We start from the raw sequence: 55,370 nt of genomic DNA, 5'->3' as shown, positions 1-55,370 counted from the left end.
CACGATTGGCGACACCCAGGTCGAGAACAAGACGGTCTACCTGAACGGCGAATTTCCCATCGCCGGCGACAGCAAGTTCTACGTGACCGCCGGCGCGCAGGACCGTGATGCGTCATCTGGCGCCTGGGCCCGCGAGGGCATCGGCTCCGAAGACATTCCCTCGCGCAACTCTGAGGCGATGTACCCGAATGGCTACGTGCCCTTCATCGACGGCAAGATCGAGGACCGCTATCTCATCGTCGGCTGGAAGTCGTCCATCGCCGGCTGGGACACCGACCTGTCGCAGACCTACGGCAGCAACAAGCTGCGCTACAACATCAACAACACGATGAACGCCTCCATCGCCAACAAGGACCTGCTGGCGGGCGGCTTGGGGCTAAGCCCGACGAGCTTCGATGCCGGCGGCTTCGGCTTCAGCCAGGCGACGACCAACTTCGACGTCAGCCGCTTCTTCCCGGACCTGCTCGGCGGCAGCAACATCGCCTTTGGCGCCGAGTACCGCAAGGAGAAATACAACATCGTCGCCGGTGAGCCTGGCTCCTATGTCGACGCCGATGGCGTGGGCTTTGGCGGCAATGCCGGCAGCCAGGGCTTCCCGGGCTTCTTCCCGTCGGACGCGACGAACCGCAGCCGCAACAGCCAGGCGCTCTACCTCGACTGGGAAGCCAGCCTGACGCCCAGCCTGACGCTGGACGCGGCCATTCGCCGCGAGCACTACAGTGACTTCGGCTCGACGACGACGGCCAAGCTCTCCGGCAGCTACAAGCTCAGCAAGGAACTGCTGCTGCGCGGCTCGGCCAGCACGGGCTTCCGCGCGCCCAGCCTGCAGCAGCTCTACTTCTCGTCCACCTTCACCGATTTCATCGCCGGTCAGCCGCTCGACGTCGTGCTGGCTCCCAACGGCAGCACCGTTGCCAACGCCGCTGGCGTGCCGTCGCTGAAGCAGGAGAAGTCCAAGAACTTCACGGCCGGCTTCACGTTCAAGCCCAGCGCGGACACGGCCTTCACGGCCGACCTTTACCAGATCAACATCAAGGACCGCATCGTGCTGTCGGGCCGCTTTGATGCCGACAACTACCCGGCGCTCGGCACCATCCTGCAAGGCCTGGGCGTGGGTCAGGCGCAGTTCTTCGTCAACTCGGTCAACACCCGCACGCGCGGCCTGGACCTGACGGCCTCCAACCGCAGCAAGCTCGGCGCGGGTCAGCTCGCCACCTTCCTGGCGCTGAACATCAGCCGCACGACGGTGACTGGCGTCAACGCACCGGCCGCGCTGAAGGGCTTTGAAGACGTGCTGCTGTCCACTCGCGAGCGCCTGTTCATCGAGCAGGGCGGCCCGCGGGCGAAGGCCACGCTGGGCTTCGAATACAGCCAGGGCGCCTGGACCGGCGAAGCCAAGGTCGTCCACTTCGGCAAGCAGACGCAGGGCGGTTTCTCCGATGACGTCTACCTGCAATACAAACCCAAGACCTCGATGGATCTCGGCTTGACGTGGCAGGCCACGCCGGCGCTGAAGCTCAGTGTGGGCGGCAACAACGTCTTCAACGTGAAACCGAGCCGCCAGAACCCGGACGAGACCGACAACGGCTTCTACTACGACAGCGTGCAGTTCGGCCTGAACGGCGCGTCCTACTTCGCCCGGGCGCACTACCGGTTCTAGGCCGAGTAAGAGCGGCGCTGACAATCCGGGCGAATGGACCACAGCTTCCTCTCCGCCCTGATCCTGCTGCTGCTGGTGCTCGACCCGCTCGGCAGCCTGCCCGTCTTCATCCCCATCATGCGTGCGGTGCCCAAGGAGCGCCGCACGCGCGTGGCCCTGCGCGAGGTGGGCATCGCCTTCTGCGTGCTGTTCGCCTTCATGTTCCTCGGCGAAGGCTTTCTGCGCGTGATGCACCTGTCGGAGCGCTCGCTGGAGGTGGCCGGCGGCGTCATCCTGATCATCATCGCCATCCGCATGATCTTCGGCGGCTCAGGCGAGTCAGCCTACGGGCTGGAGCCGGGCAAGGAGCCGTTGATCTTCCCGCTCGCCGTGCCGCTGCTGGCCGGCCCGTCGGCCATGGCCACCGTGCTGCTGCTGGCATCCCGCCAGCCTGACCGCATCTACGAGTGGATAGGCGCGCTCAGCGCGGCGCTGCTGGTGTCGGGCCTCGTGCTGGTGATGGCCGACCGCATCCGCAAGCTGCTGGGCGATTCGGTCGTGTCGGCCATCGAGAAGCTGATGGGCCTGGTGCTGACCGCCATCGCCGTGGAGATGGTGCTGGCCGGCCTGAAGCGCTATTTCATCGGCGGACTCTGACGGTCAGAAATCCGCCGACGCGGGCATCACTTGCCCTTCAGCTTGGCTTCCTTGCCCTTGGGCAGCACCGCCGTCATCGGCGCGACCGGGCGGTCCGAACCACCCGCTGCCTTGACGGGGCCGCTGTCCTTCTTGGGCTTCTTCGTCATCTTGTTGCCGCGTTGTTCAGTGTTGGCCATCGTGTCCTCCGTGGGTTGGTGAAAATTTGAACTATGCCTCAGCATCGGCCTGCGCCCGGGCCGGACTGGCCGCCCATTCGCCAGCCGTGACGTCGTAGCGGTTGCAGTCCATGTCGTACCAACGGCCGGGGCCGACGAAGCGCATGCCTATCCTTTCCATGACGGCAGCGGAGGCCTCGTTCTCGGGTTGGCAGACGGCGCAGACCAGTTCGGGCCGCAGCGTTCTGAACGCCCAGCCCACCATGTGCCGCGCCGCCTCGCTGGCATAGCCCTGGCCCCAGGCGTCCTGGCGCAGACGCCAGCCGGTTTCCAGCGGGCCGGCCAGGTCGCGGTTCAGGTGCTGGATGCAGCCGGTGCCGATCAGGTCGCCGTCGTCCTGCTTGATGAAGGCCCACCAGGAATAGCCGAACTCGGCCCAGCGCAGCTTGACGCGGTCGATCATGGACTGCGTGTCCTCACGCGTGTCCGGCCGGCCGGTGATGTATCGCATGACGACCGGGTCGCTGTTCAGGCGGTACAGCGCCTCAAAGTGGCGATCGTCCAGCGGCTCAAGCCGCAGCCTGGGAGTGGTCAGCAAGGTCATCGCCGCATTTTGAAACCGGACTTCTCACGATTCGAAAGTCACTTTTCAAATTGCGAAATTTGAACTTGCTGCGCTGCCGCAAGATTTCTCATTATGGTGAATCGCTTTTTGTGATTTGAAAAACGTAGATCAAGCTATTGTTTTTAAAAGAAAAAGTTTTTTGTCTTATATAAGACTTGCATGGCCGCAAGAGTGAGCTTGAGGACTAGTCTTGCGACATCGGTTTTCAATGTTTTGCAAGGAGCCTCCATGACCCGCCTGACCCGTGACCAACAGATCGCCGCCCTCGAAAAAGACTGGGCCGAGAACCCGCGCTGGAAGGGCATCACCCGCGGCTACAGCGCCGCCGACGTCGTTCGCCTGCGAGGTTCCATCGAGATCGAGCACACCTTGGCCAAGCGCGGCGCCGAGAAGCTCTGGGGGCTGGTGAACACCGAGCCCTTCGTCAACGCCCTGGGCGCGCTGACGGGCAACCAGGCCATGCAGCAGGTCAAGGCCGGCCTCAAGGCCATCTACCTGTCGGGCTGGCAAGTGGCCGGTGACGCCAACAGCAATGGCGAGATGTACCCCGACCAGTCGCTCTACTCGGTGGACTCGGTGCCCAAGGTCGTCAAGAAGATCAACGCCACCTTCCAGCGTGCCGACCAGATCCAGTGGAGCGAAGGCAAGGACGACATCGACTTCTTCGCCCCCATCGTGGCCGACGCGGAAGCCGGCTTCGGCGGCGTGCTGAACGCCTTCGAGCTGATGAAGGCCATGATCGAAGCGGGCGCCGCCGGCGTGCACTTCGAAGACCAACTGGCCAGCGCCAAGAAGTGCGGCCACATGGGCGGCAAGGTGCTGGTGCCCACCCGTGAGGCCGTCGCCAAGCTCGTCGCTGCCCGACTGGCTGCCGACGTGATGGGCACGCCGACGCTGCTGGTCGCCCGCACCGACGCTGAAGCCGGTGACCTCGTCACCGCCGACATCGACGACAACGACAAGCCCTTCTGCACCGGCGAGCGCACCGTCGAAGGCTTCTACCGCACCCGCAACGGCCTGGACCAGGCCATCAGCCGGGGCCTCGCCTACGCGCCCTATGCCGACCTGATCTGGTGCGAGACCGGCAAGCCCGACCTGGCCTTCGCCAAGGCTTTCGCCGACGCCATTCATGCCAAGTTCCCCGGCAAGCTGCTGGCCTACAACTGCTCGCCGTCCTTCAACTGGAAGAAGAACCTCGACGACGCGACCATCGCCAAGTTCCAACGCGAGCTGGGTGCGCTGGGCTACAAGTTCCAATTCATCACGCTGGCCGGCTTCCACAGCCTGAACTACTCGATGTTCGAGCTGGCCCATGGCTATGCCCGCCACCAGATGAGCGCCTTCGTCGAGCTGCAGGAAAAGGAGTTTGCCGCCGCCGAAAAGGGCTTCACCGCCGTGAAGCACCAGCGCGAGGTCGGCACCGGCTACTTCGACGCCGTCACCACCACCATCGAAGCCAACGCCTCCACCGCGGCGCTGAAAGGCTCGACCGAAGACGAACAGTTCTTCGACGCCAAGCACGGTTGATCCCGCGCACGATTCCCTCCGTCAACCTCAACTCCTGACGGTTCACAGCCCGCTTCGGCGGGCTTTTTTGCGTCCGTCACGGTGGCGTCATACATTCGTCAAACACTTGGCGCCATGAACAACACAACAACAAATACAAGGTTCAGTCTCACCACCCGCATCGGTGGCTGGTGGGCACAGCGGCGGGAGAGCAGCGAGGCGGGTGCACTGCGCAAGCGCTGCCCGCCGGCCACGCTGGCGGCCGGGAAGATCCCGCCCGCCGTCCGCACAGCCTGGGCACAGCACGCGCCGGAAGAATTCCCCGGCCTAGCCATCAGCGAAGGTGCCTGGCTGCGCTGCTCGCTCGGTCTGGCGCAGTTCTTCGAAGCCTGCCGGCTGCAGCGCGAGCAGGGGCCTTGTGCGCTGCCCAGCAAGGCGGCCGATTCGATCTGGCATGCCTGGCTCAAGCTCGACCCGGCCGGCTTGGCGGATTGGCAGCAGCGCTACTTCTGCCGCGTCGTCGAGCACCGCGAGTCTCCCGATCTGGGCGCGCCGCTGGACGACTGCCTGGCCCGTGCCTGGGTGGGCGCTTGCCGCAGCGAGGGGCACAGCCCGCTCGACCGGCGACTGCCGCTGTTGTTTGCGCTGGACGGCCTGCTGCGCCTGCCCACCGGCTGGGCCTATCGCTACGAGAAGAGCGCACTGGTGCACCGGCAGATCGACGGCTTCGGCCAGCCCAGCGGCAACGTGGTGGCGCATGCGGCGGTTGCGGCCGGCGGCCTGGCGGCGCTGGGGTTGGTCAGCGAGGCGGAACTGGCCGAGATGCGGCGCCGCCAGAGTGACAGCGGCAGCAGTTGCGGCAGTAGCTGGGATGCGGCCGGAAGCTGCGATGCCAGCGCGGACGGTGGCAGCAGCAGCTGTGGATCAGGCTGCGGCGGCGGCGGCGACTGACAGGCTCAGCGGCGCGCCACCTGAAAAGTCCCGACCGCGCCGTTCAGCGTCGCGGCCTGCTCGCGCAGGCTCTCGGCGGCGGCGGTGGACTCTTCCACCAGCGCGGCGTTCTGCTGCGTGACCTGGTCGAGCTGGGCGATGGCGATGTTGACCTGGGCGATGCCGTCGGACTGCTCGGCGGTCGCGGTCGTGATCTCGCCCATGATGTCCTTGACGCGCTGCACGGCGCCGACGAGCTCGTCCATGGTCTTGCCGGCCTCGGCCACCAAGCGTGAGCCGGCTTCCACGCGGTCGACGCTGCTGCCGATCAGACCCTTGATCTCCTTGGCCGCGTCAGCCGAGCGGCCGGCCAAGGAACGCACCTCGCTCGCCACGACGGCAAAGCCGCGGCCCTGCTCACCGGCCCGCGCCGCTTCCACCGCAGCGTTCAAGGCGAGGATGTTGGTCTGGAAGGCGATGCCGTCGATGACGCCGATGATGTCGGCGATCTTGCGTGAGCTGGCATTGATCTCGTCCATGGTGTGCACCACCTGCGCCACCACCTCGCCGCCGCGCTGGGCCACGCTGGCAGCCGACATGGCGAGTGAATTGGCTTGGCCCGCTGATGCCGCTGACTGTTGCACCGTGCCGGTCAGCTGCTCCATGGCGCTGGCCGTCTCCTCCAGGCTGGACGCGGCTTTCTCGGTGCGCCCGCTCAGGTCGTGGTTGCCGCTGGCGATTTCAGCCGAAGCGGTGGCGATGGACTCGGCCGAATCGCGGATGCCGCCGATGGTCTGCGACAGCGTCTCGCGCATGCGGCGCAGCGTTGTCTGCAATTTGCCAATCTCGTCGGAGCGTGCTGCGGCGCCTTGGCCGGAACGCATCAGGTTGCCGTCGGCCACGCGCTCGGCCAGCTCATTGGCCGCAGCCAGCGGCACGGTGATGCTGCGCGTGATGCTCCAGGCCGCGCCCACGCCCAGGCCCAGCATCGCCAAGCCGAACGCGATCAGCAGCAACCGCCCACTGCCGTTGGCCGCGTCGATGTCAGCGGCAGTCCGGTCGATGCTCTTGCGCTGGTGGTCGAGGAACTCCTGCATGCGCGCCAGATAGACCTTGGAGCCGGGCACGAAGACCTCGGTCAGCTGCTTGTCGGCAGCCTCGGCCTGACCGTCCTTCTTCAGCTTGACTATCTCCTCGCGCGAGGCGATGTAGACCTGCCTGGCCTTGGCCACCGTGTCGAACAGCGCCTGCTCCTCCGGCGAGCGGATCAGGGCCTTGATCTTTTCCTGCAACTCACCGGATTGCTTGGTCGACTGCGCCTGGTCCTCGGCGAACAGCGCGACGAGCGAGGTGTCCGAACTCTTGGCAATCGCGATCGTGCGACGCACGCCGGCGTTGATGTTGCGGTTCCAGTCGGCGAGCAGGCGCTCCTTAGTCAGCGGCTCGTCCATCATCTGCCGCGTGGCAGTGGCCGTGGCGGTCAGACGCCAGGACGCCAACGCGATGACGCACGCCGCCAGCGCCAGGATCAAGGCAAAGCCGGCGGCCAACCGTTTGCCGATGGTCAGATTCATCAAGGCGGTCTCCTTTTGTAACCGGCGATGTTCGCGCCTTGAGGTCGCACGCCAGCAGCAGGATCGGCAGGGCGTGCGGCTTACATCACGGATGACCCCGCCGTGGCGGCCCGCGTCAACGCGAGGCCGCCAGCAGCGCGCGGTAGTCCTCGGCGCTTGCGATGCGCGGGTTGGTCTTGTGGCAATGGTCCAGCAGCGCGTGTTCGACGATGCGCTCGTCCAGCTCCGGCCCCGCACCCATGGCGGCAAGGCCCGAGGGCAGGCCCAGCCGGGCGTTCATCGCCGTGATGGCCTCGGCCACCGCATCGGCGTCGCTGCCGGCCAGGGCCATCGCCTGCGCGAGCCGGCCCATCCGCTGCTCGCGCTTCACGCTGTCGGCCTCGGCGTTGAAACGGATGACGGCCGGCAGGAAGACGGCGTTCAGCGTGCCGTGGTGCAGCTGCGGGTTGATGCCGCCCAGCGAATGGCTCAGCGAATGCACCGCGCCCAGGCCCTTCTGGAAGGCGAGGGCGCCGTGCACGCTGGCGCACATCATGTCCAGCCGCGCGTCGCGGTCCTGGCCGTCGCGGGTGGCGCGCTCGATGCTCTGCCAGCCGCGGCGCAGGCCCTCCAGCGCGATGCCGTCGGCCGCCGGGTTGAAGGCCGGCGCCAGGAAGGTCTCGATGCAGTGCGCAATGGCGTCCATGCCGGTGGCGGCCGTCAGCGCGGGTGGCAGCTTCAGCGTCAGCGCCGGGTCGCAGATGGCGGCCTTGGGCAGCAGCTCCCAGTTGTGGAAGCCCAGCTTGCGGCCGTCGTCCACGATGAGGATGGCGCCGCGCGCCACCTCGCTGCCGGTGCCCGCCGTCGTCGGTACGGCGATGAGTGGCAGCACCTTGGAGGTGATGTTGACGGCGCCGCCCTCGATGGTGGCCCAGCGCTTGAGCGGCCCCTCGTGCGTGGCGGCGATGGCCACGCCCTTTGCCAGGTCCATGCTGGAGCCGCCGCCGATGGCGATGAGGCCGTCGCAGCCGAACTCCTGCGCCACCAGCACGGCCAGGCGCACGGCGGCCTCGGTCGGGTTGGCGGGCGTGCGGTCGAAGACGGGCGGCTTGACCTCGAAGGCGGCCAGCGCATCGTCCAGCACGCCGGCCGCGCGCACGCCGGCATCGGTCACGACGAGGGGACGGCGGATGCCGATGCGCTCGCATTCCGCCGGCAGCAGGCTGCAGGCGCCAAAGGCCAGCTCGATGCGGGTCAGGTAGAGGATCTGGGCCATGTCAATCGCGCCCGGCCGTCCGAAGCAATTGACTCGCCCCCTCGGGGGGCAGGGAACGAAGTGAGCGTGGGGGCTGGTTCATTCATCTCTCCGCGATGTCTTTTTGCATCCTAGTGCGGTGTGCATAGACTGGCCGTCATGCGCGCGACTCCACTGACATGGCTGCTCGTCCTCCTGCTCGCGGCCTGCGGCGGTGGCGGCGGCGGCGGTTCATCCACCCCGCCACCGGTCGACACCCTGCCCGGGCTGACCGACTCGACGGTCTATTCCTCGGCGGCCGATGCCTCGCTGCCCGGTGCCGTCGAGGCGGCCGCCGTCAGCACGCAGACGCTAACCGCCAACGGCCAGACACTGAGCTACACCGCCACTGCCGGCCACCTGATCGCGCGTGACGGGGTCGGTGCGGCACAGGCCTCGGTCTTCTACGTTGCCTACACGCTGCCCGGCGCCGACGCCGCCACCCGCCCGGTCACCTTCTTCTACAACGGTGGCCCAGGCTCGGCCTCGGTCTGGCTGCAGCTGGGCAGCTTCGGCCCCAAGCGCCTGGTGACCGGTGTGCCCGAGACGACGACGGCGCGGCCCTTCAACATGGTCGACAACGCCGAACACCTGCTCGGCCAAAGCGACCTCGTCTTCATCAACGCGGTGGGCACCGGCTACTCGCAGGCGATTGCGCCCTTCACCAACCGCAACTTCTGGGGCGTGGACAGCGACGCGGCACTGTTCCGCGACTTCATCCAGCGCTATCTCGCCGTCAACGGCCGCGCAGCCTCACCCAAATACCTGTTCGGCGAAAGCTATGGCGGCCCGCGCACGGCTGTGCTCGCGCGGCGCTTGCAGGAGGCCGGCGTCATGCTGGACGGCGTGGTGCTGCAGTCCCCGGCCATGGACTACAACAGCAATTGCGCCATCACGAACGGCCGGGGCTGCGGCGGCTTTCTGCCTACATTCGCCGCCGTCGGCGCCTTCCACCGCCTGACCCAGCCCGTGCCCACCGACCTCGGCGCCTGGGCCGTCACCTCGCGCAACTATGCCGACCAGGTCTACGCGCCTGCGCTGTTGGCATTCGTCACCGGCGGGCAGCAGGCACCCGCGCTGTGGCAGCCGCTGGCCGACCTGACGGGCCTGCCCGCTTCGCGCTGGCAGGTCACGCTCAACGTCGGCGCCGATGACTACCGCCAATGGCTGATCAGCGGCCAACTGCTGGGCCGCTACGACGGCCGCATGAAGGCGGCCACCGGCAGCCAGCTCGCGTCTGAGGGCGACCCGTCCAGCACCTGGATAGGCGAGAGCTTTGCGCAGGGCATCGCCACGCATCTGCGCGACCAGCTCGGCTACCGCAACGCCTCCACCTATGTCGTGCTAAGCAACGCCATCCAGCTCTGGGACTTCAGCCACGCCGGCCGCGCGCTGCCGGACACGCTGCCCGACCTGGCTGCGGCGCTGGCGCAGAACCCGCGCCTGCGCGTGCTGGCCGTCAGTGGCTATCACGACCTGGCCACGCCCTTCCACCTGACCGAGACCGACCTTGCCCGCGTGGACGCCAGCCGCGTGAAGATCCGCAACTACGCGGGCGGCCACATGAGCTACCTCGATGACGCGACCCGCATGGCCCAGCTCGCCGACATGAAGGCCTTCTACGCCAGCACGCTGGCCCTGCGCGCCGCCACCGATCTCGGCCCCGAGCGCCGTGCGCTGGAGGCTCGGCCTGTCATCGCCGTCGATCGTGCCGGCACGCCGCAGACGCCGGGCAGCGTCGCGCCGACGAACGAGGGCGCATTCCAGGCACCGCTGCGCGACCCGTGGGTGCCACCGAGAATGCGCGCGCAATGACGCAACCCACACCGCTGCTGACGCCCCGAATGGCCGGCGTGCTGGAACGCATCCGCCGCGCCAACCGCCCACCCTTCCACAGCCTGACGCCGCGCGAGGCCCGCATCGCCTACCGCATGGGCGCCGAGATCCTGGACCTCCCGCGTGCGCCGCTGCCGCGTGTCGAGGATCTCAAAGCTGCCGGCCGCCCCGCACGCCTTTACGCGCCGAGCGCGGAGAAGCTGCCCGTCATGCTCTACCTGCACGGCGGCGGCTTCACCATCGGCGACCTGGAAACCCACGACAGTCTGTGCCGCCAACTGGCTCTGCGCAGTGGTGCTGCCGTGCTGGCGCTGGACTACCGCCTGGCCCCCGAGCACCGCTTCCCCGCCGCCGTCGACGACGCCTGGGCAGCGCTGGCCTGGCTGCACGACCATGCCGCCTCGCTCGGGCTGGACGGCTCGCGCCTGGCCGTCGGTGGCGACAGTGCCGGCGGCACGCTGGCGGCAGGCGCGGCTTTCTTCGCCCGTGAACGTGGCCTGCCGCTGGGGCTGCAACTGCTGATCACGCCCGGCACCGGCAGCGACAGGAGCCACGCCTCGCACGTCCGCTTCGCCGAAGGTTTCCTGCTCGACGCGACCACCATCGAGTGGTTCTTCGGCCAATACATCGACGTTGAGCAGCGCAGCGACTGGCGCTTTGCGCCGCTGAACGCAGACGACCACAGCGGCCTGGCGCCCGCCGCCGTGCTGCTCGCCGAGGCCGACCCGCTGGTGGACGAAGGTCTGGCCTATGCCGACGTGTTGCGTGCGGCCGGCGTGCCCGTGCAACTGGACTTGGTGCGCGGCGTGACTCACGACTTCATCAAGATGGGCCGCAGCCTGCCTGAGGCGGTTGCCGCAATCGACTTCTGCGCCGCTGCACTCAAGCAATACCTCCAGCCATGAAACGCACCGAATTCCGCCACCTGGAACCCCTGCGCGTCCGCTGGGTCGAGATTGACGCCCAGGGCATCGTCTTCAATGGCCACTACCTGACCTACATCGATACCGCCATGAGCGGCTATTGGCGGGCGCTGGCGCTGCCCTATGCCGAGACGATGAAGCAACTCGGTGGCGACCTGTTCGTGCGCCGCGCCGCGCTCGACTACCTCGGCTCCGCCCGCTACGACGACCGCCTGGACATCGGCGTGCGCTGCCGAGAGTTTGGCAACAGCTCGATGAAGGTCGACTGCGGCGTCTTCCGTGGCGACCAGTTGCTGGTGCAGGCCGACATGATCTACGTCTTCGCCGACCCGGTCACCCAGACGCCGCTGCGCGTGCCGGACACGCTGCGCGACGTCATCCACGGCTTCGAGACGGGTCAGCCGGTGGTCGACGTGGCGGTCGGCGACTGGCGCGACCTGGGGGAGGCGGCCGGCGCCATCCGCCACGAGGTCTTCATCGAGGAGCAAGGCATCCCTGCCGACATGGAATGGGACGCGGCCGACGCCAGTTGCCTGCACGCGCTGGCCCGCAACCGCTTCGGCATGCCGCTGGCGACGGGGCGGATGCTGGAACACGTGCCCGGCGTCGCCAAGATCGGCCGCATGGCCGTGCTGCGCGCGATGCGCGGCACCCAGATCGGCCGCCAGGTGCTGGACGCGCTGATGGCCGAAGCGAAGAAGCAGGGCTACCGGGAGGTGCTGCTGCATGCGCAGCTGTCGGCAGAGAATTTCTATCTGCGCGCGGGGTTCCAGCGCAGGGGCCAGCCGTTTGAGGAGGCGGGCATTGGGCACGTCGAGATGGTGAGGGCGCTGTGAGCGATTGGGTGTTTTTCCAGAATATTCGTCGAACGCTGCAGCCGCTTCTGTTGGTGTTTGCTGCCGCTCAAACGCCGGCGTTCAGCTGCAGTTGCGCCGTTCCTGATGACCAACGTGCTTACGCGGACGCAACTGACGTCGTGCTTGCAACTGTCGAGTCGGTCCGCCTGACGCCTGACGATCCGAGCGGCTATCGCTATGGTGAGATGTATGTCGAGGACGCAGTCTTTGTGGTCAAGGAAGTTTTCAAGGGCAAGCGTCGGGTCGGCGAGCGATTGCCGGTTCGCTCCAACATTGGTGGCGGTCAATGCGGGGTCAGCGCCGTCAATCGCCCCATTTGGTTGGAAGCGCGGGTCAGGTCGCCTGACAAAATCGTCGCCGCCAAGATGTCTCGCTCTTGGCTGATCTTTGGCTACGGCGCCGCACCGTACGAGCTCGGCATGTGCGGCTCGTCCGCGCCGGCTGACACTGGCGAGGTGAAGCGGGTGTTGAAGCTGCTGCGCAGCCGTCCTGCGCACTGAAAAGCCCGGAGATCAGCCCAGCATCTCGAACCGCTCCACCTTGCGCTCGCTCGCCAGCCACTGCGCCATCGCCGCCGCCACCTGCGGCTCGCGGTGGCCCCAGCCTTCGGGGTAGATCTCCATCCACGTCCACTGCCCATCGGCATCCGGCTCGGGGCGTTGCAGCAGCTCGATGGGTGCCTCGACGCGTGCCTTGCGGAAGGCGATGAGCGCCGCATCGACGTTGTCGGCGGCCACCTTGTAGTAGACGTAGAGCTGCATCAGTCCTGCGGTGGAATCTCGTAGGGCAGGGCGCGTGGCTGCAAGGTCGCGCCAGAAGCGCTTCCAAGGTGCAGGCTGCCACTTTCGAGCGTCGCCAGCTTGATCTCGGCAGCGATCAGCGAGCGGCCATCGCGCGTGCCGGCGCTGGCGACGACGCCGGCCGGCTGCGCGGGGTCGGCGCTGTGGAAGATCTCCTGGCCGACGGTCGCCGCCTCTTCGGTCTCGAACACCTGCAACCGCCGCTTCAAGGTGCCGCGGTACTGGCTGCGGGCGACGATCTCCTGGCCGGGATAGCAACCCTTCTTGAAACTCACCCCACCCAGCACCTCGAAGTTGATCATCTGCGGCACAAACGCCTCGACGGTAGCGCCGCGTACCCAGGCCACGCCGGCTTGCGCCTCGGCCCAGGCCCAGTCGTCGGACGTGATCGCCTCGCCAGCCGGCGCAGGCGCATCGGCCGGCTGCACAAGCAAGGCGCGACCCGTGCCCGGCAGGGCGATCCGGACGGCACCACCATCGCGGCTCAGGGTCCACGCCTCGGCGACCTCCGCGCCCAGCAGCCCATAGACCGCAAGCTCAGCGCTCGCATCGCTGAGCTTGCACTTGGCCCGCATCACGAACATCGACAGCCGCTTCAGCGTCGCCGCCAGCGTCTCGACCGGCAGCGCCAGCAGGATCTCTTCGTCGCCGCCGCGCCAGCCCACCAGCGTTGCCAGCAGCCGGCCCTTGGCCGTGCAGAAGCCGGCAAGCCGGGCATGCTCGCGGTCGAGCAGGGCGAAGTCCTGAGTCAGCTGGCTGTGAAGAAAGCTGGCGGCGTCGGCGCCTTGGGCGCGGATGACGCCCCAGTCGGCGAGGCGGAGTTGGAGGGGTTCAGACATGGGCGGAATTATCATCGGCCCCCTTTGGGCAGAGCCGGGCAAGGGCATGAAGTGGTTGTTGCGGGCGCTGCTCGTCTTGTTGTTGATCGCGGCGCTGGCCGCAGGCGCCGTGTGGCAGTGGCTGCGCAGCCCGCTGGCCCTGGCCGCGCCGTCGGTGGAGCTGTCCATCGAGCCCGGCACGAACCCGGCCGAGGTCGCCCGCGCCTGGGTGGCGGCCGGCGTGCAGACGGATGCGCGCTATCTCTACCAGTGGTTCAAGTGGTCGGGGCAGGCCAAGCAGATCCGCGCCGGCAGCTATGAAGTCCACGCCGGCATCACGCCGCGCGCGCTGCTCGACAAGATGGTCCGCGGCGACCAGATCCTCGAGCAGCTTCGCCTCATCGAGGGCTGGAACTGGCGCCAGGTGAGGGCGGCTCTCGCTGCCGCGCCGTCGCTCAAGGCCAGGACCGCCGCCATGAGCGACGCCGAGGTCATGGCCGCGCTTGGCGAGCCGGGCGTCGCACCCGAAGGCCGCTTCTTTCCCGACACCTATGCCTACAGCAGGGGCGTGAGTGATCTCACCGTGCTCAAGCGCGCCCACGCGGCCATGCAGGGCCGCCTCGCCGCCGCATGGAGCAAGCGTACCGCCGACCTGCCGTTGAAGTCGGCCGCGGAAGCGCTGATCCTGGCCTCCATCGTCGAAAAGGAAACCGGCACGCCGGCCGACCGGAGCCGCGTCGCCGCCGTGTTCGTGAACCGCCTGCGCGTCGGCATGCCGCTGCAGACCGACCCCACGGTCATCTACGGCTTGGGCGAAACCTTCGACGGCAACCTGCGCAAGCGTGACCTGTTGGCCGACACGCCCTTCAACACCTACACGCGCGGCGGCCTGCCGCCCACGCCCATCGCCATGCCGGGTGCGGCCTCGCTGGCAGCGACGTTGAACCCGGCGCCAGTCAAGTCGCTCTATTTCGTGTCTCGCGGTGACGGCAGCAGCGAGTTCAGCGACGACCTCGCCGCGCACAATCGCGCGGTGAACAAATACCAGCGTGCGGCCAAGTGACCGGTCGATTCATTTCTTTCGAGGGCATCGACGGTGCCGGCAAGTCCACCCACATCCAGGCGGTGGCTGACTGGTTCCGCGCCCGTGGCGCCGATGTGCAGCTCAGCCGCGAACCCGGCGGCACGCCGCTGGCGGAGGCGCTGCGCGACATCGTGCTGAAGGAGTCCATGGGCTCGCTGACCGAGCTGCTCCTGATGTTCGCCGGCCGCCGCGACCACGTCGAAGCCGTCATCAAGCCCGCTCTGGCCGCCGGCCGGACGCTGCTCTGCGACCGCTTCACTGACGCCAGCTTCGCCTACCAGGGCGGCGGCCGCGGCCTGCCGCTGGCGGTGCTGAATGCGCTGGCCGACTGGGTCCAGGAAGGCACCGAGCCGGAGCTGACCCTGTGGTTCGACCTGCCCGCGCAACAAGCCGCCGCTCGCCGCGCCAGTGCGCGAGAGGCTGACCGCATCGAGCAGCTCGACCTGGACTTCTTCGAGCGCGTGCGCGCCGGCTACGCCGCCCGTGCAGCCCAGGCGCCGCAGCGCATCGTTCGCATCGACGCGAGCGGCACGGTCGAGCAGGTCGGCGCGGCCGTGCTGGCGGTTCTCGCTCAGCGCTACCCCGCATGCTGAACGCCGATCTCCCCTGGCTGAAGGATCCGCTCGCCGACGCGCTGGCCCGCGCGCGCTCGCACGCGCTGCTGGTGCAGGGCCCGGCCGGTGTCGGCCAGCTGGAGCTGGCCGTCAAGCTGGCGCAGAGCTGGCTCTGCGAAGCCGCGGCACCCGCCCAACCCGCCTGCAACCACTGCCCGAGCTGCAAGCTGTTCGCCAGCGGCACGCACCCTGACTTTCAGATGCTGCTGCCCGAAGCCCTGGAGGCGTCGGCTCGCGAGTCCCTCGGCCTGCCTTTCGAGGAGATCGAGACCAAGGCCGGCAAGGCCAAGCCCAGCCGCGAGATCAAGGTCGAGGCGGTGCGCAACCTGCTCGCGTTCGCCCAGGCGACATCGGCGCGCGGCAAGGCCAAGGTGGTCGTCATCTTCCCCGCAGAGGCGCTGAACGGCATCGCCGCCAACGCCTTGCTGAAGACGCTGGAGGAGCCGTCCGGCCTGTTGCGCTTCGCACTCGCCAGCCATGACAGCGCCAGCCTGCTGCCCACCATCCGCAGCCGCTGCCAGCCTGTGCCTCTGGCGCTGCCCGAGCGCACGGCGGCGCTGGCCTGGCTGGCGTCCAAGGGCGTGGACGGCGCCGAAGGACTGCTGGCCGCGACCGGCGGCCGGCCGCAGCAGGCGCTGGAATGGTCGCAGGCGGGGCTGAGCGATGCCGCCTGGCAGGCGATCCCGAAGCGCGTGGCCCGTGGCGAGGTGCAGGCCCTGTCCGAGCTCGCCCCGCCGCGCGCCATCGATGCCTTGCAGCGCCTGTGCCACGACCTTCTGCGCCGCAGCCACGGCCAACCCGGCCAGTTCTTCGCGCCGATGGCCCTGCCTTCGCCCAGGCGCGCCGCGCCGCTGCTCGCCTGGGACACCGAGCTGAAGCGCGCCGCCCGCCATGCCGACCATCCGCTGAACGCCAGCCTGTGGATTGAGGCGCTGGTGGCGCAAGCGCAGGCGGCGGTGACGGCGGCAATGCGCTGAGCCTGGCTCCAGGCTCATACACTCAGGCGATGAGCGACGCGTCTTCCAAGCAGGGACCGGCTTCCCTGCAATTCCAGCCCAGCCAGCACGGCGGCGCCCTGCCGTTGCCCTCGGTCAGTGGTTCCGCCAGCAGTTCGCAGGCGCGGCCCAGCGTCATCCAACTGGTCTTCCGCGAGAAGTCGGCGCTTTACGCGGCCTACATTCCGGCCTTTACCGAGGGCGGCCTGTTCGTGCCCACGACGCGAGACTACAAGCTCGGCGAGGACGTCTACCTGCTGCTGGCCCTGCCCGAGGACAACCAGCGCTATCCGGTGGCCGGCAAGGTCGCCTGGCTGACGCCGGCCAACGCGTCCGGTGGCCGCACCCAGGGCGTGGGCGTGCGCTTCCCCGGCGACGACAAGACGCGGCTGATCCGCGTGCGGATCGAGGAAGTGCTGGGCACGGCGGTTTCGTCGAGCAAGCCCACCCAGACTCTCTGAAGTGAAAAAGCCCCCACGTTCGCTTCGCTCACTGCTCCCCGAGGGGGCGCGTCAGCGGTTTCGGACGGCCGGGCACCGCTGACATGTTTATCGATTCCCATTGCCACCTCAGCTTCCCCGAACTGAAGCAGAGGCTTCCCGACATCCTGGCCGACATGCGCAACGCGCAGGTGGTGCAGGCCATCTGCATCTGCACGCAGATGGAGGAGTTCGAGACCGTGCACGGGCTGGCGCTGGAGAACGATGTGCTCTGGGCCACCGTCGGCGTGCACCCCGACACCGAGGACATGCGCGAGCCCGACGTGGCCGAGCTGGTGCGGCTGGCGGCGCTGCCGCGCATCGTCGCCATCGGCGAGACGGGGCTGGACTACTACCGCCTGAACGGCCGCAGCATCGACGACATGGAGTGGCAGCGCGAGCGCTTCCGCACCCACATCCGCGCGGCACGGCAGGCGGCCAAGCCGCTCGTCATCCACACCCGTTCAAGTGCCGCCGACACGCTGCGCGTGCTGGACGAGGAGGGCGGCGAGCAGGCCGGCGGCGTCTTCCACTGCTTCACCGAGACGGCCGAGGTGGCGCTGGCGGCCGTGGAGCGCGGCTACTACATCTCCTTCTCCGGCATCGTCAGCTTCAAGAACGCGCAGGACCTGCGCGACCTGCTCAAGCTGCTGCCGCTGGACCGGGTGCTGATCGAGACGGACAGTCCCTACCTGGCCCCCATGCCCTTCCGCGGCAAGACCAACTCGCCGGCCTATGTGCCGCACGTCGCCAAGGCTGTGGCCGATGCCGTCGGTCTGCCGGTGGCCGAACTGGCCGCCATCACAACGGCCAACACGCGCCGGCTGTTCAAGCTTCCGGAGCCCGCATGAGAACGCTGCTGATCGCCTTGGCGCTGGTCGTCGTCACCGGCGCGCACGCGACACCGGTCGACGACCTCGTCACCGCCGCCGAGATGAATGACCCGCGCGCAGTGCTGGCCCTGCTGCTCAAGGGTGTGGACCCCAACCTGGCCGATCACCGTGGCCGCACCGCGCTGTTCACCGCCGTGCGCGAGGGTTCGCAGAAGGCGCTGGAAAGCCTGCTGGCCGACCCCAGGACGCGGACGGACGCTGTCAATGCCGATGGCGAGACGCCGCTGATGCTGGCCGCCGTGCGCGGTTCCTTGCCGGCCGCCAAGGCGCTGGTGAAGCGCGGGGCGGCCGTCAATCGCAAGGGCTGGACGCCGTTGCACTACGCCTGCAGCGGGCCGGACAACGGCGTCGCGGCCTTTCTCATCGCCGAAGGTGCCGAGTTGAACGCGCGCTCCGAGAACGGCACGACGCCACTGATGATGGCCGCCCGCTACGGCAGCGGCGACCTCGTGCCGCTGCTGCTCAAGGCAGGTGCCGAGCCCCGCGCTGCCAACGAGCAGGAGCTGACGGCGGCCGACTTCGCCCAGCGCGGCGGCCGCGACAAGATGGCCACCCAACTGCGCGAAGCCATGGCCGAGCGCCAGCGCGCTGCGAATGCCGGGAAGTAGCGAGAAGTAGTTCTCGCCGCAGCCGGCGTGTAGGGCAAAGTCTTACAGCCCCTAGCGCGATGTGCCGACTGTTGCGAAAAGATGCGCCTGCCTACAGTGGACCCATCGTCAACAGGAGGCTCACCATGCTGTCCACCACCCCCAATCTGGCTGATCCGTTCGCCATGCTGATCGCCCCCGAGCAGGTGATGCACGCCATCGAGTGCTCCGACCGCCTGACCCGCCTGCAGCGCCGCGTCTACCGCCCACTGGACCGGCCCTGGATTCCCGTGAAGGCCACGGCCGATTTCGACAGCGAGATCGACGCCGAACTCGAAGTCGAAATTCCCGATCTTTCCGACGACGCCGAATAAAGCAAACGCCCGCATCAGCGGGCGTTCTGTTTGGCGAGGCCCTTGGCCCCAAGCTGAAGCGTTTAGACGCGCTTGCGGTACTCGTGCGTGCGGGTGTCGATTTCAACCTTGTCGCCGTTCTCGACGAACGCCGGCACGGAGATCTCGAAGCCGGTGCCCTTCAGGCGGGCGGGCTTCATGACCTTGCCCGAGGTATCGCCCTTGGCGGCCGGCTCGGTTTCGATCTCGCGCACGACGCTGGTGGGCAGTTCGATGGAGATGGCCTTGCCGTCGTAGAAGGTCACTTCCGCGGCCATGCCGTCTTCGAGGTAGGAAATGCCGTCGCCCATGTTCTCGGACTCGACTTCGTACTGGTTGTACTCGGTGTCCATGAAGACATACATCGGGTCGGCGAAGTAGGAGTAGGTGCACTCCTTCTTGTCGAGGATGATCTGCTCCATCTTGTCGTCGGCCTTGAAGACCAACTCGGCGCCGGAGCCGTTCAGCAGGTTCTTCATCTTGATGCGCACGGTGGCGGCACCACGGCCACCACGGCTGTATTCAGTCTTCAGCACGACCATCGGGTCCTTGCCCTGCATGATCACGTTGCCGGCGCGGATTTCTTGTGCGAGTTTCATGGTGTGTTGCGAAGTTGGGGGCCGGGTAGTTGGAAAGGTCTGCCAGCCGATGAACCGTTGCAGCGCACCAGATTCCGTCTCGGCTTGGCGCGGCAAAGCCCGACATTCTAGCGGGAAGCCCCTAAAAACCAGAGAAGCTGGCTAAGCAGGTCGGCCTGGGCCGCCAACTGCGCACGCCATGCGCGTGCGTGCGCGCCGGCATCGGCAAGGCCCATCAGACGCGCCGGCAAGCCGCCGAGGCCGTTCCAGCCGCGCCAGACGGCACGCCACACCTCGGGCAGTTCCGCGCGCGTCATGAAGGCCTCGAGCTTGGCGTGGTGGGCCTTGTCGTCCTGCGGGTAGATCTGCCAGACGAAGGGCTTGCCGGCCCACTGCGCGCGCACGAACGAGTCCTCGCCGCGGACGAAATTCAGGTCACAGGCCCAGAGCAGCCGGTCGTAGTCGTCCTGGGCCAGATAGGGCAGGGCGACCGTGCGCAGGCCGGGCCGATTGGTGACCTGAGCTTGCAACGGCCCGGGGCAGGCCAGCAGCAGCGTCGGCTGATCAGCGAGAGCGTCCAGCAGCGGCGCCAGTGCCGGGTTGGCGTAGGCGAACAGGCTGACGACCCGCTCACCTGGCTCGGGGGACCAGCCTTGCTCGGCCAGCCAGGCCGGGCCGTCGAAGGCTGCGATGCGATCGAGCACGCCGGGCTCGCGCAGCAGCCCGCCGGTGCGGGACGTGAAGCCGGGGTAGAAGAAGTGCTTCGTCAACCCCGCGCCCGGGCCGCTGAACTGCGGCGAGGCCAGGCCGTGGCTGCGCTCGACGTAGTCCTCGGCGCTGAGGTATTCCAGGTTGATCCAGCGCGGCGCCGGCTGTCGGGCCGCCATGCGGGTGATGAAGGCCGGCGGCAGGTCGCAGCCAAAGGCTTCGATGACGACGTCGCCCGGCAGAACGTCGATATCGCCGCCCGGCCAGGGGCGGACCTCTACGCCGCTTGGCCGCTCCGGCGCCATCCACGCCAGCGCCGTTGCATCGTCGATCCACAGCCTTGCGCTTTCACCGCGCGCCGCCAGATCACGGGCCAGCCGCCAGCAGACGCCGAGGTCGCCGTGGTTGTCGATGACGCGGCAAAAGAGGTCCCAGATCATGGGGCGATTGTCCCAGGCCAAAATCCCGGAATGTCCAGCACGACCCCTTCAGACGCCGACCTCGGCGAGCAAGCCTCGGCAGAGCGCGCCGCCATCGAAGCCGCTGAGAAACAACGCGCGGCCGACATGGAGGCCGCCGCGCACGAGACGCGCGAGAAGCTGTTGGCCGAGGTCAACGCGCTGCCGGCCATGCCGGGCGTCTACCGCTACTTCGACGCCAAGGGCGAGGTGCTCTACGTCGGCAAGGCGAGGGAGCTGAAGAAGCGCGTCTCCAGCTATTTCCAGAAGAACCACGGCGGCACGCGCATCGGCGTGATGGTGTCGCGCATCGCCCGCATGGAAACGACGGTGGTGCGCACCGAGGCCGAGGCGCTGCTGCTTGAGAACAACCTGATCAAGACGCTGAACCCGCGCTTCAACATCCTGTTCCGAGACGACAAGAGCTACCCCTACCTGAAGATCACCTCGCACGCCTGGCCGCGCATGGCCTACTACCGCGGCGCGGTGGACAAGCGGCATCAGTACTTCGGGCCCTTCCCGAGCGCCTGGGCGGTGAAGGAATCCATCCAGCTGATGCAGAAGGTCTTCAAGCTGCGCACCTGCGAGGACAGTGTCTTCAACAACCGCAGCCGGCCCTGCCTGCTGCACCAGATCAAGCGCTGCTCCGGCCCCTGCGTGCCGGCCGGCCAGACAGCCGAGTACGCCCGTGACGTGCGGAGCGCCGAACGATTTCTGCGCGGCGAGACCGACGAGGTGATGGCCTCGCTGCAGGTGCAGATGGGCGCCTATGCCGAGCGCTTCGAATACGAACTGGCGGCCGAAGTGCGCAACCAGATCCAGGCGCTGTCCAAGGTGCTGCAGCAGCAGGTCATCGAGGAAAGCAGCGCCACCGGCGGTGAGCGTGACGTGGACGTGCTCGCGGTCAAGGTGCAGGGCGGCAAGGCCTGCGTGAACCTGGCCATGGTGCGCGGCGGGCGGCATCTGGGCGACCGGGCCTTCTTCCCCAAGCATGTCGAGGACGCGACGGCCATCCAGCTGGACGACGAAGAACAGCTGTCGCCCGAGCGACTGGTGCTGGAAGCCTTCATCGCCCAGCACTACCTGGCGTCGCCATTGCCCGGCCTCATCGTCCTCAGTGAGGCGGTTGACGCCGGCCTTGCCGACGCGCTGAGTACGCAGGCCGGCAGCCGGGTCACCGTGCAGGCGCAACCGCGCGGCCAGCGGCGCATCTGGCTGGAGATGTGCGTCAAGGGTGCCGAGCTGGCGCTGGCCCGGTTGCTGGCCGAGGAGGGCTCGCAGCAGGCGCGCACGCGGGCGTTGGTCGATGCGCTGGACCTGTCCGTCGCGGAGATCGACAAGTTCCGCGTCGAATGCTTCGACATCAGCCACACGGCCGGCGAGGCGACGATGGCGAGTTGCGTCGTCTTCGAGGGCCACCAGATGCAGAGCAGCCAGTACCGGCGCTACAACATCGAGGGCATCACCGGCGGCGATGACTATGCCGCCATGCGCCAGGTGCTGACGCGTCGCTACGCCAAGATGGCCGAAGCCGCGCAACTCGGCACCGGGCGCCTGCCCGACCTCGTGCTGGTGGACGGCGGCCGAGGCCAGGTCAGCATGGCCCGCGAGGTTTTCGAGGAGCTGGGGCTGGACTTGAGCCTCATCGCCGGCGTCGAAAAGGGCGAGGGCCGCAAGGTCGGGCTGGAGGAACTGGTGTTCGCCGACGGCCGTGAGAAGGTCTACCTGGGCCGCGACTCCGCCGCGCTGATGCTGATCGCCCAGATCCGCGACGAGGCGCACCGCTTTGCCATCACCGGCATGCGCGCCAAGCGCGCGGCCACGCGCACCGGCGGCTCGCGGCTGGAAGATGTGCCTGGCGTGGGCCCCAAGAAGCGCTCGCAGCTGCTGCAGCGCTTCGGCGGCGTGCGCGGCGTGGCGGGCGCCAGCGTCGACGAGCTCTGCAGCGTGAAAGGCGTTTCACGCGAGCTCGCCGAAGAAATCTACCGCGTGCTGCACTGAAGTGCAGAGCACGCGAGCTCGCCGAAGAAATCTACCGCGTGCTGCACTGAAGTGCAGAGCACGCGAGCTTGCCGAAGAGATCTACCGGGCACTGCACTGATTGCACAACGCACGAACTCGCAGAAGATGTCCACGCGCGTTGCGCTGAGCGCAAGCGTGCGACGAGAACAGATCCGGAGGAGAACCATGTCCATCGCTGACCGTGCCAGGAGCGTCTCTCCGTGGCTGATCGTGCCGCTGCTGGCCGCCTGCGGCGCCGCGCCTCGCGCGCCGGCGCCCGCGCCACCGCCGCCACCGATTCCTGCACCCGTTGCCGCACAGACCCTGGCGCCCGTGGCCCCGTCCGCACCGCAGCCCTCGGCCGCCATGCCCAAGCCCCAGGGCATGCCGGCGCCCAAGGCAGTGCGCACCCATGTGGACCTGCGCCGCCAGGCCGCCGAGCGCTTGGTCATGGCCAATCCGGAGCGCAGCTACATGACGCCCGCGCCCTCACATCTGCTGACGGTCATCGTGCTGGACGTGGAAGTGAAGGCCGACGGCAGCGTGCGCAAGATCAACGTCGTCCGCCCGCCCAGGTTCGGCCCTGAAACCCTGCAGATGGCCATCGACGCCGTGCACCGCGCCGCCCCCTTCGGTGATGTGCGCCGCATGCCCGAGCCCTGGCGCTTCACGGAGACCTTCCTCTTCGACGAGGACCGGCGTTTCAAGCCACGCAGCCTGGACTGAGGGTTCGCCACCACAAGCAGGCGGTGGCGGTGCCCCAGGCTTGGGCACAATCAAAGCCATGTTCCTGACCGTCCCGACTCTGCTGACCTGGGCCCGCATCGTGGCCATCCCGCTGATCGTCGGGGTGTTCTACCTGGACCTGACGCCTGCCCACCAGAACCTGCTCGCGACGGTGATGTTCGTCGTCGTCGCACTGACTGACTGGCTGGACGGCTATCTGGCCCGCAAGCTCAACCAGACCTCGTCGTTCGGCGCCTTCCTCGATCCGGTGGCTGACAAGCTGATGGTCTGCTCCGCGTTGCTGGTGCTGCTCAAGCTGCAGCGCGTGGATGCATTCGTCGCCCTGGTCATCATCGGGCGCGAGATCACCATCTCGGCGCTGCGCGAATGGATGGCGCAGATCGGTGCGGCGCGCAGCGTGGCCGTGCACATGGTCGGCAAGCTCAAGACCACGGCACAGATGGTTGCCATCCCTTTTCTGCTTTACGACGGCCGCCTTTTCGGCGTCATCCCCACCCATGTATGGGGGACGTGGCTCATCTATGCGGCCGTGGTGCTGACCATCTGGTCGATGGTCTATTACATGCGCAAGGCCGTGCCGGAAATCCGCGCTAAAGCGCGTTGAAGCACGCTGACCAGACACCCCCCAAACGAGTTGTATCGGGACTTTTCCTGCCCCTTGGGGCGTCTGGCGCGCGTCTAGAATCCGCTTCCCCGCGCGAGCCCGGGCCGTCGATTCGGCGGCCTCTCCTGGCTCCCGGCAGTACGCGGGCAAGCATTCGCATATCAGCTCTGCATCTCGGCCATGATGCCGGGCCCAACCGCTGAATCGTCCAATCTGGGGGCACGAGTGAACAAGTCCGAATTGATCGAGCACATCGCCAAGCAGGCCGACATTTCCAAGGCCGCCGCTGGCCGTGCGCTCGAGGCCGTCATCGGCGGCGTCAAGACGACGCTGAAGAAGAACGGCACCGTCTCGCTGGTAGGCTTCGGCACCTTCAGCATCACCAAGCGCGCTGCGCGAGCCGGCCGCAACCCGCGCACTGGCGATACCATCAAGATCAAATCGGCCAAGGTGCCCAAGTTCAAACCCGGCAAAGCGCTCAAGGACGCCGTGAACTGATACTTCGCCGAACCGAAATTCCCGGTTTCTCCGGGCGCTTAGCTCAGTTGGTAGAGCACCTCCCTTACACGGAGATTGTCGGCGGTTCGAGCCCGTCAGCGCCCACCATAGAATGCGACTCCCCTCGAAGGCGAACCTCGGTTCGCCTTCGTTGCGTTCTGACCCGCGTTTGATGCGCGCCCGATTGGCCGCCTAAGGCCGATTTAGGCCGCGTAAGACCCCCTCAAGGCTTTCGAGATGTTTGAATTCGTCCGCGCTCATACGCGCCTGTTCCAGTTCATCCTGCTGATCCTCATCCTGCCGTCCTTCGCCTTCGTCGGCATGCAGGGCTACACCAGCATGATGGATGGCCCCAACGCCGGCGTGGCCAGCGTTGATGGCCGCAAGATCACCCAGGCCGATTGGGACGCGGCGCTGCGCGAGCAGGCCGACCGCATCCGCCGCCAGAACCCCAGCGTCGACGCCAAGCTGCTGGACTCGCCTGAGATCAAGCGCCAGGCCCTCGACGGCCTCGTCAACGAGCGCACGCTGCAGGCGGCCGCCAACCACCAGCACTTCACGCCCAGCGCCGACGCCGTCAACGCGCGCTTCTGGAACGACCCGCAGTTCGCCTTCCTGCGCAACCCTGATGGCACGGTCAACAAGGCCATCCTCGCTGCCCAGGGCATGACGCCGTCCGGCTTCCTTGAACGCCTGCGCCAGGACTATGCGCTGCGCCAGGTCACCGCGCCCGTCGAGACCTCCACGGTTGCCGGCAACGCCAACGCCAAGCTTGCCTTCGACTCGCTGCTGCAGCAGCGTGAAGTGCAGATGCAGCGCTTCGACATCAAGGATTTCGCCGCCAAGCTCAACCCGAGCGACGCCGAACTCGAGGCTTTCTACAAGGACCCGGCGAATGCCGCCGGCTTCCAGTTGCCCGAATCGGCGCAGATCCAGTACGTCGTGCTCGACCTGGAGGCGCTGAAGAAGGACGTCAGCTTCACCGAAGAAGACCTGCGCAAGTACTACGAAGAGAACGCCTCGCGCTACGGCGTGCCCGAAGAGCGCCGCGCCAGCCACATCCTCATCAAGGCAGAGCGCAGTGAGCCCGCCGACGAGCGCGCCAAGGCCAAGGCCAAGGCGGAGGAATTGCTTGCCGAGGTGCGCAAGAACCCGGCGTCCTTCGCCGAAGTCGCCAAGAAGAACTCGCAGGACGAGGGCTCGGCGGTCAATGGCGGTGACCTCGATTTCTTTGGCCGCGGCGCCATGGTCAAGGAGTTCGATGCGGCCGTCTACGCGATGAAGCCGGGCGAGATCAGCAACCTCGTCGAGACCGACTTCGGTTTTCACATCATCCAGATGACCGGCACTCGTGGCGGCGAGAAGAAGCCGTTCGACGCCGTGCGCGCCGAGGTCGAGTCCGAGGTGCGCAAGCAGCTTGCCCAGCGCCGGTACTCCGAGGCCGCCGAGCAGTTCGGCAATCTCGTCTACGAACAATCCGACAGCCTGCAAGCCGCTGCCGACAAGCTCAAGCTGACCATCCAGACCGCCACGGTCGCTCGCCAGCCTCAGCCGGGTGCCCTCGGGCCGCTGGCCTCGCCCAAGCTGCTGGATGCCGTCTTCGGCGCCGATGCGCTGCGCAACAAGCGCAACACAGAGGCTGTCGAGACCGGCCCCAGCCAGCTCGTCTCAGCCCGGGTCACTCAGCACAACCCGACCCGCGTGCCGCCGCTGGCCGACGTGAAGGACAAGGTGCGCGGCCTGCTCGTCAACAAGCTCGCCGCTGCCGATGCGAAAAAGGCCGGCGAGGCCCGTCTCGCCGCGCTGAAGGCCAACGCCGCCGACACCGCTGGCCTGGATGCCGCCGTCACTGTCTCGCGCGCCAAGCCGATGAACCTCACGCGCACCCAGCTCGAAGCCGTGCTCGGCGCCGACGCGGCCAAGCTGCCGGCGGCCATCGGCGTCACTGCCGAAGACGGCAGCTATGTCGTCGTGCGCATCAATCAGCTGCAGCCGCGTGACGCCGCCGTCATCGACGACAAGCGCGCCGCTCAGCAATACGCCAGCGCCTGGGCCCGCGCCGAAGGCCAGGCTTATCTGGCTGTGCTGAAGTCCCAGTACAAGGCCGTCATCAAGGTCGCCGCCCCGGCGTCGGCCGCCAGCGCACCCTGATTTTTGCGCTATACTGCGTGGCTCTGCGGTGGTTGTAGCTCAGTTGGTAGAGTCCAGGATTGTGATTCCTGTTGTCGTGGGTTCGAGCCCCATCAGCCACCCCAAAAAATCTCGATGAGAATCGAAAGAAACGGACGCCTCGGCGTCCGTTTTCTTTTGCGCTGCGCCTCAGTACCAGCGCAGTTGCGGGGCCCTGGCTACAGCAGGAACAAGGCCGCCGCCACGGCCGTCGGCAGCAGGGCGCCGAGCAGCAGGCCGACCGCGCCGATGGACTCATCCTCGAAACCCTGCTTGAGGAGGGCCACGCCCGCCGGGTTGGGCGCGTTGGCGATGACGGTCAGGCCGCCGCCCGCTACTGCACCGGCGACCAGCATGTATTTGGCTGGGTCCGAAATGCCCTCGATCAGCGAACCCAGATAGGTCAGCGCCGCGTTGTCGGTGATCGCGGTCAGGCCCAGCGCGCCGAAGAACAGCGCCGTCGGCTGCAGGCTGGACACGATGGGTTGCAGCCACCACTGCTGCATGCCGCCCAGCACCACCAGGCCGGCCAGGAAGAAGCCCACCAGCAGCGCCTCCTTGAGGATCAGCGGGGTCTGGTGCTTTTCGTAGGCCTGGGCAAAGCCGAGAAAGAGCAGGAACAGCCCGAGGAAGATGACCGGGTGGTGCGCAAACACCACCACGCCGACCAGGAAGGCCAGGTGAATGGCCATGACCAGCCCAGGCACGGGCGGCGGCGAGTCGCCAGCCGCCCCCGGCGCCTCGTCGCGCAGATGCTTGCGCAGCAGCAAAGTGATGGCCGTGGCATTGATGAGCACCGCGATGGCCGCCTTCCAGCCGAAGGTGGCGGCCATGAAGGCGCTGCTCCACTGCCAGGTCGTCGCCACCATCAGCACCGGCGGAGCGGCGAAGGAGGTCAGCGTGCCGCCGATGGAGATGTTGACGAAGAGCACGCCGAGAGCGCCGTACTTCAGACGCTCGGGGATGCCGGCGCGGAAGACGCGCGGCGCCAGCATCAGCGCCGCCAGCGTCATCGCGGCGGGCTCGGTGATCAGCGAGCCGATCAGTGGCACGATGGCGATGCACAGCCAGGTCTGCGCCGTGACGCCCCGCATGGGCATCAGTCTGGCCACGGCCGCCACCAGCGCCTTGATTGCCTCCAGCACCGGCCTTGAGCCGGCCACAACCATGATGACGAAGACGAACAGCGGCTCAACGTACTGGCGGGTCTCAGCGTAGTCGACGGCCCGGTCTCCGCCCTGCACGACGGCCATCACGGCGACCAGCACGACGGCCCAGAAGCCGAACACCACCTCGACCTCGCCGAGCAGATGGAACAGGCCGGCATGGCGTGGATGACGGTGAGCCAGGTGCTCGAAGAACTTGGTGGCGAAGGTGTGCACCAGCGCCAGAGCGAACAGGACGGCGGCGATGATTTCCATGCGAGAGCGTTGGGTTGGCGGCAGGTGATGTCATCAGTATCACCGCGCCGAGTGCTCAGAAAAAAGCCCGCCGGGCGGCGGGCTTGCGGCTTGGGCCGGCTCGGCTCAGGCGGCCACGGCCTTGGCCGTGTCCGCATACTCCTCGATCTGGTCGAAGTTCAGGTACTTGTAGATGGCCGCGCCGTCCTTGTTCACGACGCCCATGGCTTCGTGGTACTCCTGCACTGTCGGGATGTGGCCCAGCTTGGAAGCGATGGCGGCCAATTCGGCCGAGGCCAGGAACACGTTGGTGTTCTTGCCCAGGCGGTTGGGGAAGTTGCGGGTCGACGTGGACACGACGGTCGCGCCTTCACGCACTTGCGCCTGATTACCCATGCACAGGCTGCAGCCCGGCATTTCGGTGCGGGCACCGGCCGTGCCGAAGGCGGCGTAGTGGCCTTCCTTGATGAGCTCGCTCTGGTCCATCTTCGTGGGCGGGGCCACCCAAAGCTTGACCGGGATGTCGCGCTGGCCGCCCAGCAGCTTGGCCGCGGCACGGAAGTGGCCGATGTTGGTCATGCAAGAGCCGATGAAGGCCTCGTCGATCTTGGTGCCGGCGACTTCGGACAGGAACTTGGCGTCGTCCGGATCGTTGGGGCAGCAGAGGATGGGTTCCTTGATGTCAGCCAGGTCGATCTCGATGACGTGGGCGTACTCCGCGTCCTTGTCGGCCTCCAGCAGCTCGGGGTTGGCCAGCCAGGCTTCGACCTTCTCGATGCGACGTTGCAGCGTTTTCGCGTCGGCATAACCGTCGGCGATCATGTTCTTCATCAGCACGACGTTGCTGGTGAGGTATTCCTTGATCGGCGCCGGGTTCAGCTTGATCGTGCAGCCGGCGGCCGAGCGCTCGGCGGAGGCGTCCGACAGCTCGAAGGCTTGCTCGACCTTCAGGTCAGGCAGGCCTTCGATTTCGAGGATGCGGCCCGAGAAGGCGTTCTTCTTGCCGGCCTTGGCCACCGTCAGCAGACCGGCCTTGATGCCGTACAGCGGGATGGCGTGCACCAGGTCGCGCAGTGTCACGCCCGGCTGCATCTCGCCCTTGAAGCGAACCAGCACCGACTCGGGCATGTCCAGCGGCATGACGCCGGTGGCGGCACCGAAGGCGACGAGGCCGGAACCGGCCGGGAAGGAGATGCCGATGGGGAAGCGGGTGTGCGAGTCGCCGCCGGTGCCGACGGTGTCGGGCAGCAGCAGGCGGTTGAGCCAGCTGTGGATGACACCGTCACCCGGGCGCAGCGATACGCCGCCACGGTTGCTGATGAAGGCGGGCAGCTCACGGTGGGTCTTCACGTCGACCGGCTTCGGATAGGCCGCCGTGTGGCAGAAGGACTGCATGACCAGATCGGCCGAGAAGCCCAGGCAGGCCAGATCCTTCAGCTCGTCGCGGGTCATCGGGCCGGTCGTGTCCTGCGAGCCGACGGTCGTCATCTTGGGTTCGCAATAGGTGCCCGGGCGCACGCCCTGGCCTTCCGGCAGGCCGACGGCGCGGCCGACCATCTTCTGGGCCAGCGTGAAGCCCGCCTTGGTTGCCGTCGGCGGCGACGGCAGGCGGAACAGCGTGCTGGCGGCCAGGCCGAGAAACTCGCGCGCCTTGGCGGTCAGCGAGCGGCCGATGATGAGGTTGATGCGGCCGCCGGCACGCACTTCGTCGAAAAGCACGTCGCTCTTGAGCTTGAAAGTGGCGACGGTCTCGCCGTTCTTCACCAGCTTGCCTTCATAGGGCAGCACGTCGATGACGTCACCCATCTCCAGCTTGGACACGTCCACCTCGATCGGCAGCGAGCCCGAGTCTTCCTGCGTGTTGAAGAAGATCGGCGCAATCTTGCCGCCCAGCGTGACACCGCCGAAGCGCTTGTTCGGCACGAAGGGGATGTCCTGGCCGGTGGCCCAGATGACGGAGTTGGTGGCGGACTTGCGCGAGGAGCCGGTGCCGACGACGTCACCGACGTAGGCGACGAGATTGCCCTTCTTCTTCAGGTCCTCGATGAATTGCATGGGGCCGCGCTTGCCGTCCTCCTCGGGCGTGAAGGCCGCATCAGAACGGGTGTTCTTGAGCATCGCCAGGTAGTGCAGCGGGATGTCCGGGCGGCTCCAGGCGTCGGGTGCGGGCGACAGGTCGTCGGTGTTGGTCTCGCCGGGCACCTTGAAAACGGTGACGGTGATCTTGGTGTCGACCTCGGGGCGCGATGTGAACCACTCTGCGTTGGCCCAGCTCTGCATCACGTCCTTGGCGTAGGTGTTGCCGGCCTTGGCTTTGGCGGCCACGTCGTTGAAGAAGTCGAACATCAGCAGCGTCTTCTTCAGGCCTTCGGCGGCGACACCGGCGACTTCGGCGTCGTCCAGCAGCTCGATCAGCGGATGCACGTTGTAGCCGCCCACCATGGTGCCCAGCAGCTCGGTCGCCTTGGCCTTGGAGATGAGGGCCACGCTGATGTCTCCATGCGCGACGGCGGCCAGGAAGCTGGCCTTCACCTTCGCGGCGTCGTCCACGCCCGGGGGCACGCGGTGGGTCAGCAGGTCCAGCAGGAAGGCGTCTTCACCCGCAGGCGGGGCCTTGATCAGCTCGATCAGCTCGGCGACCTGCTTGGCTTCCAGGGCAAGGGGCGGGATGCCGAGTGCGGCGCGCTCGGAAGCGTGTTGGCGGTAGGTGGCAAGCATGGGGGGTTCTCCGTGGTGCAGGTCAGTGTTGAGCTTTGGGCACGATCAGCCTCAAGCCTTTGAAATAGTCGCGAAAGAAGCCGTCATCACGGGTGATGAGGGCCTGGCATTGCAGCAGCGCGTGGGCGCCGATGAGGAAGTCTGCGACGACTCGCTGGCGCGCGCCACCCCGGTCACGGTAGCGGCGCTGCATGTGGCCGGCGCGTACGGCGGCAGCTTCCAGGACGGGGTCGAAACGCAGGCCGAACTCCTTCAGCGAGTCCATGACGGTCTCGCGGGTGTCTAGCAAGGTTTGGACCTCGGCGGCCACGGCGTCGCAGATGACGACTTCGCCTTGACCCAGCGCCAGGGCCAGGGCCTCGGCGGAGGCGTCGCCGTAGCGGGCGTCGCCCGTCAGCACGTCGACGAGCACCGAGGCATCGACAGCGATCATTCCTCGTCGCTCGGCGCGGGGTAGGGGTCGCCGGGCGCGCGGCCACGCAGGGCGCGCATCGCCTCGTCGGTGCTGGTGAAGCCCTCGGCCAGCTTGAAGCGGCCGCGCAGCTTGGCCAGCGCGTCATCGACGTTCTTGCGCAGGATGATGCGCCCGCCGTCCAGCTCGACCTTGAGCGTGGTGCCCTTGGTCAGGCCGAGGGCATCTCGGACGGCTTTGGGCAGGGTGATCTGCCCGCGTTCGGCAACGGTGGCTTCCATGGCGGCCTCCAGCGGCTGAGCGCCGCGGGCCGCAGCGACTCAGGTATGCATCAGAAAGTATGTATGCATTCTACATACCTGTGCCTGGATGTTTCAAGCCGAGGGCTCATTTGCCGGCCGTGGGCGTGATGCCCAGGCTGCTGCGCGCCGCAGCTGCGGCTTCAGCCTCGGGATCGTTGATCCTGGCGGCCTTCGCGGCTTCCATCAGCTTGGTCTGCTCGGGGTGAACGCAGTCGTCCAGCAGGCGCTGGCCGATCTTGGTGTCGAGCAGCATGGACTTGTTGGCGATCTGGATCATCAGGGTGCGGCCGGTCACGTCCTCTAGGCGCAGCGCGCCGGTGGACGACAGCACGGGCTTCATCGTGATGAACTGCTTCTTCCAGGCAACGTTGATGTAGCCGGCCACCTTGGGGTGCTTGTCGATGTGCACGGTCTCCTTGAACTCGCAGGCGTAGTCGCCGAGGTAGGCGCGCTCGGCGGCGGCGAGCTGGGCTTCATCGGCATCCGTCAGCACCGGCTCCGGCGGCGGAGGCGGCGTCTTCTTGGCCGGCGCGGCCTTGGCAACCGGCTTGGCTGCGGGCTTCGCTGCAACGGGCTTGGTGGCTGCCTTGGTGGGCGGCGTCTGCGCCAGAACGGGGAAGGCGGCGCAGAGGATCAGGGCAGCGGCGCTGCGGCGGAGCGGGGGAAACTGCATCGGAGGTGGGGTGAGAAAAGAATGAAATGAGGCGGCGAATCATGGCCTCCAAAAGGCCTCGCCGGGGTGAGCAGATGTAGGCATTGTCCGGCGCGAAAAATCGCACACGGCACCGTGATTTACCCGATGGCTACTGGGAAGAACGCCTGCTGCGCCTCGGTGGGCAAGGCGCGCCCGGTGCGTTCGGCGCGCTCCAGTACGGTCCAGAAATAGCGGTAGCTGGCGCGGTCGTGGAGCCGGTCGCGGAAGGAGGTCGGCGCCCAGTGCGCAGCCTGCGCAGCCAGCAGCAGCTCGGCGGCTTCCGCGATCTCGTCGGCGGCGGGCGCGAAGGCTTCGACGATGGGCCGGATCTGGTCAGGGTGGATGCTCCACATGCGCGTGTAGCCAAACTCGCGCGCGGCGCGGCGCGCGGCGGCGGACAGGCGCTCGGTATCGCGGAACTCGGTGACGACGCAGTGCGAAGGCGTCTTGCCGAAGGCGTGTGCGGCGGCGGCGATCTCCAGCTTGGCCCGCACGACCAGCGGATGCTCGAACTGCCCCGGCAGCTCCATTGCCGTCTTGGGAATGGCGCCGCCGTGTGCGGAGACGAAGTCCATGAGGCCGAAGGACAGAGATTCGATCCGCGGGTGGGCGGCGATGCGGAAGACCTCGCGCAGCGCGCCGTGGGTCTCGATGAGTACCTGCAGCGGCAGCTTCGGCTTGGCGTGGCGCTCGCAGGCCAAGTCGATGGCGGCGGCGGCGCGCTCCACGTCGACGGCACTGTCGGGCTTGGGAATCATCAGATAGGCCAGCCGCCCGCCGGCCCGTGCGATGAGCGTGTCGACATCGGCCTCGAAGGCCGCATGGCCGAAAGGGTGGACGCGCGCGCCGACGCGGCCGAAGCGGTTGGCCGCGCTGGAGGCCAGTTCCGCGATCAGCAGCGCGTGTTCGGCCTCGCCGCCGACCGGGGCGCCGTCCTCGGCGTCCAGCGTGATGTCGAAGACGGGGCCGAGCTCGGCCTGCAGGGCCAGGCTCTTGCGCATGCGGGCCTCGACGCCGCAGTAATGGTCGACGACGGGCAAGGCCGGGCGGGCGGCTTCATGGCCGAACAAAGCGGCGCGGGGATGGAGGAGAGCGCTCATCGCAACACTTTAGCGAGGCTGGAGGCGTGCATTCCGCACTGACGCGCCGCCACTGGACGTGCAAGCATCGGTGCCCAACAAACATCAGGAGACGTCCATGATCAGACTCGAAGCGCTCAGCTGTTCGCGTCGCCTGGCCTTGCAGACGCTCGGCGCCGTCCTGGGCGTGCTGCTTGTGGCCGGCTTTCTGCTGTTCTCCGAACGCAGCCTGATCATGAACGAGCGCCAGCAGGCCGTGCGCCAGGCGGTTGAGGTGGCGCACGGCGTCGTCGCAAGTTTTCATGCGCAGGTGGCTGCGGGCAAGCTCTCCGAAGACGACGCCAGGAAGGCGGCGCTGACCGCCGTGAAGGCGCTGCGCTACAGCGGCAACGAGTACTTCTGGATCAACGACAACACGCCGGTCATGGTGATGCACCCGATGAAGCCGGAGCTCGATGGCAAGCCGCTGTCAGCCAGCAAGGACCCGACCGGCAAGGCGCTGTTTGTCGAGATGGTCAACATCGTCAAGGCCCAGGGCGCCGGCTTCATCCCCTACATGTGGCCCAAGCCCGGCAGCGAGCAGCCGGTGCCGAAGGAGTCCTATGTGAAGGGCTTTGCGCCCTGGGGCTGGATCGTCGGCTCTGGCGTCTATGTCGACACCGTCAACCAGGCGATCTGGAAGCGTGTCTGGCAGGTGGGCGCCGGTGTGCTCGTCCTCGTCGGCGTGCTGCTGACGCTTGGCCTGGCAATCACGCGCAGCATCACGCGCCAGCTCGGCGGCGAGCCGGCGGCGGTCAACACCATCACCCGTCAACTTGCCGATGGCGACTTGAGCGTCGATATCCCGCTGAAGGCGGGCGAACACGCCAGCGTCATGCAGGGCGTGAAGGCCATGCGCGACAGCATGGCCAGCATCGTGAAGCAGGTGCGCGACGGTTCGGAGTCGGTTGCGAATGCCAGCTCCGAGATTGCCTCCGGCAACCAGGACCTGAGTGCTCGCACCGAAAGCCAGGCGAGCGCGCTGCAGCAGACGGCGGCGTCCATGGACGAGCTGGGCGCGACGGTGCGCAACAACGTCGACAACGCCCAGCAGGCCAATCAGCTGGCGCAGAACGCCTCGCATGTCGCGGCCGAGGGCGGCCAGGTCGTCAAGCAGGTCGTCGAGACGATGAAGGGCATCAACGACAGCTCGCGGCGCATCGGCGACATCATCTCGGTCATCGACGGCATTGCCTTCCAGACCAACATCCTGGCCCTGAACGCTGCTGTCGAGGCTGCGCGGGCGGGCGAGCAGGGCCGCGGGTTTGCCGTGGTGGCCGGCGAAGTGCGCCTGCTGGCCGGCCGCAGTGCCGAGGCGGCGCGTGAGATCAAGACGCTGATCTCGCAGAGCATGGAGCGCGTGGACCGCGGCAATACGCTGGTCGACCAGGCCGGCGCGACGATGGACCGCGTCGTCAGCAGCATCCAGCGGGTGACGGACATCATGGGCGAGATCAGCTCGTCCAGCGCCGAACAGAGCGCCGGCGTGTCGCAGGTCGGCTTGGCCGTCACGCAGATGGACCAGGCCACCCAGCAGAACGCCGCGATGGTCGAGGAGATGGCTGCGGCAGCCGACGGGCTGAAGGTGCAGGCCCAGCAGTTGGTGGAGACGGTGTCGACCTTCCGGCTGCCCGCCACGCGCTGAGCGGTGCCGCAATGAAAAAGGGCCTCCCGAGGGAGGCCCTTGTCGTTTGTGAAGCCGAGGCTTACAGCAGGTGCTTCACGCCGTCCTGCTCGTCCGTCAGTTCCTTCAGCGTCTTGTTGATGCACTCCTGCGAGAAGGCGTCGATCTCGATGCCCTCAACGATCTTGTACTCGCCGCCTTCGGTGGTGACGGGGTAGCCGAACATGACTTCCTTCGGGATGCCGTATTCGCCATTCGACGGGATGCCCATCGTGACCCACTTGCCGTTGCTGCCCAGGGCCCAGTCGCGCATGTGATCGATGGCGGCGTTGGCGGCCGAGGCGGCCGACGACAGGCCGCGAGCGGCAATGATGGCCGCGCCGCGCTTGCCGACGGTGGGCAGGAAGACCTCGCGGTTCCACTGCTCGTCGTTGATCAGTTCCTTCACCGACTGGCCGTCGATGGTGGCGTTGCGGTAGTCGGCGTACATCGTCGGCGAGTGGTTGCCCCACACGGCCAGCTTCTCGATGGAGGCGACGGCCTTGCCGGTCTTGGCGGCCAGTTGCGATGCGGCGCGGTTGTGGTCCAGGCGCAGCATGGCGGTGAAGTTCTTGGCCGGCAGGTCCGGGGCCGACTTCATCGCGATGTAGGCGTTGGTGTTGGCGGGGTTGCCCACCACCAGCACCTTGACGTTGCGCGAGGCCACGGCGTTCAGGGCCTTGCCCTGCGTCGTGAAGATGGCGCCATTGATCGACAGCAGCTCGGCGCGTTCCATGCCCGGGCCGCGCGGGCGCGAGCCCACCAGCAGCGCGTAATCGGTGTCCTTGAAGGCGGTCATCGGGTCGCTGTGCGCTTCGATGCCGGCCAGCAGCGGGAAGGCGCAGTCTTCGAGTTCCATGATCACGCCCTTCAGGGCGTTCTGAGCCTTCTCGTCGGGGATCTCCAGCAGCTGCAGGATGACGGGCTGGTCCTTGCCCAGCATTTCGCCCGAGGCGATGCGGAACAGCAGGGCGTAGCCGATCTGGCCGGCAGCGCCGGTGACGGCGACGCGAACGGGTTTCTTGCTCATGAAAGTCTCCGAAGGGGCAGTTGAAAAAGCGGGCTAGGGCGTGCCGCCCTGAACCCAACAAGTGTAGGGGCAGACCCTGTGCTGCAATGCGCCGATGCCCCCCGCCAAGCCCAGGTCACCCGCGCCGCTGTACGAACAGATCCGCCAGTTGATCGTTGCGGCGCTGGCCGCCGGCGAGTGGCGGCCGGGTGATGCCTTGCCCAGCGAGGCGGCGCTGGCCGAGCGCTTCGGCGCCAGTGCCGGCACGGTGCGGCGGGCGCTGGACGAACTGACGGCCGCGCACATCGTCGAGCGCCGCCAGGGCAGCGGCACCTTCGTGTCGACGCATGCCGAGCCGCGCCAGCAGTTCCGCTTCCTGCGCTTGGTGGCGGACGACGAGGCCCGCGGCTTCACGCGTGAGTTGCTCGGCTGTCGACGCGTGCGCGCCTCGGCCGAGGTTGCCCGCGCCCTGGGTCTGCGCACGTCGGAGCCCGTCGTCGAGGTGCGCCGGCTGTTGCATCGGCGTGACCGACCCGTCGTGCTTGATGAACTCTGGCTTCCCGAGCGGCATTTCGAAGGCCTGAACGCAGAAGTGATCGCAGACCATCCCGGCACGCTCTACGCACTCTTCGAGTCGCGTTTCGGCGTGCACATGGTGAGGGCAGAGGAGAAGCTGCGCGCGGTCGCCGCGACACCCGAAGCAGCGGCGCTGTTGCATGTTGCCCATGGGGAACCGCTGCTCAGCGTCGAGCGCCTTGCCTACACGTACGGCGACCGACCGGTCGAACTGCGGCGCGGGCTTTATCACACCGGCGCCGATCACTACCGCAATGAGTTGAACTGAAACTGACGATGGCGCAGTGCAGCATGAAGGCGGGTCAAGTGAACGCTTGGCCCTAGAATTGTTTGGTTTCACCTCGATTACGCAGGGCCGACCCATGACGGACAGCGCAAAGCCAAGACCCGTATACCGAAATATTCACGTCACCCAGATCCTGTCCTACCGCCTGCCTCCCGCCGGCATCGTCTCGATCCTGCATCGCATCAGCGGCCTGCTGATGTTCCTGTTGCTGCCGTTCGTGATGTGGATGCTGGATGCAAGCCTGACGTCGGAGATCTCGTACGACGGTTTCACCAACGTATTTGCGGCGGGTGTCGCCGGCCTGCCGGGCTGGTTCATCAAGCTCGTCGCACTGGCCCTGCTGTGGGCCTATCTGCTGCACTTCATCGCCGGCGTGCGCCATCTGTGGATGGACGCGACGCACAGCGTCAGCAAGGCCCAGGGCCACAGCTCGGCGCTGGTGACGCTGGTGCTGAGCACCGCGCTGACGCTGCTGCTCGGCGCCAAGCTGTTCGGCCTGTACTGACAAGGACAACAACATGAGCACTTTTGGCTCCAAGCGCATCGTCGTTGGCGCGCATTACGGCCTGCGTGACTGGCTCGCCCAGCGCGTCACCGCCGTGCTGATGGCCCTGTTCACCGTCGCGGTGCTGGCCCGTTTCCTGATGCCCGGCGAACTGGGCTATGACCACTGGGCCGGCGTGTTTGCGCCGCAGTGGATGAAGCTGCTGACCTTCGTGGCCATCGTCGCGCTGGCCTATCACGCCTGGGTCGGCGTGCGGGATATCTGGATGGACTACGTGCAGCCGGTCGGCATCCGGCTGACCCTGCAAGTGATTTCGATCGTGTGGTTGCTTGGCTGTGCCGGCTGGGCCATCCAGGTGCTGTGGAGACTGTGAGATGACGGCAAAGATTTCGACCCGCAAGTTCGACGTGGTCATCGTCGGAGCCGGCGGCTCCGGCATGAGGGCCTCGCTGCAGCTGGCGCTGGCCGGGCTGAACGTGGCTGTGCTGTCCAAGGTCTTCCCGACCCGCTCGCACACCGTCGCCGCTCAAGGCGGCATCGGCGCGTCCCTGGGCAACATGTCCGAGGACAACTGGCACTACCACTTCTTCGACACCGTCAAGGGTTCGGACTGGCTGGGCGACCAGGACGCCATCGAGTTCATGTGCCGTGAGGCGCCCAAGGTCGTCTACGAGCTTGAGCACTTCGGCATGCCCTTCGACCGCAACGCCGACGGCACGATCTACCAGCGCCCGTTCGGCGGCCACACGGCCAACTACGGCGAGAAACCCGTGCAGCGCGCCTGCGCCGCGGCCGACCGCACCGGCCACGCGATGCTGCACACGCTGTATCAGCAGAACGTCAAGGCGCGCACGCAGTTCTTCGTCGAATGGATGGCGCTGGACCTGATCCGCGACGCTGAAGGCGACGTGGTCGGCGTGACCGCACTGGAGATGGAGACCGGCGAGGTCCACATCCTGCAGGGCAAGACCGTGCTGCTGGCCACCGGCGGCGCGGGGCGCATCTTTGCCGCCAGCACCAACGCCTTCATCAACACCGGCGACGGCCTGGGCATGGCGGCGCGCGCCGGCATTCCGCTGGAAGACATGGAGTTCTGGCAGTTCCACCCGACCGGCGTGCACAACGCCGGCGTGCTGCTGACCGAAGGTTGCCGCGGCGAAGGCGCGATCCTGCGCAACGCCAACGGCGAGCGCTTCATGGAGCGCTACGCACCGACGCTGAAGGACCTGGCGCCGCGCGACTTCGTGTCCCGCTGCATGGACCAGGAGATCAAGGAAGGTCGCGGCTGCGGTCCGAACAAGGACTACATCAACCTCGACATGACCCACCTCGGCGGCGACACCATCGCCAAGCGCCTGCCGTCGGTGCTGGAGATTGGCCACAACTTCGCCAACGTCGACATCACGAAGGAGCCTATCCCCGTGGTGCCGACCATCCACTACCAGATGGGCGGCATTCCCACCAACATCCATGGCCAGGTGGTGGTGCCCAAGGACGGCAAGCCCAACGAGATCGTCAAGGGCCTGTACGCCGTCGGCGAATGCGCCTGCGTCAGCGTGCACGGCGCCAACCGCCTGGGCACGAATTCGCTGCTCGACCTGCTGGTGTTCGGCCGCGCGGCCGGCAACCACCTGGTGGCTGCGGATCTGGGCAAGCAGTCGCACAAGGCGATGCCCGCCGACGCGGCCGACCGTTCGCTCTCCCGCCTGGCCCGGCTGGACGGCAGCACGAGCGGTGAGTACGCGCAGGATGTGGCCAATGACCTGCGCGCCGCCATGCAGCAGCACGCCGGCGTGTTCCGCACGCAGGCCATGCTCAACGAGGGCGTGACCCAGATCGCCGCGATTGCCGAGCGGGTCAAGAACATCACGCTCAAGGACAAGTCCAACGTCTTCAACACCGCGCGCATCGAGGCGCTGGAAGTGGAGAACCTGATCGAGGCGGCGCAAGCCACCATCGTCTCAGCCGCAGCGCGCACCGAGAGCCGTGGCGCGCACACCGTGAACGACTACGGCGACACGCCGGCCCACCCCAACGGCCGCAACGACGAGCAGTGGATGAAACACACGCTGTGGTACTCCGAGGGCAACCGTCTGGACTACAAGCCGGTCAATCTCAAGCCGCTGACGGTCGAGTCCATTCCGCCCAAAGTCAGAACCTTCTAACGCGTCCTGTCTGTCGAGAGAAACTTCATGAAGCGCACCTTCCAGATTTACCGCTACGACCCGGACAAGGACGCCAAGCCCTACATGCAGACCCTTGAGGTCGAGCTGGATGGCTCCGAGCGCATGTTGCTGGACGCCTTGAACAAGCTGAAGGCTGTTGACCCCAGCCTGTCCTTCCGCCGCTCCTGCCGCGAAGGCGTCTGCGGCTCGGACGCGATGAACATCAACGGCAAGAACGGCCTGGCCTGTCTGACGAACATGCGCACGCTGCCGGGCACCATCGTGCTCAAGCCGCTGCCGGGCCTGCCCGTCGTGCGCGACCTCATCGTCGACATGACGCAGTTCTTCAAGCAGTACCACTCGATCAAGCCCTACCTGGTCAACGACAACATCCCGCCCGAGACCGAGCGGCTGCAGTCGCCCGAGGAGCGCGACGAACTCAACGGCCTGTACGAGTGCATCCTGTGCGCAAGCTGCTCGACGAGCTGCCCGAGCTTCTGGTGGAACCCCGACAAGTTCGTCGGCCCGGCAGGTCTTTTGCAGGCCTACCGCTTCATCGCCGACAGCCGCGACGAAGCGACCGCCGAGCGCCTGGACAACCTCGAAGACCCGTACCGCCTGTTCCGCTGCCACACCATCATGAACTGCGTGGACGTCTGCCCGAAGGGCCTGAACCCCACGAAGGCCATCGGCAAGATCAAGGAATTGATGGTCCGCCGCGCGGTCTGACGATGGTTGAAGCAGTAGAGGCCCTGATTGATGAGCGAGCGCTGTCCAAGCTGCGCTGGCGCTGCCGCCGGGGCCTGCTCGAGAACGACATCCTCATCGAGCGCTTCTTCAACCGTCATCCCGAGGGCATCAGCGTCACGCTGGCCGATGGCCTGACCGCGCTGATGGACCTGGCCGACAACGACCTTCTCGACCTGTTACTGCGCCGCAAGGAACCCAGTGGTGAAATCGACACTGCTGCGGTGCACAAAGTTCTCGCCGAACTGCGCACCTGAACCGATTTTCAATACCCAAAGGACTGCACCATGACCCCGTCCGACGTGAAAGCCACGCTGTCGTTCTCCGACGGCAGCCCCTCGATGGAACTGCCCCTGTACAAGGGCAGCATCGGCCCGGATGTTATCGACATCCGCAAGCTCTACGCGCAGACCGGCAAGTTCACGTATGACCCCGGCTTCCTGTCGACGGCGTCGTGCAACTCCACCATCACCTACATCGACGGTGACAAGGGCGAACTGCTGTACCGCGGCTACCCCATCGAGCAACTCGCGGTGAACTGCGACTACCTCGAAACCTGCTATCTGCTGCTCTACGGAGAGCTGCCCAACGCCGCCGAGAAGGCCAATTTCGAAGACCGTGTGATGCACCACACCATGGTCAACGAACAGATGCAGTTCTTCCTGCGCGGCTTCCGCCGTGACGCCCACCCGATGGCCGTCATGACCGGCCTGGTGGGTGCGATGTCTTCGTTCTATCACGACAGCACCGACATCAATAACCCCGAGCATCGCGAGATCTCGGCGATCCGCTTGATCGCCAAGATGCCCACGCTCGTGGCCATGGCCTACAAGTACACCGTCGGCCAGCCCTACATCTACCCGCAGAACAACCTCAGCTACGCCGGCAACTTCATGCGCATGATGTTTGCCACGCCGTGCGAGAGCTACGAGCCCAACCCGGTGCTCGTGCGGGCGATGGACCGCATCTTCACGCTGCATGCCGATCACGAGCAGAACGCGTCGACCTCGACCGTGCGCCTGTGCGGCTCGTCGGGCACCAACCCGTTCGCGGCCATTGCGGCTGGCGTGGCCTGCCTGTGGGGCCCCGCGCACGGCGGCGCCAACGAGGCCTGCCTGAACATGCTGGGCGACATCCAGAAGCAGGGCGGCGTCGCCCGCATCGGCGAGTTCGTGAGCAAGGTCAAGGACAAGAACTCCGGCGTCAAGCTGATGGGCTTCGGTCACCGCGTCTACAAGAACTACGACCCGCGCGCGAAGCTGATGCGCGAGACCTGCCACGAGGTGCTGAGCGAGCTGGGCCTGGAAAACGACCCGCTGTTCGAACTGGCCATGAAGCTGGAAAAGATTGCGCTGGAAGACGAGTACTTCGTCGCCCGCAAGCTCTACCCGAACGTCGACTTCTACTCGGGCATCGTGCAGCGCGCCATCGGCATCCCGGTGCCGCTGTTCACCGCCATCTTCGCGCTGGCCCGCACGGTCGGCTGGATCGCCCAGCTCAATGAGATGATCGGCGACCCCGAGTACAAGATCGGCCGCCCGCGCCAGCTCTTCGTCGGCGCCACGCCGCGCGACGTCAAGCCCATCGCCCAGCGCTGATCGGTCCACGCGCGCTGCGAACCCCTCGGTCTTCCCGAGGGGTTTTTCATTTGGAGGCCCCAACAGCCCATGGCTACCGCACCTGAGATCCTCGTCCTCGGCAGCGTCAACCGCGACCTCATCGTCCATGCGCCGCGCCTGCCGCTGCCGGGCGAAACCTTGCGCGGCCAGCGGTTTGGCTCCTGCCTGGGCGGCAAGGGTGCCAACCAGGCGGTGGCTGCGTCGCGACTGGGTGCGCGCGTGGCTCTGGCTGCACGGGTGGGCTTGCTGGAGAACGGCGCGGCGATGGTGGAGCAGCTGAAAGGCGAGGGCGTCGACACGCGCGCCATCGCCCAGCCGGCCGACGAGGTGCCGGGTGTTGCCCTCATCGTCGTAGGCGCCGAGGATGCCGAGAACCAGATCGTCACCGTCGCGGGGTCCAACGGCACGCTGCCGCTCGAGCAGGTCGAGGCGCTGGACCTGACCGGCCTGCGCTGGCTCGTCGCTCAACAGGAACTGCCCCTGGCGAGCATCGCGCGCGCCTTCGAGCGGGCCCGTGCCGCTGGCGTGAAGACGGTGTTGAACGCCGCGCCCTTCCGACCCGGCAGCGAAGGCTTGCTGCACCTTGTCGACCTGCTGGTCGTCAATTCATTGGAGGCTCAGGCGCTTGTCACGACGCTCGGTGGCGCAGCCGCGGAGCCGGGTGCGTTGGCAGAGACCCTGCGCGCCAAGGGCCCCGCCGCCGTGCTCGTGTCGCTGGGCGCCGACGGGCTCTGCTGGGTCGACGCCGACGGCGCGCGTCATGTCGCCGCGCGGCCGGTCCAGGCGGTCGACACGGTCGGTGCTGGCGATACGCTGGTAGGCGCCCTCGTCACGGCTTTGGCCGAAGGCCAGTCCATCGACAACGCGCTTGCATTCGCCCAGGCCGCTGCGGCCCTGGCTGTATCCCGCCCCGGCGTGCAGGACGCGATGCCGCGCCGCGACGAAGTCGAGCTACTGCTCGCACAAAACAACTGAAATCCCACAAGGAGAACACGATGTCCCAGACCCTGTTGCTGCCCCGCTGGCTGCTGACGATGAAGCCGGGCGAGCCCGTGCTCGACGACCACGCGCTGCTGATCGACGGCGAGCGCATCGCCGCCGTCGGCCCGCGTGCCGACCTGCTGGCCCAGTACCCGCAGGCGGAGCGTGTCGAACTGCCCGAGCAGATCCTCATCCCCGGCCTCATCAACGGCCATGCCCATTCGGCCATGACGCTGCTGCGCGGTGTGGCCGACGACGTGCCGCTGATGGACTGGTTGCAAAACCACATCTGGCCGCTGGAGAAGAAGTGGGTCAGCGAGGAATGGACCTACCTGGGCTCCAAGCTCGCGGCCGCCGAAGGCCTGCGCAGCGGCACGACCTACATCAATGACATGTACTTCTTCCCGACCGCGATGGCCCGCGCCGCCGTGGATTCGGGCGTGCGCGCCGCCGTGTCGATGAACGTCATTGATTTCCCCACCGGCTATGCGTCTGGCCCCGACGATTACATCGCCAAGGGCATCGCCGCCTACGAGCAGTACAAGGGCGAGAGCTTGCTTGACTGGACCAGCGCGCCGCACGCGCCCTACACGGTGTCCGACGAGACCTTCATCAAGCTGCGTGACCTGGCCGAGAAGCTGAACATCCAGATGCACTGCCACATCCACGAGACGGCGGGCGAGGTGGAGGACGGCATCAAGGCGCATGGCGTGCGCCCCATTGAGCGGCTGGACAAGCTGGGCCTGTTCAGCGAACGCATGGTCGCCGTGCACATGGTCCACCTCAACGAGGCCGAGATCGAGTTGATGGCGAAGAAGGGCGTGCACCTGGTGCACAACCCCAACTCCAACCTGAAACTGGCTTCGGGCGTCATGCCGCTGAAGGCGCTGGAGACGGCCGGCGTCAACACCATCCTCGGCACCGACGGCGCCGCATCCAACAACCGCCTGGACATGTTCGGCGAGATCCGCTCGGCCGCGCTGCTGGCCAAGGGCATCACCGGCGACCCGACGGTGGCCTCGGCACGCACGGCGCTGGAGATGGCCACCATCCGCGCCGCCAAAGCCATGGGCCGCAGCCACGATCTCGGCTCGCTGGAAGTGGGCAAGCTGGCCGACGTCGTTGCCGTCTCGCTGGACAGCATCGAATGCCAGCCTGTCTACAACGCCGCCGCCCAGCTCGTCTACGTGGCGGGTCGCGAACAGGTCAGCAATGTCTGGATCGGCGGCCGGCAGGTGCTCAAGGAGCGCCAGCCGACGACCATCGACGTGCCGACGCTGCTCAGCGAGGTGCGCGACGTCGTCAACCGGATGAAAGCCGGCTGACCGCAGACGTCAGAACGTCATCCGCGCGCCCACGCGGTACTGCCGCCCCAGCACGTCGAACAACGCCGGGTTGACGCCGTAGCTGGTGTTGGTGGACGGCGCGGCGGGCGGGGCCACGTCGGTGACGTTGTCGACCTTGACGTACACGCTGACGTTCTTGTTGAGCCGGTAGGTGCCGCCCAGATCCCAATAGAAGGCGCCCTTCATCTGGTTGTTGTCGATGGTCTGGTGGACGGTCGTCGAGACCGGGCAGCCGCTCTGGCACTCGATGAACTCCTTGCTGTAGACGCCGTCGCTGATCCAGCGCTGGCCGACGAAGAAGCTGGCGTTGTCGGACTCCCAGGTCTGCGAGAACTGGGTCTTCCACTTCGGCGTGTTGCCGAGATTGACGCCCGCGCTTTCGACCGGGATGGTGCCGACGACGCCCGACTCCGTCAGGAAGCTCTTGGTATACGTCGCCAGGCCGCGCAAGGTGAGCTTGCCGCCGGCGAGGTTGAAGCGGTACAGCGCCTCCATGTCCACGCCCTTGTTGCGCATCTTGGCCAGGTTGAAGGCCTGCAGCGTCACGTACTTCGTCGGGCTGACGAGGTCCATGGCGGCGCAGAACACCTGGTTGCCGGCGACGCAGAGATCGACTTCCTGCTGGATCGAGAACGTCGAGATCACGTCCTTGATCTTGATGTCGAAGTAGTCGATGGAGGCGCTGAAGCCGGGGGCCCAGGTGGGCTGGCTCAGCGTCAGGCCTATGACCTTGTTGTTGGCAAGCTCGGGGCGCAGAGCGGTGTTGCCCACGGTGCGCTGCTGGGCGGTGAAGGTGTTGCCCTGGTAGTTGACGTTCTGGTTGATGACCACGGGCGCGGCGTAGAGCTCGGACAGATTCGGTGCACGCACATCGCGCGACGCGACGGCGCGCACGCGCAGGCCGTCGATGCCGGTCTTCCAGGTCGAGCCGACCTTCCAGCTGTTGACGCCGCCCGAGGTGCTGTACTGGGTGTGGCGGCCGGCGATGTTGAGGTTGGCCTCGCCCAGGGTGGCTGACTTGAACAGCGGCGCATTCAGCTCCAGGAAGCCTTCATCGACCGTGTAGGAGCCCGCGGCGGCGTGGTAGTTGCCGGCGAACCAGTTGTTGCCGACCGCGGTGTTCAGCACGGGGTCAGCGGGATAGGCGGTGGTGTTGGGCGTGGCGGGGTAGACGCCGTTGCCGTAGGGGTCGCCGGTGACCCAGTAGCCTTCCTTGCGGGATTCGACGCCGAAGGCGACGGCCACGGGGCCGGCCCAGTTGGAGAAGGGTTGGCCGTTGAAGCTCAGGCTGGCCACGGTCTGGCGCTGGCGCGACAACTGGTGCGGGCCGTTCGCCGGCAACACATAGGCGAGGGCGGCCGGGTCCTGCTTGACGTCGCCAATGATGTTGAGCGGCACGCAGCCCGCAGCTGCGGCCGCGGCGTTGCGGCAGACGATGCTGCCGTTGGGCGCGCGCACGGCGTCGATGGCGGCGTTGTAGCGCGGGTTCAGCATCATGTTGGCGACGCTGATATCGATGTCGTTGATCCCGTGCTGGAGATAGGCGTCATAGGACCAGCTCTTGCCGCCAACGTCGAACTTGCCGTTCGTGCCGAGCACGAAGCGCTTCTGCTCGCGCACCGGATTGACCTCGATGTCCTTCTCGAAGTTGCCGTTGGCCGTGCCGTACTTGAAGCTCGTGATGTTGTTGGCCGCGCAGGCCGTCACGATGGACGCCGGCAGGAAGGGGTTGTCGCACTGGATGGTCAGGTTGTCGTTCTTCGCAGCCCCGGGGTTGGGGTTGAAGCGCGCATCGACCTTGGCCAGATTGACCGTGAAATAGACCTCGGCGTCGTCACTGACGTCGACGCTGCCGCGCGTGTAGAAGACTTGCCGCTGGAGGTCCATGCCCATGGACGTGCCGCCGCCGACCGTGCCGGCCAGGTCGCCGCCCACGCAGAAGGGCGTGATGCAGTTGGTGACGGCGCCGGTGCCGGTGGGGACACCGTTCGAGCCGTAGACGAACTTGGAGGGTGCGCCGTCCTTGCCGAAGGCGGTGCCTTGCAACGGGCCGTTGGTGATGAGGCCGTACTTGGCGTACTGGAACTGCTGGGCGTTGCGAATGTCGTAGATCTGCGGCTTGCCGTCGGTCGTGCTGCCGAGGCCGCGAACCTGAAAGGCCGGGTTCTGGAACCAGGTGCGGCCATTCGCGCCGGCACCGCCGAAGCGCGGCGAGGGCACGCCCTTCTCACGCACGTACTCGGCGCTGACGATCAAGTGGGCGCGGTCGTTGAAGAAGCTGCGGCCCCAGGCGCCTTGCAGCGTGGCGTTCTGGTCGTCGCCGTAGTTGGTCTGGCCGCCTTCGATATTGGCCTTGAAGCCCGTGAAGCGCTTGTCGGTGATGAAGTTGACGACGCCACCCACGGCGTCTGAGCCATAGGAGGCACCGGCGCCACCAGTGACCACATCGACCTGCGTGATGAGCAGCTGCGGGAACTGGCTCACGTCGGTCACGCCCGTGACGTTGGCAGGGACGACACGCTGGCCGTCCAGCAGCGTCAGCGTGCGGATGGGGCTGAGGCCGCGCAGGCTCAGCGAGCTGAGGCCTTGCACACCGCTGCTGGTGCTGAAGGTGGAGGTGGTGCGGCCCGTGCTGCCTTGCAGGGCGGGCAGCTCGATCAGCGTGTTGAAGAGGTTGGGCTGGGCGGACTTCTCAAGGTCGACCGCCGTCAAGGTCGTGGTGGGCGTGGGCTGGGTGAAGCCGCGTTGCGCGATGCGCGAGCCGGTGACGACGACGGCATTCAGCACATTGGCTTCGCCGCTCGCCTGCTCGCTTTGCGGACTGGAGGCAGCCGGCGCCGGAGCCACCGGGGCTTGCGCATGCGCCGACAGCGCGAGGCTGGTGCAGGCGCCAAGCACAGCCAGATGGATCAGGGTCTTGGAACGTTGGTTTTTCATTGCGTCTCCTAATTGGCGGCTTGATCGCCGTTTGTGGTCGGTCGTCGAACGTGTTCGCTAAACAAAACTTGTTTATCGGATAGCGCTATCCTGACAAGGTAAAAAAATTGGGACGGTTCCTTGAGATCAGCAATCCTTTGGCGCCGTCCCGCCGGTTCGCACCGCCAACGCAGCGCCACTCCGGGTGGGATTGCGCTATCCTAGGCCGCGAATAGCCCCCTCGGTATGGGGGATACTATGTAGCGATGCCCAGCCGCAAGCCTATTTCCGCCGCCCCCGCCCGTCGCACCCGGGCCACTGGCCGGGTGACGTTGGCGGACGTGGCGCAGGCGGCCGGCGTCAGCCCCATCACCGTTTCGCGGGCCCTGCGCGGCGAGCGAGCGGTGGCGCAGGAACTGTGTGAGCGCGTCCAGGCCGCCGCCACTGCGCTGGGCTACGTGCCCGACCCGGCCGCCCGCGCGCTGGCTTCCAGCCGCAGCTCCCATGTGGCGGTGCTGATCCCCAAGCTGAGCAATACGCTGTTCGTCGAACTGCTGGACGCTGTGCAGAACAGCTTGGTGCCCGCCGGCTACCAGACGCTGATCGGCGTGACGCATTACGACGCCAGCGAGGAAGAAGCGGTGCTGCGCAGCTTCCTGTCGCATCGGCCGGCCGGCCTCATCGTCACCGGCCGCGACCGCAGCGCGGCGGCGGCGGCGCTGATCGAAGGCAGCGGCGTGCCCTGTGTGCATGTCATGGAAGTCGAGCTGGAAGCGGGCGGCCACAGCGTGGGCTTCTCGCAACGTGATGCCGGGCGAGCGATCACGCAGCACCTGCTGGACAGCGGCCGGCGTCATGTTGCCTACGTGGCCGCCCAGCTCGACCCGCGCACGCTGGAGCGCGGCGAAGGCTATGCCGACGCGCTCGTGCAGGCCGGCTTGGGCGACCAAGTCAACAAGGTGCTCAGCGCCGAGCCCTCGTCCATGGCCCTGGGCGGCGCCATGCTGGAGCGCGTGCTGCGTGAAGCACCGCAGACCGACGCCATCTTCTTCTGCAACGACGACCTGGCCCAGGGCGCGCTGCTGGCGGCGCTGCGCCTGGGCGTGGCGGTGCCGGGGCGCGTGGCGGTGGCCGGCTTCAACGACCTGCCTGGCAGCGACCAGATGGTGCCGCCGCTGACGACCGTGGCCACGCCGCGCCGGGAGATCGGCGAACAGGCGGCGCAGATGCTGATGAAGCTGATGCGCGGCCAGCCGGTGGAGCAGCCCAACCTCGACCTGGGGTTCCAGGTCGTGCGACGGGCCTCAACCTAGTTCGACGTCCAGCCGGTACTCGCGGCCGGCTTCGATGTTGCGCACCAGGCCGTCCGCCAACGGTTGGCCGTCCAGCAGCACCCGTGCAGTGCCCGTGCGGCGCACCTGAAGCTTGAAGCGCGCACCACGGAACTCCCGCTCTGCGCTGAGCCGGTCCCAGCCATCGGGCAATTGCGGCTTCACCAGCAGCCCCTGCGCATGCCCGCGCAGCCCGCACAGACCCTCGATGACGCAGCGGTAGGCCCAGGCGGCCGTGCCGGTGTTGAACAGCTGGCTGGAGCGACCCGCCGTGCGCGGGTATTGCTTGTGGGCGCCACGGTAGTAGTTCGGGATGAACACCGGCAACTGGCCGCGTTGCAGCAGGTCGGCCTGGTCGGGACCAGGAATCATGCGGCGTAGCGCCTGCCAGGCGCGGTCGCCCTCGCCGGCTTCATATAGCGCGTGGATGTAGAAGCTGGCGGCGTGGTTGTAGACGGCGCCGTTCTCGGCGGAGCCCGGGTGCTTCTGCGTCACGCGGCCGACGTCGTCACGCATGCCGGAGTAGGGCGGCGCGAACATGGCGATGCCGTGGGGTGAGTCGAGCTGGGCTTCGATGGCAGCCAGCATCTTCACCCGCTGCTCCTCGCTGGCCGCGCCGCTGAGCATGGCCCAGGACTGGGGGTTGAGGTAGATGCGGCCCTCGGTATCGGCCCTGACACCGAACACCACGCCGTCGTCCGTGATGCCGCGGGCAAACCAGTCGCCATCCCACAGGTGGCGGTTGGCGGCATCGTTCAGTTCCTCCGCAGCGGCCCGCCAGCGCGTGGCAGCTTCATCGCGGCCAGTGTCGGCGCTGATGCCGGCCCACAGCTTCATCGCGTAGGCAGCCGCCACGGTCAGCCAGCCGGACACGCCACGGCCCTTGTAGCCGACCATGTTCATCGGGTCGCACCAGTCGCCCTGGGCGATGAAGCTCAGGCCGCGCGCGTCGCGGTCCTGATGGAGCCACGCCATGGCGGCATCCAGCCGCTGGGCTACCGTCAACTCGTTCACCACGACATCCAGCAGTGCGAAGTCGCCGGTCTCGTCCAGATAGGCCTCCAGGCAGACCGGCAGCCAGACGCAGTGGTCGGTGTGCGGCACCTGGTTGATGTACTTCAGCTCGGCGCCTTCGATCAGCAGGATGCCGTCGGGCATGGCGCCGTTCGCTTCCTGCTGGCTCAGGGCATGCAGCAGCGCGCCGCGCGTGACGCTCGGCGCGATGTACGCCATGCCGAGGTTGTCTTGAAGGTAGTTGCGCGTCTGCGGGTCGGTGCTGAGCCGGTTCACGTCGCCGTGATAGAAAACCTGGCGTGGCAGCCAGTGGTTGACGAAGCGGTCGAAGTCGGCGTCGGGCGTCTCGATGCGCAGGCAGCCGCGGCCGCTGTCGACGTAGTCCGCGTAAGCCGCGCGGGCGCGGGCAAAGCCGGCTTCGCTCAAGTAGGTTTGACGCACCTTCGCGATCTCCGCATCGTCCAGCGCGGGGCCGAAGAGGAAGCGGTACGTCTCGCCTGCGTTGGGTTGCAGCGCCAGTTGGTACTGCACGCTGGCGGCGGGCGTCTCGTAGCGGGCGTCGCCACCGGCGAGCCGCTCGGCCTGCAACGCGCTGGGCTTGTGCAGGCCGCCTTCGCCCTCGAATGCTGATTGGCTGGCCTCCCAGGCCTCGGGCGCGCGCTCGCAGAGAAAGTAGGTCTTGTCCTTGAGGGCGAGGTTCTTGAAGTAGTCCGCCACCTTCTGATAGGGCGTGACGCTGCTGGCGACGATGCCGCCGAGGTCGGCGCGGTACTCGGCGGACTGGTTCATCCACGACATATTGCCGATGGGGAAATAGGGCACGACGCTGATGCGCCGGGGCCGCTCCGACAGGTTGGTGACGCGCAGCTCCCACAGCTCGACCACATCGTCGGTCGGCAGGCCTAACGTCATTTCCACGCGCAGGCCGAGGTGCTCGACGGTCCAGCTCAGGTCATGCTTGCCGACGACGAAACTGAAGCTGTCAACCGCAGCGCGCACCGGCTCGTAGGGCGCCGAGAACAGCTCGCCGGTGTCCTCGTCCTTCACATAGAAAAAACGGCCGGGGTGATGGGCGTAGTAGGCCTGCTCCGGCTGCATGAAGGTCTTGGCCTCCAGGTTGGGCGCGTGCGCGTACTTGGCCGGTTCGGGCTGCATGAACTGCGCGGTGGCGTAGCCGCGGCAGGTCACCTGGATCATCATGCGGCGGTTCCAGAGGAAGCCGCCGGCCTTGGGCAGGGCAGTGGGGCTGGTGAGCTCGCAGCGCTCGCCGCCGTTGATATGACGAAGCATGGGCGTCAGACGGGTGAAGTGGAGGACTTGCGCTCGGCCAGATCGGCCTGGATACGCGCCATGGTCGGGTTGTCCAGCGTGTAGAAGACCATGATGACGGCGGCCAGCAGCGTGAAGCCCGCCGGGATGACGGACATCAGCCAGACGATGCCCGCCTGAGAGTCGGCCGACTGCGCCACGTTGGGCACATAGCCCAGCGTCGTGAACAGCGTGCCGATGACGCCGACCGCGACGGCGGTGCCGAGCTTCTGCGCGAACGAGCTGGCCGCGAAGGTCATGCCCGTGGCGCGGCGGCCGTTGCGCCATTCGTTGTAGTCGGCCGAGTCGGCCAGCATCGAGAACGACAGCGGCGACTTGGGGCCCAGGCAGAAACCCAGCGCGATCTGCAACACGTACATCAGCGCGATCTGGTCGCTGGGCACGAACAGGAAGGCGGTCGACAGCACCGTGGAGGCCAGCATCAGCCCGATGAGCAGCTTGCGCTTGTCGATGAAGCGCGTGAGCAGCGGCGTGAATGCCGTGCCTGCGGCCGCGGCCAGCAGATAGGCCGGCATGAAAGTGGCCAGCAACTCGGGCCGGTTGACCACGTACTTGAAGTAGTAGGCGGCACTGGTCATGCGCAGCGTGATGCTGAGCATGATGATGAGCGCGAGGAAGAACAGCAGGATCCAGGGCAGGTTGCTGCGCAGGTCGGCAATGTCCTGGCGCACAGTGGAGGGCTCGGCCTGCACCGGCTGCACGCGCTCGGTCGTCGCACTGAAGGTGAAGGCGAAGATCAGCGCCGCGGCGATGCCCCAGAACACCATGGTCAGCGTCCAGCCCAGCGCGGCGTCACCAGCGCCGAACCAGCTCACGAGCCGCGGCGACACCGCGGTGACGAGGGTCCCGCCTGCAAAGCCGCAGACGAAGCGGGAAGCGTTGATCGCATTGCGCTCCCGCGCGTCACCCGAGATCACGCCGGACAGGGCGCTGTAGGGCAGGTTGATGCTGGTGTAGATCGTCATCAGCAGCAGGTAGGTCACATAGGCCCAGACCAGCTTGCCCGTGGGACCGAAGTCGGGCGTCGAATAGGTCAACACACCGATGACCGCCAGCGGCACCGGCATGAAGAGCAGGTAGGGCCGGAACTTGCCCCAACGCGTCTGCGTACGGTCGGCGAAGGCGCCGATCATGGGGTCGGTGAAGGCGTTGAAGATCTTGACGACGAACAGCATCGTCGCTGCCGCGCCGGCAGTGATGCCGAACACGTCGGTGTAGAAGATCAGCAGGAAGGTCGAGACGTTGGTCCAGTAGAAATTGAACCCCATGTCGCCCAGGCCGTAGCCGACGATTTCCCGTTTGGTGAGCGGTGGGTGTTTCATGGCTTCAACGCTGCGCCACGGGTTGCTGCTGGCCCAGCCAGTCGCGCAACTCGGTGACGAGTTCAGGCAGCGGCTTGATCCCGTCGAGGTGAATGACGCCGGCCTCGCCCACCGGCGACTCCAGCGTCTCGAACTGGCTGTCGACAAGGCTTGCGGCAAAGAAGTGCGACCCGCGCGACGCCACCCGCCGGCTGGCCTCGGCCTTGTCGATGTCCAGGAAGGCAAAACGCAGGCCCGGGGAGGCCTGACGGAGCTGGTCACGGTAGGCGCGTTTGAGGGCGGAGCAGGTCACGATCAAGCCCGGCCGCTGCTGCAACTGCTCGCTCAGGCTGGCAAGCCAGCTGGCGCGGTCCTCGTCGGTCAGCGGTTCGCCCTTGGCCATCTTGCGGCGACTGGAGTCGCTGTGGAACAGATCGCCCTCCAGCCAGTCTTCGGCGAGGCGCTCGGACAGAGCAGCGGCAACCGTGGATTTGCCGCATCCGGCGACGCCCATGATGACAAGGGAACGGGGCGGGAAGTGGGTCATGGGCGCAGAGGATGAGGCAGTGAACCGCGCCGTGTGACGCTGGGTGATTGTGCGTGTTGGATAGCGCTATCCTACCTTGAGGAGGCGCCGGAGCCGTCCGTAGTTTCCCGCTGCGTGTCCTGGCGCGCTCGTCTGGCACCTCCGGCTGGGCGAATCACGAAGGCAGCGCGCGCGGCCAGTGAGCGTGGGCGCGGGGCGCTCAGTAGAATCCCGTGCTTCCGCACGCCGCCCTTTGCCGTTTTGGGGCCGAGCATTTCCGAGAACCGCGCGCCCGCCCGCGCCCAGCCTCCCCGGATTCCATGGCCCTGACCCCGCATCTGACCCATTTCGAGGGCGGCAACGCTCTTTCCGACTTTCGCGCCCAGGCCCTGCTGGCCCGGCTGCAAGAGGTCAATGCGCGCATCACGGGCATCAGCGCCCGCGCGGTGCACTGGGTCTGGACGGATGCGCCGTTGGATGGCGAGACCCGCGACCGCTTCGCTGCGCTGCTGACTTACGCCGAGCCGGCTCTTGAAGGCGCGCAAGGCGACCTCGTCGTCGTCACACCTCGCTTCGGCACGGTCAGCCCGTGGGCGTCCAAGGCCACCGACATCGCCCGCAATTGCGGCTTCACGCTCAAGCGCGTCGAGCGCGTCGTCGAATACCGCGTCGCCACCAAGAGCGGCCTGCTTGGTGGCGCCAAGCCCTTGAGCAAGGACGAGCTGAACGCCTGCGCCGCGCTGCTGCACGACCGCATGACCGAGTCGGCCTGCTTCAGCCGCGAGGACACAAAACACCTGTTCGATGAGCGCACGGCCGAGCCGCTGGCGCATGTCGACGTGCTGGGCGCCGGCCGCGCGGCGCTGGAGAAGGCCAACGTCGAGTTCGGGCTGGCGTTGTCGGTCGACGAGATCGACTACCTGGAAACCAACTTCAAGAAGCTGGGCCGCAACCCCAGCGACGTCGAGCTGATGATGTTCGCGCAGGCCAACAGCGAGCACTGCCGGCACAAGATCTTCAATGCATCGTTCACGGTCGATGGCGAGCAGCAGCCGTTGAGCCTGTTCGGCATGATCCGCAACACCGAGAAGCTGAACCCGCAGCACACGGTCATCGCCTACTCGGACAACGCGGCCGTCATGCAAGGTCATGCCATCGAGCGCTGGATGCCGGCGCCCCGGCCCGGCGCCGCCTACGTGGCCCGCACGGAGCAGGCTGAGGTGCTGATGAAGGTGGAGACGCACAACCACCCGACAGCCATCTCGCCGTTCCCGGGCGCGTCGACCGGCGCGGGCGGCGAGATCCGAGACGAAGGCGCTACCGGCCGCGGCTCCAAGCCCAAAGCGGGGTTGACGGGCTTCTCTGTGTCCAACCTGCATCTGCCCGGCCTCTCCGAGCCGTGGGAGCAGAACCCGGTCGGCAAGCCGGCCCACATCGCCTCGGCGTTGCAGATCATGATCGAAGGCCCCCTGGGTGGCGCCGCCTTCAACAACGAGTTCGGCCGGCCCAACCTCGCGGGCTATTTCCGCGTCTTTGAGCAGACCGTCGCCGGCCTGCGCCGCGGCTATCACAAGCCCATCATGATCGCCGGGGGTCTGGGCACCATCCGCTCGGACCTGACGAAGAAGATCGAGTTCCCGGCCGGCTCGCTGCTGATCCAGCTCGGCGGCCCCGGCATGCGCATCGGCATGGGCGGCAGCGCCGCGTCGTCGATGGCGGCGGGCACGAACACGGCCGACCTGGACTTCGACTCCGTGCAGCGCGGCAATCCCGAGATCGAGCGGCGCGCGCAGGAGGTCATCAACCACTGCTGGGGCCTGGGCGCCGAGAACCCGGTGCTGGCGATTCACGACGTGGGTGCGGGGGGCATCTCCAATGCCTTCCCCGAGCTGGTGAACGACGCCGGCCGCGGCGCGCGCTTCGATTTGCGCAAGGTGCCGCTGGAAGAGTCCGGCCTGGCGCCCAAGGAAATCTGGTGCAACGAGAGCCAGGAGCGCTACGTGCTGGCCATCGGTCCCGAGAGCCTGGACCAGTTCGCGGCGCTGTGCGAGCGTGAACGCTGCCCGTTTGCCGTGGTCGGCGTGACGACGGAGACGCGTGAACTGAAGCTGGCCGATGGCGAGGAGTTCCCCATCGACATGCCGATGGACGTGCTGCTCGGCAAGCCACCCAAAACCTCGCGCAATGTGACCCGCGTGGCCCTCGACGGCGGCACGCTGGACCTGACCGGCGTGAAGCTGGAGCAATCCGCATTCGACGTGCTGCGCCACCCGACCGTGGCCAGCAAGCGCTTCCTCGTCACCATCGGCGACCGCACCGTGGGCGGCCTGAACCACCGCGACCAGATGGTCGGCCCCTGGCAGGTGCCGGTGGCGGACTGCGCCGTCACGCTGGCTGACTTCAACGGCTTTGCCGGCGAGGCGATGAGCATGGGCGAGCGCACGCCGCTGGCTGCCGTCAACGCGCCGGCGTCGGGCCGCATGGCCGTGGCCGAGGCCATCACCAATCTGCTGGCGGCGCCCATCGAGCTGCCGCGCGTGAAGCTCAGCGCCAACTGGATGGCCGCCTGCGGCGAGCCGGGGGAGGACGCCGCGCTGTTCGACACGGTCAAGGCGGTGGGCATGGAGCTGTGCCCGGCCTTAGGCATCTCCATCCCGGTCGGCAAGGACTCCTTGTCGATGCGCACCAAGTGGGATGGCCAGCAGGTCACCGCACCGGTGTCGCTGATCGTCACCGCCTTTGCCAGCATTGCCGACGTGCGCGGCACGCTGACGCCTGAGTGGCAGCGCGAGGACTCAGCGCTGATCCTCATCGACCTCGGCCAGGGCAAGCACCGCATGGCCGGGTCCATCCTGGCGCAGACGCTGAACCAGTTCGGCAGCGACGTGCCCGATCTGGACGACCCCAAGCTGCTGGTCTCGCTGGTCAACGCAATCAACGAACTGCGAGCCGCAGGCAAACTGCTCGCCTATCACGACCGTTCGGACGGCGGCCTGTGGGCGGCGGCTT

The 55,370-nt window shown here is 67.1% G+C and carries 51 protein-coding genes and 2 tRNA genes (2 of these 53 running past the window's edge); 34 read left to right on the top strand and 19 right to left on the bottom strand.

What is annotated here, in order from left to right:
* Both AC0IZJ_RS15620 and AC0IZJ_RS15615 read left to right on the top strand, forming a co-directional pair.
* Positions 1-1,660, top strand: the 3' portion of a protein-coding gene (locus AC0IZJ_RS15620; RefSeq protein ID WP_471851418.1) for a TonB-dependent receptor plug domain-containing protein. 698 nt of this gene lie to the left of the window's left edge; the window shows 1,660 of its 2,358 coding nt (coding positions 699-2,358); its start codon lies off the left edge, out of view; it ends in the stop codon at positions 1,658-1,660.
* Between the two features lie 33 nt (positions 1,661-1,693).
* A complete protein-coding gene (locus AC0IZJ_RS15615) occupies positions 1,694-2,296 on the top strand; it encodes a MarC family protein (protein WP_471851416.1) in 603 nt (200 codons plus the stop codon).
* 26 nt (positions 2,297-2,322) lie between these two features.
* Here AC0IZJ_RS15615 and AC0IZJ_RS15610 read toward each other — a convergent pair whose 3' ends face one another.
* Together AC0IZJ_RS15610 and AC0IZJ_RS15605 are read right to left on the bottom strand one after the other, a co-directional pair.
* A complete protein-coding gene (locus tag AC0IZJ_RS15610) occupies positions 2,323-2,475 on the bottom strand; it encodes a hypothetical protein (RefSeq protein WP_471851413.1) in 153 nt (50 codons plus the stop codon).
* 31 nt (positions 2,476-2,506) lie between these two features.
* A complete protein-coding gene (locus tag AC0IZJ_RS15605) occupies positions 2,507-3,058 on the bottom strand; it encodes a GNAT family N-acetyltransferase (RefSeq protein WP_471851410.1) in 552 nt (183 codons plus the stop codon).
* Positions 3,059-3,307: 249 nt separating this feature from the next.
* Between AC0IZJ_RS15605 and aceA the strand changes: the two genes are divergently transcribed.
* Both aceA and AC0IZJ_RS15595 read left to right on the top strand, forming a co-directional pair.
* Complete coding sequence (aceA, locus tag AC0IZJ_RS15600) at positions 3,308-4,606, top strand: isocitrate lyase (RefSeq protein ID WP_056202459.1); 1,299 nt, start codon at positions 3,308-3,310, stop codon at positions 4,604-4,606.
* 114 nt (positions 4,607-4,720) lie between these two features.
* Positions 4,721-5,536 (top strand): hypothetical protein, encoded by an 816-nt coding sequence (locus AC0IZJ_RS15595; RefSeq protein WP_471851407.1) that lies wholly within the window; start codon positions 4,721-4,723, stop codon positions 5,534-5,536.
* A 5-nt stretch (positions 5,537-5,541) separates the two neighbouring features.
* Here the strand turns inward: AC0IZJ_RS15595 and AC0IZJ_RS15590 are convergent, their stop codons facing one another.
* Positions 5,542-7,089 carry a methyl-accepting chemotaxis protein gene (locus AC0IZJ_RS15590; protein WP_471851404.1) on the bottom strand — a complete coding sequence of 516 codons (1,548 nt, stop codon included), beginning with the start codon at positions 7,087-7,089 and terminating at the stop codon, positions 5,542-5,544.
* A 115-nt stretch (positions 7,090-7,204) separates the two neighbouring features.
* Positions 7,205-8,344, bottom strand: a complete 1,140-nt coding sequence (locus AC0IZJ_RS15585) for an iron-containing alcohol dehydrogenase (protein WP_471851401.1) — start codon at positions 8,342-8,344, stop codon at positions 7,205-7,207.
* 138 nt (positions 8,345-8,482) lie between these two features.
* Here AC0IZJ_RS15585 and AC0IZJ_RS15580 point away from each other — a divergent pair, with 138 nt between their 5' ends.
* Genes AC0IZJ_RS15580 through AC0IZJ_RS15565 form a run of 4 tightly spaced genes read left to right on the top strand, consistent with a single transcriptional unit; the run spans position 8,483 to position 12,478 of the window.
* Entirely contained in the window at positions 8,483-10,177 is a 1,695-nt protein-coding gene (locus AC0IZJ_RS15580; protein WP_471851398.1) for a S10 family peptidase, read from the top strand.
* On the top strand, positions 10,174-11,103 hold the full coding sequence (locus AC0IZJ_RS15575) for an alpha/beta hydrolase (RefSeq protein ID WP_471851395.1): 930 nt from the start codon (positions 10,174-10,176) through the stop codon (positions 11,101-11,103). The genes AC0IZJ_RS15580 and AC0IZJ_RS15575 overlap by 4 nt, the downstream gene beginning before the upstream one ends.
* Complete coding sequence (locus tag AC0IZJ_RS15570; RefSeq protein WP_471851393.1) at positions 11,100-11,957, top strand: YbgC/FadM family acyl-CoA thioesterase; 858 nt, start codon at positions 11,100-11,102, stop codon at positions 11,955-11,957. Before AC0IZJ_RS15575 ends, AC0IZJ_RS15570 begins: the two co-directional genes overlap by 4 nt.
* Entirely contained in the window at positions 11,954-12,478 is a 525-nt protein-coding gene (locus AC0IZJ_RS15565) for a hypothetical protein (protein ID WP_471851390.1), read from the top strand. The genes AC0IZJ_RS15570 and AC0IZJ_RS15565 overlap by 4 nt, the downstream gene beginning before the upstream one ends.
* 12 nt (positions 12,479-12,490) lie before the next feature.
* On the opposite strand, the gene AC0IZJ_RS15560 is transcribed toward AC0IZJ_RS15565, so the two are convergent.
* Positions 12,491-12,739 (bottom strand): DUF4936 family protein, encoded by a 249-nt coding sequence (locus AC0IZJ_RS15560; RefSeq protein WP_471851387.1) that lies wholly within the window; start codon positions 12,737-12,739, stop codon positions 12,491-12,493.
* A complete protein-coding gene (gene ygfZ / locus AC0IZJ_RS15555) occupies positions 12,739-13,617 on the bottom strand; it encodes a CAF17-like 4Fe-4S cluster assembly/insertion protein YgfZ (protein WP_471851384.1) in 879 nt (292 codons plus the stop codon). Before ygfZ ends, AC0IZJ_RS15560 begins: the two co-directional genes overlap by 1 nt.
* A 46-nt stretch (positions 13,618-13,663) precedes the next feature.
* Between ygfZ and mltG the strand changes: the two genes are divergently transcribed.
* From mltG to AC0IZJ_RS15520, 7 genes are all read left to right on the top strand, one after another.
* The gene (gene mltG / locus AC0IZJ_RS15550; protein ID WP_471851381.1) at positions 13,664-14,659 is read left to right on the top strand and encodes an endolytic transglycosylase MltG; all 996 of its coding nucleotides are present in this window, start codon (positions 13,664-13,666) and stop codon (positions 14,657-14,659) included.
* Positions 14,638-15,273: a dTMP kinase gene (gene tmk, locus AC0IZJ_RS15545; protein ID WP_471851795.1), complete on the top strand. Its 636-nt coding sequence runs from the start codon at positions 14,638-14,640 to the stop codon at positions 15,271-15,273. The genes mltG and tmk overlap by 22 nt, the downstream gene beginning before the upstream one ends.
* The gene (locus AC0IZJ_RS15540) at positions 15,267-16,271 is read left to right on the top strand and encodes a DNA polymerase III subunit delta' (protein ID WP_471851378.1); all 1,005 of its coding nucleotides are present in this window, start codon (positions 15,267-15,269) and stop codon (positions 16,269-16,271) included. The genes tmk and AC0IZJ_RS15540 overlap by 7 nt, the downstream gene beginning before the upstream one ends.
* Before the next feature lie 29 nt (positions 16,272-16,300).
* Positions 16,301-16,750 (top strand): PilZ domain-containing protein, encoded by a 450-nt coding sequence (locus AC0IZJ_RS15535; RefSeq protein WP_471851376.1) that lies wholly within the window; start codon positions 16,301-16,303, stop codon positions 16,748-16,750.
* A gap of 83 nt (positions 16,751-16,833) precedes the next feature.
* On the top strand, positions 16,834-17,619 hold the full coding sequence (locus tag AC0IZJ_RS15530) for a TatD family hydrolase (protein ID WP_471851372.1): 786 nt from the start codon (positions 16,834-16,836) through the stop codon (positions 17,617-17,619).
* Positions 17,616-18,269: an ankyrin repeat domain-containing protein gene (locus AC0IZJ_RS15525; RefSeq protein ID WP_471851369.1), complete on the top strand. Its 654-nt coding sequence runs from the start codon at positions 17,616-17,618 to the stop codon at positions 18,267-18,269. The genes AC0IZJ_RS15530 and AC0IZJ_RS15525 overlap by 4 nt, the downstream gene beginning before the upstream one ends.
* Positions 18,270-18,394: 125 nt before the next feature.
* Complete coding sequence (locus AC0IZJ_RS15520) at positions 18,395-18,622, top strand: hypothetical protein (protein WP_471851366.1); 228 nt, start codon at positions 18,395-18,397, stop codon at positions 18,620-18,622.
* Positions 18,623-18,684: 62 nt separating this feature from the next.
* Here the strand turns inward: AC0IZJ_RS15520 and efp are convergent, their stop codons facing one another.
* Both efp and earP read right to left on the bottom strand, forming a co-directional pair.
* Positions 18,685-19,239 carry an elongation factor P gene (efp, locus tag AC0IZJ_RS15515; protein ID WP_471851363.1) on the bottom strand — a complete coding sequence of 185 codons (555 nt, stop codon included), beginning with the start codon at positions 19,237-19,239 and terminating at the stop codon, positions 18,685-18,687.
* Between the two features lie 107 nt (positions 19,240-19,346).
* Positions 19,347-20,366: an elongation factor P maturation arginine rhamnosyltransferase EarP gene (earP, locus tag AC0IZJ_RS15510; RefSeq protein WP_471851360.1), complete on the bottom strand. Its 1,020-nt coding sequence runs from the start codon at positions 20,364-20,366 to the stop codon at positions 19,347-19,349.
* A 126-nt stretch (positions 20,367-20,492) separates the two neighbouring features.
* On the opposite strand from earP, the gene uvrC reads away from it, so the two are divergent.
* The 7 genes from uvrC (at position 20,493) to AC0IZJ_RS15475 (ending at position 26,489) form a co-directional block, all read left to right on the top strand.
* Entirely contained in the window at positions 20,493-22,385 is a 1,893-nt protein-coding gene (gene uvrC, locus AC0IZJ_RS15505; protein WP_471851793.1) for an excinuclease ABC subunit UvrC, read from the top strand.
* A 186-nt stretch (positions 22,386-22,571) separates the two neighbouring features.
* Positions 22,572-23,111, top strand: a complete 540-nt coding sequence (locus AC0IZJ_RS15500; protein ID WP_471851357.1) for a hypothetical protein — start codon at positions 22,572-22,574, stop codon at positions 23,109-23,111.
* 58 nt (positions 23,112-23,169) lie between these two features.
* Positions 23,170-23,736, top strand: coding sequence for a CDP-diacylglycerol--glycerol-3-phosphate 3-phosphatidyltransferase (pgsA, locus tag AC0IZJ_RS15495; RefSeq protein ID WP_471851354.1), 567 nt, complete (start codon positions 23,170-23,172; stop codon positions 23,734-23,736).
* A 225-nt stretch (positions 23,737-23,961) separates the two neighbouring features.
* Positions 23,962-24,234, top strand: a complete 273-nt coding sequence (locus tag AC0IZJ_RS15490; protein WP_056201680.1) for an HU family DNA-binding protein — start codon at positions 23,962-23,964, stop codon at positions 24,232-24,234.
* A 32-nt stretch (positions 24,235-24,266) separates the two neighbouring features.
* Positions 24,267-24,342: transfer RNA gene (locus AC0IZJ_RS15485), tRNA-Val, on the top strand.
* Positions 24,343-24,471: 129 nt separating this feature from the next.
* The gene (locus AC0IZJ_RS15480) at positions 24,472-26,385 is read left to right on the top strand and encodes a SurA N-terminal domain-containing protein (RefSeq protein WP_471851351.1); all 1,914 of its coding nucleotides are present in this window, start codon (positions 24,472-24,474) and stop codon (positions 26,383-26,385) included.
* A gap of 28 nt (positions 26,386-26,413) precedes the next feature.
* A tRNA-His gene (locus tag AC0IZJ_RS15475) sits at positions 26,414-26,489 on the top strand.
* 93 nt (positions 26,490-26,582) lie between these two features.
* Here AC0IZJ_RS15475 and AC0IZJ_RS15470 read toward each other — a convergent pair.
* The 6 genes from AC0IZJ_RS15470 to AC0IZJ_RS15445 form a co-directional block, all read right to left on the bottom strand.
* Positions 26,583-27,824 carry a putative Na+/H+ antiporter gene (locus AC0IZJ_RS15470; protein WP_471851348.1) on the bottom strand — a complete coding sequence of 414 codons (1,242 nt, stop codon included), beginning with the start codon at positions 27,822-27,824 and terminating at the stop codon, positions 26,583-26,585.
* 105 nt (positions 27,825-27,929) lie between these two features.
* Positions 27,930-30,521, bottom strand: coding sequence for a bifunctional aconitate hydratase 2/2-methylisocitrate dehydratase (acnB, locus tag AC0IZJ_RS15465; protein WP_471851346.1), 2,592 nt, complete (start codon positions 30,519-30,521; stop codon positions 27,930-27,932).
* Between the two features lie 22 nt (positions 30,522-30,543).
* A complete protein-coding gene (locus tag AC0IZJ_RS15460) occupies positions 30,544-30,954 on the bottom strand; it encodes a type II toxin-antitoxin system VapC family toxin (RefSeq protein WP_471851343.1) in 411 nt (136 codons plus the stop codon).
* Complete coding sequence (locus AC0IZJ_RS15455) at positions 30,951-31,214, bottom strand: AbrB/MazE/SpoVT family DNA-binding domain-containing protein (RefSeq protein WP_471851340.1); 264 nt, start codon at positions 31,212-31,214, stop codon at positions 30,951-30,953. The genes AC0IZJ_RS15460 and AC0IZJ_RS15455 overlap by 4 nt, the downstream gene beginning before the upstream one ends.
* 106 nt (positions 31,215-31,320) lie before the next feature.
* Positions 31,321-31,908 (bottom strand): hypothetical protein, encoded by a 588-nt coding sequence (locus AC0IZJ_RS15450; RefSeq protein ID WP_471851337.1) that lies wholly within the window; start codon positions 31,906-31,908, stop codon positions 31,321-31,323.
* 119 nt (positions 31,909-32,027) lie between these two features.
* Positions 32,028-33,029 (bottom strand): HpcH/HpaI aldolase/citrate lyase family protein, encoded by a 1,002-nt coding sequence (locus tag AC0IZJ_RS15445; protein WP_471851335.1) that lies wholly within the window; start codon positions 33,027-33,029, stop codon positions 32,028-32,030.
* 97 nt (positions 33,030-33,126) lie between these two features.
* Here AC0IZJ_RS15445 and AC0IZJ_RS15440 point away from each other — a divergent pair, with 97 nt between their 5' ends.
* The gene (locus AC0IZJ_RS15440) at positions 33,127-34,692 is read left to right on the top strand and encodes a methyl-accepting chemotaxis protein (protein WP_471851332.1); all 1,566 of its coding nucleotides are present in this window, start codon (positions 33,127-33,129) and stop codon (positions 34,690-34,692) included.
* A 61-nt stretch (positions 34,693-34,753) separates the two neighbouring features.
* Here the strand turns inward: AC0IZJ_RS15440 and AC0IZJ_RS15435 are convergent, their stop codons facing one another.
* Positions 34,754-35,740, bottom strand: a complete 987-nt coding sequence (locus AC0IZJ_RS15435) for a malate dehydrogenase (RefSeq protein WP_471851329.1) — start codon at positions 35,738-35,740, stop codon at positions 34,754-34,756.
* Positions 35,741-35,834: 94 nt separating this feature from the next.
* Here AC0IZJ_RS15435 and AC0IZJ_RS15430 point away from each other — a divergent pair, with 94 nt between their 5' ends.
* The 9 genes from AC0IZJ_RS15430 to AC0IZJ_RS15390 all read left to right on the top strand — a co-directional run bounded on the left by AC0IZJ_RS15430 (position 35,835) and on the right by AC0IZJ_RS15390 (position 43,923).
* Entirely contained in the window at positions 35,835-36,563 is a 729-nt protein-coding gene (locus AC0IZJ_RS15430; RefSeq protein ID WP_471851327.1) for a GntR family transcriptional regulator, read from the top strand.
* A gap of 94 nt (positions 36,564-36,657) precedes the next feature.
* Positions 36,658-37,086 (top strand): succinate dehydrogenase, cytochrome b556 subunit, encoded by a 429-nt coding sequence (gene sdhC / locus AC0IZJ_RS15425; RefSeq protein WP_471851325.1) that lies wholly within the window; start codon positions 36,658-36,660, stop codon positions 37,084-37,086.
* A 13-nt stretch (positions 37,087-37,099) separates the two neighbouring features.
* The gene (gene sdhD / locus AC0IZJ_RS15420) at positions 37,100-37,459 is read left to right on the top strand and encodes a succinate dehydrogenase, hydrophobic membrane anchor protein (RefSeq protein ID WP_457427731.1); all 360 of its coding nucleotides are present in this window, start codon (positions 37,100-37,102) and stop codon (positions 37,457-37,459) included.
* A 1-nt stretch (position 37,460) separates the two neighbouring features.
* Positions 37,461-39,251, top strand: coding sequence for a succinate dehydrogenase flavoprotein subunit (sdhA, locus tag AC0IZJ_RS15415; protein ID WP_471851322.1), 1,791 nt, complete (start codon positions 37,461-37,463; stop codon positions 39,249-39,251).
* Positions 39,252-39,278: 27 nt separating this feature from the next.
* Positions 39,279-39,980, top strand: a complete 702-nt coding sequence (locus AC0IZJ_RS15410; RefSeq protein ID WP_458232954.1) for a succinate dehydrogenase iron-sulfur subunit — start codon at positions 39,279-39,281, stop codon at positions 39,978-39,980.
* A 2-nt stretch (positions 39,981-39,982) separates the two neighbouring features.
* Positions 39,983-40,255 carry an FAD assembly factor SdhE gene (locus tag AC0IZJ_RS15405; protein WP_471851319.1) on the top strand — a complete coding sequence of 91 codons (273 nt, stop codon included), beginning with the start codon at positions 39,983-39,985 and terminating at the stop codon, positions 40,253-40,255.
* Positions 40,256-40,285: 30 nt separating this feature from the next.
* Positions 40,286-41,596 (top strand): citrate synthase, encoded by a 1,311-nt coding sequence (gene gltA, locus AC0IZJ_RS15400; RefSeq protein ID WP_471851317.1) that lies wholly within the window; start codon positions 40,286-40,288, stop codon positions 41,594-41,596.
* Between the two features lie 69 nt (positions 41,597-41,665).
* Entirely contained in the window at positions 41,666-42,592 is a 927-nt protein-coding gene (locus AC0IZJ_RS15395) for a ribokinase (RefSeq protein ID WP_471851315.1), read from the top strand.
* A 20-nt stretch (positions 42,593-42,612) separates the two neighbouring features.
* Positions 42,613-43,923, top strand: a complete 1,311-nt coding sequence (locus AC0IZJ_RS15390) for a TRZ/ATZ family hydrolase (RefSeq protein WP_471851312.1) — start codon at positions 42,613-42,615, stop codon at positions 43,921-43,923.
* Between the two features lie 9 nt (positions 43,924-43,932).
* Here the strand turns inward: AC0IZJ_RS15390 and AC0IZJ_RS15385 are convergent, their stop codons facing one another.
* On the bottom strand, positions 43,933-46,881 hold the full coding sequence (locus AC0IZJ_RS15385; RefSeq protein ID WP_471851310.1) for a TonB-dependent receptor domain-containing protein: 2,949 nt from the start codon (positions 46,879-46,881) through the stop codon (positions 43,933-43,935).
* Between the two features lie 245 nt (positions 46,882-47,126).
* On the opposite strand from AC0IZJ_RS15385, the gene gntR reads away from it, so the two are divergent.
* A complete protein-coding gene (gene gntR / locus AC0IZJ_RS15380; RefSeq protein WP_471851308.1) occupies positions 47,127-48,173 on the top strand; it encodes an HTH-type transcriptional regulator GntR in 1,047 nt (348 codons plus the stop codon).
* On the opposite strand, the gene AC0IZJ_RS15375 is transcribed toward gntR, so the two are convergent.
* The 3 genes from AC0IZJ_RS15375 to AC0IZJ_RS15365 are packed head-to-tail and all read right to left on the bottom strand — an operon-like array spanning position 48,165 to position 52,382.
* On the bottom strand, positions 48,165-50,495 hold the full coding sequence (locus AC0IZJ_RS15375) for a GH36-type glycosyl hydrolase domain-containing protein (protein WP_471851306.1): 2,331 nt from the start codon (positions 50,493-50,495) through the stop codon (positions 48,165-48,167). The two genes, gntR and AC0IZJ_RS15375, sit on opposite strands and share 9 nt — an antisense overlap.
* A 5-nt stretch (positions 50,496-50,500) precedes the next feature.
* A complete protein-coding gene (locus AC0IZJ_RS15370) occupies positions 50,501-51,856 on the bottom strand; it encodes an MFS transporter (RefSeq protein ID WP_471851304.1) in 1,356 nt (451 codons plus the stop codon).
* Between the two features lie 4 nt (positions 51,857-51,860).
* A complete protein-coding gene (locus AC0IZJ_RS15365) occupies positions 51,861-52,382 on the bottom strand; it encodes a gluconokinase (protein ID WP_471851302.1) in 522 nt (173 codons plus the stop codon).
* 299 nt (positions 52,383-52,681) lie between these two features.
* Here AC0IZJ_RS15365 and purL point away from each other — a divergent pair, with 299 nt between their 5' ends.
* On the top strand, positions 52,682-55,370 hold the 5' portion of the coding sequence (gene purL / locus AC0IZJ_RS15360) for a phosphoribosylformylglycinamidine synthase (RefSeq protein WP_471851300.1). 1,265 nt of this gene lie beyond the right edge of the window; the window shows 2,689 of its 3,954 coding nt (coding positions 1-2,689); it begins with the start codon at positions 52,682-52,684; the stop codon falls past the right edge of the window.

This window comes from Roseateles sp. AC306 (assembly GCF_979253795.1).
Note: the sequence above shows the minus strand (reverse complement) of the source record. Positions and strands in the feature narration are given on the sequence as shown.

What these genes read in the sequence shown, in the direction of transcription:
- AC0IZJ_RS15615 (WP_471851416.1), top strand. Translation starts at nt 1,694, where the DNA reads ATGGACCACAGCTTCCTCTCCGCCCTGATCCTGCTGCTGCTGGTGCTC.
- AC0IZJ_RS15610 (WP_471851413.1), bottom strand. Translation starts at nt 2,475, where the DNA reads ATGGCCAACACTGAACAACGCGGCAACAAGATGACGAAGAAGCCCAAG.
- AC0IZJ_RS15605 (WP_471851410.1), bottom strand. Translation starts at nt 3,058, where the DNA reads ATGACCTTGCTGACCACTCCCAGGCTGCGGCTTGAGCCGCTGGACGAT.
- aceA (WP_056202459.1), top strand. Translation starts at nt 3,308, where the DNA reads ATGACCCGCCTGACCCGTGACCAACAGATCGCCGCCCTCGAAAAAGAC.
- AC0IZJ_RS15595 (WP_471851407.1), top strand. Translation starts at nt 4,721, where the DNA reads ATGAACAACACAACAACAAATACAAGGTTCAGTCTCACCACCCGCATC.
- AC0IZJ_RS15590 (WP_471851404.1), bottom strand. Translation starts at nt 7,089, where the DNA reads ATGAATCTGACCATCGGCAAACGGTTGGCCGCCGGCTTTGCCTTGATC.
- AC0IZJ_RS15585 (WP_471851401.1), bottom strand. Translation starts at nt 8,344, where the DNA reads ATGGCCCAGATCCTCTACCTGACCCGCATCGAGCTGGCCTTTGGCGCC.
- AC0IZJ_RS15580 (WP_471851398.1), top strand. Translation starts at nt 8,483, where the DNA reads ATGCGCGCGACTCCACTGACATGGCTGCTCGTCCTCCTGCTCGCGGCC.
- AC0IZJ_RS15575 (WP_471851395.1), top strand. Translation starts at nt 10,174, where the DNA reads ATGACGCAACCCACACCGCTGCTGACGCCCCGAATGGCCGGCGTGCTG.
- AC0IZJ_RS15570 (WP_471851393.1), top strand. Translation starts at nt 11,100, where the DNA reads ATGAAACGCACCGAATTCCGCCACCTGGAACCCCTGCGCGTCCGCTGG.
- AC0IZJ_RS15560 (WP_471851387.1), bottom strand. Translation starts at nt 12,739, where the DNA reads ATGCAGCTCTACGTCTACTACAAGGTGGCCGCCGACAACGTCGATGCG.
- ygfZ (WP_471851384.1), bottom strand. Translation starts at nt 13,617, where the DNA reads ATGTCTGAACCCCTCCAACTCCGCCTCGCCGACTGGGGCGTCATCCGC.
- mltG (WP_471851381.1), top strand. Translation starts at nt 13,664, where the DNA reads ATGAAGTGGTTGTTGCGGGCGCTGCTCGTCTTGTTGTTGATCGCGGCG.
- AC0IZJ_RS15540 (WP_471851378.1), top strand. Translation starts at nt 15,267, where the DNA reads ATGCTGAACGCCGATCTCCCCTGGCTGAAGGATCCGCTCGCCGACGCG.
- AC0IZJ_RS15535 (WP_471851376.1), top strand. Translation starts at nt 16,301, where the DNA reads ATGAGCGACGCGTCTTCCAAGCAGGGACCGGCTTCCCTGCAATTCCAG.
- AC0IZJ_RS15530 (WP_471851372.1), top strand. Translation starts at nt 16,834, where the DNA reads ATGTTTATCGATTCCCATTGCCACCTCAGCTTCCCCGAACTGAAGCAG.
- AC0IZJ_RS15525 (WP_471851369.1), top strand. Translation starts at nt 17,616, where the DNA reads ATGAGAACGCTGCTGATCGCCTTGGCGCTGGTCGTCGTCACCGGCGCG.
- AC0IZJ_RS15520 (WP_471851366.1), top strand. Translation starts at nt 18,395, where the DNA reads ATGCTGTCCACCACCCCCAATCTGGCTGATCCGTTCGCCATGCTGATC.
- efp (WP_471851363.1), bottom strand. Translation starts at nt 19,239, where the DNA reads ATGAAACTCGCACAAGAAATCCGCGCCGGCAACGTGATCATGCAGGGC.
- earP (WP_471851360.1), bottom strand. Translation starts at nt 20,366, where the DNA reads ATGATCTGGGACCTCTTTTGCCGCGTCATCGACAACCACGGCGACCTC.
- uvrC (WP_471851793.1), top strand. Translation starts at nt 20,493, where the DNA reads ATGGAGGCCGCCGCGCACGAGACGCGCGAGAAGCTGTTGGCCGAGGTC.
- AC0IZJ_RS15500 (WP_471851357.1), top strand. Translation starts at nt 22,572, where the DNA reads ATGTCCATCGCTGACCGTGCCAGGAGCGTCTCTCCGTGGCTGATCGTG.
- pgsA (WP_471851354.1), top strand. Translation starts at nt 23,170, where the DNA reads ATGTTCCTGACCGTCCCGACTCTGCTGACCTGGGCCCGCATCGTGGCC.
- AC0IZJ_RS15480 (WP_471851351.1), top strand. Translation starts at nt 24,472, where the DNA reads ATGTTTGAATTCGTCCGCGCTCATACGCGCCTGTTCCAGTTCATCCTG.
- AC0IZJ_RS15470 (WP_471851348.1), bottom strand. Translation starts at nt 27,824, where the DNA reads ATGGAAATCATCGCCGCCGTCCTGTTCGCTCTGGCGCTGGTGCACACC.
- acnB (WP_471851346.1), bottom strand. Translation starts at nt 30,521, where the DNA reads ATGCTTGCCACCTACCGCCAACACGCTTCCGAGCGCGCCGCACTCGGC.
- AC0IZJ_RS15460 (WP_471851343.1), bottom strand. Translation starts at nt 30,954, where the DNA reads ATGATCGCTGTCGATGCCTCGGTGCTCGTCGACGTGCTGACGGGCGAC.
- AC0IZJ_RS15455 (WP_471851340.1), bottom strand. Translation starts at nt 31,214, where the DNA reads ATGGAAGCCACCGTTGCCGAACGCGGGCAGATCACCCTGCCCAAAGCC.
- AC0IZJ_RS15450 (WP_471851337.1), bottom strand. Translation starts at nt 31,908, where the DNA reads ATGCAGTTTCCCCCGCTCCGCCGCAGCGCCGCTGCCCTGATCCTCTGC.
- AC0IZJ_RS15445 (WP_471851335.1), bottom strand. Translation starts at nt 33,029, where the DNA reads ATGAGCGCTCTCCTCCATCCCCGCGCCGCTTTGTTCGGCCATGAAGCC.
- AC0IZJ_RS15440 (WP_471851332.1), top strand. Translation starts at nt 33,127, where the DNA reads ATGATCAGACTCGAAGCGCTCAGCTGTTCGCGTCGCCTGGCCTTGCAG.
- AC0IZJ_RS15435 (WP_471851329.1), bottom strand. Translation starts at nt 35,740, where the DNA reads ATGAGCAAGAAACCCGTTCGCGTCGCCGTCACCGGCGCTGCCGGCCAG.
- AC0IZJ_RS15430 (WP_471851327.1), top strand. Translation starts at nt 35,835, where the DNA reads ATGCCCCCCGCCAAGCCCAGGTCACCCGCGCCGCTGTACGAACAGATC.
- sdhC (WP_471851325.1), top strand. Translation starts at nt 36,658, where the DNA reads ATGACGGACAGCGCAAAGCCAAGACCCGTATACCGAAATATTCACGTC.
- sdhD (WP_457427731.1), top strand. Translation starts at nt 37,100, where the DNA reads ATGAGCACTTTTGGCTCCAAGCGCATCGTCGTTGGCGCGCATTACGGC.
- sdhA (WP_471851322.1), top strand. Translation starts at nt 37,461, where the DNA reads ATGACGGCAAAGATTTCGACCCGCAAGTTCGACGTGGTCATCGTCGGA.
- AC0IZJ_RS15410 (WP_458232954.1), top strand. Translation starts at nt 39,279, where the DNA reads ATGAAGCGCACCTTCCAGATTTACCGCTACGACCCGGACAAGGACGCC.
- AC0IZJ_RS15405 (WP_471851319.1), top strand. Translation starts at nt 39,983, where the DNA reads ATGGTTGAAGCAGTAGAGGCCCTGATTGATGAGCGAGCGCTGTCCAAG.
- gltA (WP_471851317.1), top strand. Translation starts at nt 40,286, where the DNA reads ATGACCCCGTCCGACGTGAAAGCCACGCTGTCGTTCTCCGACGGCAGC.
- AC0IZJ_RS15395 (WP_471851315.1), top strand. Translation starts at nt 41,666, where the DNA reads ATGGCTACCGCACCTGAGATCCTCGTCCTCGGCAGCGTCAACCGCGAC.
- AC0IZJ_RS15390 (WP_471851312.1), top strand. Translation starts at nt 42,613, where the DNA reads ATGTCCCAGACCCTGTTGCTGCCCCGCTGGCTGCTGACGATGAAGCCG.
- AC0IZJ_RS15385 (WP_471851310.1), bottom strand. Translation starts at nt 46,881, where the DNA reads ATGAAAAACCAACGTTCCAAGACCCTGATCCATCTGGCTGTGCTTGGC.
- gntR (WP_471851308.1), top strand. Translation starts at nt 47,127, where the DNA reads ATGCCCAGCCGCAAGCCTATTTCCGCCGCCCCCGCCCGTCGCACCCGG.
- AC0IZJ_RS15375 (WP_471851306.1), bottom strand. Translation starts at nt 50,495, where the DNA reads ATGCTTCGTCATATCAACGGCGGCGAGCGCTGCGAGCTCACCAGCCCC.
- AC0IZJ_RS15370 (WP_471851304.1), bottom strand. Translation starts at nt 51,856, where the DNA reads ATGAAACACCCACCGCTCACCAAACGGGAAATCGTCGGCTACGGCCTG.
- AC0IZJ_RS15365 (WP_471851302.1), bottom strand. Translation starts at nt 52,382, where the DNA reads ATGACCCACTTCCCGCCCCGTTCCCTTGTCATCATGGGCGTCGCCGGA.